Below are 57,671 nucleotides of genomic sequence, written 5' to 3'. Positions count from 1 at the left end.
GCGGGCCCCATCACAGCACCGGGGGCCGGCCGAGACGGGTCAGGCGTGCGACGGTCGACCACGACATGACGCGCCGCTCCCCCGCGTCGGTCCGCACGCCCTCGACGAAACCGGCGAACCACGTCTTGAGTGCGTCCTTGTCCTTGACGCGCAGCACGGTGATGGCGGCCCAGTTGCCGAGGTAGAGGGGCACGAGCGGCGCCGGCAGGTTGCGCTTGGCGACCCACACCCGGTTGCGCGCGTTCATCCGGTAGTACACGGCGTGACGCGCGGGGCTCGTCGCGGGGTGCTGGACGGTGATGCTCGGCACGTACTGGATGACCCAGCCGGCGTCGATGAGCCGCCAGGCGAGGTCGATGCCCTCGTGGCCGTAGAAGAACGCCCCGGGCCAGCCGCCGACTTCCTCGAACGCGGTACGCCGGGACAGGTGGATGCCTTCGAGGAACCACGTCGCGGGCCCGGGCTTGCCGCCGCCTTCGACACGCAGGCGCGGAATCCATCGCCGCGGCGTCGGCTTGCCCGTCGGATCCTGCCCCAGCGGGCCGATGACGGCGTTCTTCGGGTCGCGTTCCATCTCTCGCACCATGTCGGCGAGGACGTGGTCGTTCGGCAGGGTCGCGTCGTCGTCATAGAAGAAGAGGTAGTCACCGAGCACCTTGGCTGCCCCGACGTTGCGCCCGCCCGGGATGCCGAGGTTCTCCGGCGAGTACAGGGGGCGCACGACGTCGGGGAACGGCCACGGGTTCTCGGCCGGATCCCACCCGTTGCCGAGCAGCACGACGTCGAGTTCGACGTCGCGCTGGGCGATGAGCGAGTCGAGGGCCGCCCGCAGATCGTCGGGGCGGTTGCCCATCGTCATGAGGACGACGCCGACCCTCGGCAGCGCCCTGCCCTCGGACGAGCCCGGTTCCGCACCCGGTTGTGTCATCGTCATGTCTTTCCTCCGTCGTGGGAAACCGTGGCGCTCACCGCACCTCGACTCTGCTGCCAGGGTAGAGTGCGCCGCCGACAACCCCGGAATCTCGGGGTTTTGCGCCGCTCAACGCCGCCGCGCGCGTCATGACGACGTCACCTCGAACCTCCGTGCGCCACGCCACCCGACCCACCGCGGCATCCTCCAGCACGTCGGCCGGCACGGCGAGCCCATGGCGCGAGAGCCACGTGATGATCGGGACGTCGGCGAGCTTGGCCAACGCTTCGGCGCGCGTCCAGGCCCCGGCGAACTCGACCGGGTCGTCCACCCCGAACCGCCGTACCAAGGACGCCCGCACCGGCGCGACGATCTCGGCGTCGATGACGAAACGCGCGCTCTCCCTCACCCGTTCGGGCACACGCCAGCCGAGGCCGGTCCCGTCGGCGAGGTAGCTACGCGCGGCGTCGGGAAACGTCGTCGCGTTGACGTCGGCGGCGCGCACGACGTCGCCGTCACGCACGGCGGCCTCGAGCACCACACATGCGGGTGAGGTGTTCGAGGCCGGTGGCCGCGTCGTGGGGTCGTTCAGATCGAGCCGCCGCCGTCGATCGTCAGCACCATGCCGTTGATGTTCGTGTCTTCGAACAGCAGCATGCGCAGCGTCGGCGTGATGTTCTCCGGCTCGACGAGACGGTTCGTCGGCGTCCGGCGGGTGATCGTCGACAGCTGCTCGGTGCCGAGCACGGAGCTCATCTCCGAGGCGAAGAAGCCGGGCGCGATCGAGTTGACGAGGAATCGCCCGTGCATCTCCCGCGCGAGCGAGCGCGTCGCGGCGTCGAGGCCACCCTTCGTCGCCGAGTACGCGACGAGACCGGCGTAACCGCGCTGCGCGCAGACGCTCGTCACGTTGACGATGCGGCCCTTGCCGACCTTCGCCATCGCGTGACGCATGAACGCGCGCGTGACGAGCAGCGTCGCCGTCAGGTTGGTCGAGATGATGTCCTCGATGCGCTCCGGCGTCGTGTGCAGGTGCAGCGAGTCCTGACCGATCGCCGCGTTGTTGACGAGTGCGTCGATCGGGCCGAGCACCTTCGCGGCGTCCTTGATGAACGACGTGACGGCCTTCGAATCCGTGATGTCGACCGAGCCGACGTACACGCGCTCCGGGTTGGCGTCCATGAGCTGCTGCAGTTCGGGCGTGACGGTGCGGGCGAACGCCGCGACCTTCGCGCCGTTCGCGAGCACCTCCTCGACGAATGCAAGGCCGAGGCCGCGCGAGCCTCCGGAGATGAGGACGCAGGAGGCTGCGGGGATGACGTTCAGCTCGTTCGTGGTCTCAGACATCGCTCTTCAGGCTCTCCTTGATCGGGATCTCACTCAGGTACTTGACGCGGCGCGGCACCGCGTATTCGGGCAGTCGCTCGGCGCACCACGCCTGCAGCGCAGCCTGGTCGGGCGCATCGGGGTCACCCTTGGCGAGGCCGTCGCGCAGGACGACGTCCGCTGCGACGACGTTGCCGACGAGCGGCGCCTTGCGCCCGCGCACGGCGGCCCAGGCGATGTCGGGGTGCTCGAGGAGCACCGCCCGCACGGCGCCCGCGGACGCCTTCGACCCGCCGACGTTGATCTCGTCGCTCGCGATGCGGCCGGTGATGACGACGCGTCCGTCGGCGATCTCGACATGGTCGCCGGTGTGGATGACGGCGTCCATGCCCTCGGCGGCCTTCGGTGAGGCGATGAGCAACTCACCGTCCTCGACACTCAGCCGGGGCCGCCCGGCGACCTCGCGCTCCAACCAGGCCTCGGGGAAGCCTGCGAGCCCGTCGTGGACGGCGATCGCCGCGCCGGCCTCGGAGCTCGCGTAGATCCACGAGATGCGTGCGTGGGGGAAAACTTCGCGCAGTCGGTCGAGGATGCCCTGGTCGACGGGTTCGCCGCCGAGCGTTATCTGTTCGAGCTTCAGCTGGGCGAGTACGTCACCGTTGCGCCACAGCGCCTGCCGCCAGAACGTCGGCGTGCCGGAGGCCGCCGTCACGCCGGCTGCGAGCGCCTGCTGAGGCCATTCGTCGAGCTGTGCCGGTTCGACGAAGACGACGTCCTGCCCGGGCATCGTGAGCGAGAGGGTGACGACCTGCCACCAGGCGTAGGCGCCCGGGGTGTAGGGGCACAGCCAGGTGCGCGGAGGCTGTTGGCCCCCGACGGTCGTCAACGACTCCAGGGTGTGTGCCACCTGCTTCGGACGCCCGGTCGAGCCGGACGTCAGCAACCAGATGCGGCCCGCCTCGGGCTCGCGCGGCGCCGTCGCGGCCTCGAGCGCGACGCCGTCGGCGCTGTCGCGCACGAGCGTCAGCCCCGCGTCACGCAGCTGCGCCGCCTGCTCGTCCCCGATGCGCGACGCGGTCGCGATGAGCGTCTCGCGGCCCGGGTCGAGCGCTGCGTTCCAGGCGGCCTGAGCCGCCGCGCGGTGCCCCGAGACCAGGCAGGCCGCGGCGGGCGGCAGCGTCAACGTGTCGGACGATGCGCCGTACGGCGCCTGCGCCAACTCGGCCCACGTGCCGTCGAATTCGCCGACGACGACGCGGTTGCCCGCGCCCGCAGGACGCGAGTCGAGCACCCCCGTCATTCGGCCTTCTGAAGCTCGTCGATGAAGTCGAGGACGTCTCCGACGGTCTCGATGGAGCGCAGGCCGGGCGCGTCGAAGTTGAGCTCGGTGTCGAGTTCGTCCTCGACCTGCAGTGCCAGTTCGGAGAAGTCGAGCGAGCGAAAGCCGATGGTGTCGAGGCGCGCGGCGTCGTCGGCGGGCAGTTCCTTGCCCTGGGCGGCGAGGACCTCGCCCATCATCGTGCGGACCTGATCGCGGCTGAGCGTGCTCATGACTTCACCTTTGCTCGATGCTGTGGCGGCCCGGCGCTCACTCTGCGCGCCGCTGGGGGCGCAGCATGCCTGCCGGGGCCTGTTTCCTTACGGGGTAGTCTAGACATTCCGGCTGTCTGCGCCATTTCGTGCGTTTCGGCACCCGGCCCAGCCGTATTCGAGGGAGATCGACGATGCTTCGTCCCGCCACCGACGCCGACCAGGAGAACGTGCGCACCTGGCGCAACCATGACGAGGTGCGAGCCGTGTCGCTGACGCAGCACGTCATCAGCGCTGACGAGCATGCCGCGTGGTGGGCGAACACGAAGGACAACCCGACGCGTCACGTGCTCATCTACGAACGCGGTGGCGTGCCGTCGGGCGTCGTCACCTTCTTCGACCTCGACGTCGACGCGAAGACGTCGTGGTGGGGTTACTACCTCGACAACGACGGCCTCACCGCGCGCGGTGAGCTGCTGCCGGCGTGGATCCAGATCCAGCGCGAGGCCGTCAAGTACGCCGACGCCGAACTCGGTCTGGACTCTCTCGACGCCGAGGTGCTCGAGATCAACGAGGGCGTGCGCCGGTTCAACAAGCGCAACGGCTTCACCGAGCTGGAGACGCAGAACCGAGAGATCGGCGGCGAGAACGTCGCCGTCATCCACGTGCGCCGCGAGCGCCCCCGCACCGACCGCCAGGAGCCGACATCATGACGCAGAACCCGAACCAGAACATCCGCATCGGTGACGTCGAGGTCGGCCCAGGCGCCGAGCCGTACATCATCGCGGAGATGTCGGGCAACCACAACGGCAGCCTCGAGACCGCGCTCGACATCGTCCGCATGGCCGCAGCACAGGGCGCGCACGCCATCAAGCTGCAGACGTACACGGCCGACACGATCACGATCGACGTGCGCACCGACGAGTTCAAGATCTCCGGCGGGCACGAGCTGTGGGGCGATCGCTACCTCTACGACCTCTACACGGAGGCGCACACGCCTTGGGAGTGGCACGAGCCGATCTTCGCGCTCGCGAAGGAGCTCGGCATCCACGCCTTCTCCTCCCCCTTCGACCCGACGGCCGTCGACTACCTCGAGAAGCTGGACGTGCCCGCATACAAGATCGCGAGCAGCGAAATCGTCGACCTGCCGCTCATCCGGTATGCGGCAAGCAAGGGCAAGCCGATCATCATCTCGACGGGGATGGCCTCGCTGGGTGAGATCAACGCGGCCGTCGAGGCGGCGCGCAGCACGGGCAACGAGCAGATCATCGTGCTCGCCTGCACCGCCAACTACCCGGCCGACCCGAGCGAGTCGAACCTGCGCGGCATCCCCGTCATGCGCGACGCCCTCGGCACGCTCATCGGCTACTCCGACCACACGATGGGCATCGGCGCGGCCGTCGCGTCCGTCGCGCTCGGCGCGGTTCTCGTCGAGAAGCACGTGACGCTGAACCGTGAGGACGGCGGCGTCGACTCGGCATTCTCCTCCGAACCGGAGGAGCTGAACCAGCTCGTCACGCAGACGAAGATCGCGTGGCAGTGCCTCGGCGAGCCGCGCATCGGCGCTCGCGCGCAGGAGAAGGAGGGCCTGCGCTTCCGCCGCAGCCTCTACGTCGTCGAGGACGTCAAGGCCGGTGACGTCGTGACGGCGCAGAACGTGCGCTCCATCCGCCCCGCGAACGGCCTGCCCACCGACACCTTCGACACGCTCGCGGGTCGCACCTTCACTCAGGACGCTCCCAAGGGCACCCCCATGTCCTGGGATCTCGTCTGAGCCCGACGCACCGCGGCACGCGCCGATTCACCCCGAGGTGATGGGTTCTCGGCCGGCGGGCTGCTGGGGCGTCGGGGTCAGGGGGATGCGCTCCTGCGACGGTCGGCTGACGGGTTCCGTCGTCGTGAGCGTTAACGTCTCCCCCGCGTGGACGAGGTCGACGTGCCCGTCGCGCCCATCGACGTCGTCCTCCAGCGTGTAGGTGACATGGTCGCGGGTGATCGCGACGTGCACCTGCCACCCGCGCCAGCGCACCGCGAACCGCAGCGAGCGGATGGCCTGCGGTAGCGCCGGGTCGAAGCTCAGCACACCGTCGTGGTCGCGCATGCCACCGAAACCGCACACGAGGGCGAGCCATCCGCCGGCGAGGGAGGCGACGTGCACACCGTCGCGCGTGTTGTGCTCGAGGTCGCGCAGATCCATGAGCGAGGCCTCGAGCAGGTAGGCGTAGGCGAGGTCGAGATGCCCCACCTCTGCCGCGACGACGGACTGTGTGCACGCCGACAGCGACGAGTCGCGCACGGTCAGGCGCTCGTCGTGGTCGAACGCGCGCGCCTTCTCCTCCTTCGAGAAGCTGTCCCCCATCCAGTGCAGTGCGAGGACGAGGTCGGCCTGCTTGATGACCTGCTTGCGGTACAGATCGAAGTACGTGTAGTTCATGAGCAGCGGGTAGGCGTCGGACTCGGCGCTGTCGGCAAAATCCCACACTTCTCGATCCGTCGACCCGGCGAACTGCTGGTGGACCCCGCGCTCAGCGTCGTGGTGCACCGCCATCCGCTCCGCCGCGTCACGCCAGCGTGCGAGGTCGTCGTCGACGACGCCGAGGGCTTCGGCCGCGTCCTCATGGCGTTCGGCGACGTCCGCCGCGTAGCGCAGGTTACGAGCCGCCGCCAGGTTCGTGTACGTGTTGTCGTGGACGATGGCGCTGTACTCGTCAGGCCCGGTCACTCCGCTGATGTGGAAGCACCCGTCGTCACCGTGATAGCCGAGCGACATCCACAGACGTGCCGTCTCGACGAGCAGCGGCAACGCGATCTCCCGTTCGAACGTCGTGTCCGCCGACCACCAGGCGTGACGCATCGCGGCGAGGGCGATGTCGGCGTTGATGTGCATCGCGGCCGTGCCCGCCGGCCAGTATCCCGAGCACTCCTGGCCGCGGATCGTGCGCCACGGGAACGCCGCGCCCTCGAGCTTGAGCGTCGTCGCACGCTCACGCGCCAGGTCGAGGCAGTCGCGGCGCCACATGAGCGCGTCACGGGCCGCCTCGGGCGCCGTCGCGCTGAGCACCGGCAGGACGAAGGCCTCGGTGTCCCAGAAAGAGTGACCGTCGTACCCGGGCCCCGTCAGGCCCTTCGCGGGTATCGCGCGCCCCTCGGCGCGGGCCCCGGCCTGCAGGACGTGCCACAGCCCGAACCGGACGGCCTGCTGTACCGCCGGGTCACCGTCGATCTCGACGTCGGCGCCGCGCCAGAACTCTTCCAGGTACGTGCGCTGCTCGTCGACGAGGGTCTCCCAGCCGGTGTGCAGGGCGGTCGAGAGCGAGCCGTCGACCTGATCGCGCAGTGACGCCCAACTGCGGCGCGACGACCAGCCGTAGGCGACGAACTTCGTCACGCCGAGACGCTGACCGGGCGCAAGGCTCGTGCCGATCGTCGTGCGCGACCAATCCGGTTCGGCGTACGTGTGCAGGCTGGCCTCTCCGTGCAGGACGTGGTCGCATGCGACCGCCATGCGCAGCCCGCTTGTGCGCGTGGCGTGCATGAGCAGTGAGCGGGCACCGTTGCTGCTGTGGCACTCGGGCACGAGCACGTCGTGCAGGGCCGCCGCGACGCGCGGATCTTTCGACGTCTGGGGCAGTTCCTCGTTCGCGACGAGCTCGCTCTGGATGACGATGCGCACGGGTGCGTCGACGGCTTCGACGGTGTAGTCGATCGCGAGGACGGCCCGCTGGGTGAAGCTCACGAGGCGGGTCGAGGTGACCTTGACGGTGCGGTTCGTGGGCGAGCGCCACACGACCTCACGGCGCAGCACGCCCGCGCGCAGGTCGAGGGTGCGCTCGTGGGAGATGATCGTGCCATACCGCAGGTCGAAGGGTTCGTCGTCGACGAGCAGACGGATGATCTTGCCGTCGGTGACGTTGACGATCGTCTGCCCCACCTCCGGGTAGCCGTAGCCGGCCTCCGCGTACGGCAACGGTCGTTCTTCGAAGAACGAGTTGAGGTAGGTGCCGGGCAACCCGGCCGGGTCTCCCTCCTCGAGGTTGCCGCGCACGCCGATGTGCCCGTTCGACAGCGCGAACAGGCTCTCGGACTCGGCGAGGTCGTCCTCGCGCAGGCCCATCTCGCGTACCTGCCACGGTTCGACGAGCAGGCGCGCCCCGCGCGTCATCGCGCGTCCTCGACAAGTTCGCCCAGGTCCGTGACGACGACGTCGGCGCCGTGGGCGAGCAGTGCGTCACCCTGGCCGACGCGGTCGACCCCGATGACGTACCCGAACGACCCGGCTCGGCCGGCCTCGACACCGGACAGGGCGTCCTCGAACACGGCGGCCTGATTCGGGCGGGCTCCTGCGAGCTTCGCGCCCGCGAGGAACGAATCGGGAGCCGGCTTGCCCGCGATGTGCTGCTCGGCGAGGGTCACGCCGTCGATGCGCCCCTCGATGAACTCGGCGAGCCCGGTGACGTCGAGCACGGTGGCGGTGTTGGCACTCGAACTGACGACGATGCGGTGCAGCCCCGCTTCTCGCGCCGCCTCGAGGTAGCGCCGCGAGCCGTCGTAGACCGTGACGCCGTCGCGGCGGATCGTCTCGATGACGGCCTCGTTCTTGAGGTTGCCGATGCCCCACACCGTCTGCGTGCCCGGAGCGTCGCAGCGGGAGCCGTCAGGAAGGGTGAGGCCACGCGAGGCGAGGAAGTCGCGCACCCCGGCCTCGCGGGGCTTGCCGTCGACGTGGTCGAGGTAGTCGCGCTCGGCATCGAACGGCGTCTGGTCGGGATGGTGTTCGGCGAGGTAGGCGTCGAAGGTCGTCTTCCAGGCGGCGCGGTGCACACTCGCGGTGTCGGTGAGCACCCCGTCGAGGTCGAAGAGACACGTGGTGATGGATTCGGGCATCCCGAGCATGGCGACATCTTCCCTGGTGACGAACGCTGGACCGCCCCAGTGTGTCGGCAAACGCGGGTGCCGGCCAGGGCTTCGCCCTCGCCGGCACCGGGGATTCATCGGATGTTCAGCGGGACAGGCCCTTCTTGACCGTCTTCTTAGCCGTTGTAACGATCCGCTTGCTCGCGACCTTCGGCAGGTCCTTGCCGTGCCGCTTGGCGTAGCGCACCGTCTTCTTGACGTTGGACTTCGCGACGAACGCGGCGTAGTCCTTCTCGTCCCACTTCCAGCGCGCCCAGACGCTCTTCAGCTCGTCCTGCTGACGCTTGACGACGGCGAGCAGTTCTTCGCGGGTCTGACCCTCGTCACGCACCGTCGTCACCCACTTCGCGAGGTCGTCGGGTCGCGGGGCGCCCGCCATTGCGCCGAGGGCGGCAAGACGCGTCATGCGGTTCATCGCGGTCGGCCAGGGGTGCTTGAGGCCGTGAACCTGCAGGGTCGACAGGTAGTCGCTCAGCGCGCGCCACACGACGTCCTCGAGCGGAGCCGGCGCGGCGGCCGGTTCGAGGAAGACGACGTCCTCGCCGTCGAGATAGACGTTGCGCAGCCGCGCGTCCGCGTGCGACGCGGGCACCTGCCCGTCCTCGGCCACGGCGAGCAGGGCCGCGTACCACTGCGTCAGCATCGCCCGCATCGAGGGCGTGTCGGAGTCCGCCGCCATCTCGATGAGCTCCATGAGCATCGTGCGGCCCGCCGGCGGCAGGCGACGTTCGGTGCCGTCCGCGTCGCGAAGGGCCTCGCCCGAGGCGTCCCAGACGCGCACCTTGCCGTTCTCGGTCGCGGTACGCACGGCGGGTTCGGACACGACGTCGAACGCGATGATCCAGCCCGCGGCGACCTCGTCCATGACGCCGGCGAGAGCGGCGGAGCGCACCGGCAGCGGCGAGGCGTAGCCCCGCAGCGCGTAGGCCGCCGCGGCGTCGCGAATCGCGGGCGTCGACGAGGTGACCTGAGTGAGAGCGTCGACCCGCACCCAGGACGGGTACAGACCCCAAGCGGCCGCAGGGCGCCCGGTCGAGTCGATCCAGCGCTGCAGCTGCGCGAGCGTGCGCGGGCGCGTCGCGTCCCAGGTGCGGAACGGCGTCCAGTCGCGGTCGAAGTTCGCGGCGTACGTGTCGATCTGCCCGGACGTGCGATGCAGGCCCCGCTCGTTCTCGAGCGCGATCATGACGCCGGCGCCGGGTGCTGCGAGGTTGAGCAGCGACGTCGCCATCTCGTGCCAGGTGCGCTCGGGTGCCTCGGCGGACAGGACGCGGGAGAAGTCGTCGAGCATGAGGATGGTGTCGTACGTCTCGCCGGCCGCGATGACCTGCGTGAAGTCCCCGGCGAAGATCTCAGCTTGTGGCAGACGCGTGGCGATGGTGCCCGCATCCTGCGCGGCCCGCACGACGACGCTCAGCGCGTCGGCCTCACCGGCGATGCGCTCGAGCAGGCCCAGTTCCATCGGCCCGACGACGAGCACGCGGCCGCGCGCCTGCGGCACGAGGTCGCCGACGAGGGGTCGCCACGACGGGCCGTCGACGTCGAGGTCGACCCAGTTCTGCATGACGCCCCGGCCGAGCAGGACGTTGTCGTGCTGCTTCAGTTCGACGATTCGAGCCATGGTTCATCCCATCCGAGGGTGTAGCGGAGTTCATCCGGGGACATGAGGTGGTCGGTGCCGAGCTCGGCCCGTGACGTCTCGAGGGCGTGCTCGATGTCGAGGTGCTCGCCGAACATCTCCGGGTAGAGGGCCTCGAGCAACCCCGCGCCGTTGAAGCCGGCCTTCACGCCGACGAATTCCATCGGGTCTCCGTACACGGCAGGCTCGCACCCGGCGGCGGCACCGTAGAAGACGGCCGTCGTCAGTCGATTGGAGATGACACGCTTGTGTTTCTTTTGCTCCTCGAGCTGACGGAAGAGGAAGAAGCGGTCGGTCCCCTTCCACTGGTTGCCGCGCCGGCCGTGGGTGATGACGCGAAAACCGGAGTCCTCGTAGTGCTTGCGGATCTCCGGGTCGTCGTACTCGACGTAGTAGAGACAGGCGGTGACGGGGCCGTCCTCGACGGCCTTGACCTGCTCGATGAGCTTGTCGTGGCTGCCCATGACCGACTCGTAGTCGTTGGTGCCGTGGAAGGGATAGAAGATGGTGCCCTCGCGCTCGGGCGCCGGCTCGTCCTTCTTCAAATCCATGAGGTAGAGGTACGGCGCACCGATGACGGCAAAGTCGCGCCAGCCGATGACCTGACCGCGGCGTCGGTTGCGGTCGTTCCACACCAGCTTGGTGAAACTGTGGTCGTTGACGTGGCCGTACCCGAGGCCGTGCGCGAAGTTCCAGCCATGCTGGATCACCCCGCGGATGGGGGGCGGGGACGCAGGATCGAGGCCGCAGTACTCGGCCAGGATGTGCGCGTGCCCATACCAGTGATTGGTGTGATCCACGCGAGGACCTCCCGCACCTAGGGGTAACGAACGTCCGAAGGATACCAGCCGGCAGGTGCCGGCCCGGCGCCGTCACACCCGGCCCCAGAATCCGGGCGGAACGCTCGACTAGACTCTGGATCCAGTACGTCTCGCATCGATCCGAGGAGGTCGGATGGGTCCGCTGGTCAGCGCGATCGTCCCGTTCTACAACGTCGAGGAGTTCCTCGACGGCTGCCTTGCCAGCATCACAGCCCAGACCTATCCGAACTTCGAGTGCATCCTCGTCGACGACGGCTCCCCCGACGGCTCACGCGCCGTCGCCGAGCGCTGGGCGAGCCGGGACGAGCGTCTCCGCATCGTCACCCAGGAGAACCAGGGGCTCGGCGCAGCGCGAAACACGGGGACGGCGCACTCGCACGGCGACTACCTCATCTTCCTCGACAGTGACGACCTGCTGGCGCCGCGAGCGTTCGAACAGTTCGTCACCTCCTTGGAGGCATCCGGCTCGGACTTCGCGGCGGCCCACGTGTGGCGTCTGCCCCTGACGCGCCCGGTCGAGCCCTCCTGGGCCCACAGCGAGCCCTTCGCGCAGCGACGCATGCGCACCTCGATCCGCGAGGTGCCGCTGCTCATGCGTGACCGCATGGCGTGGAACAAGATGTGGCGCCGCTCGTTCTGGGAGGAGGGCGGCTACGCCTGGCCCGAGATGAAGTTCGAGGACTTCCCGGTCTCCATGCGCGCCCACCTCGAGGCGACGGCCGTCGACACGCTGAGCGACCCCGTGTACGTGTGGCGCGAACGCCCCGTCGGCCAGTCGATCTCCGGTCAGGGCAAGGCCCTCGACAACGTCCAGGACCGAGTGCGCGCCGCGATCATGGTGCTCGACACCGTCGACGCCTCCGGCTCGCCCGAGCTGCGCGAACTCGTCCACTCCCACCTCGTCGACGTCGACCTGCGCGAGGTCATGGGTTCGATGACGAGCGGTCACGCCGACGACCAGCCCACCATCGAAGCCCTCGCGCACGAGCTCGCCCAGCGCATCGACCCGGCACGCATCGTCCTGGCCGCACCCGACCTGCAGAAGGCCTACCGCGCGGCTCGCGAGAACGACATCGAACTGCTTCGTTCTCTCGCGACGGCGCGCCAGGCGTCGTCGCCGCAGCGTTCCACGCTGGATCGCGCCAGGCGCGCCCCCAAGGCGCTCGTCAGGCGCGCGACCACGATGGCCGAGCAGGTGAGCTCCCCCCGCCCGCGCACCGCCACGCTGGTCGAGGCCGACTTTGGCGACGAACTCATCACCCACCGCATCCGCATCAAGCTCGACGAGCGCCTCAAGCGTCGCGCGACGGTCACCGCGAAGATCGGTGAGAAGGAGATGAAGGTCATCACGGCAATCACCTCCGAGGGCCTCATCTGCGACCTCGAGATCGAGCCCCTCACCGTGGCGCGGCACGGCGGGTTCAATCCGGTCACGCTCGCGGTCGAGGCGGGCCCGGTGCACTTCGAGGGTCACGTCGTCGCCCCGAGCGACCTGCTGGGGGGCTTCCACCGCGCGGGCTACCGTCTGCAGGGCCTCAACCGCGGTGGGCGCTACGGCATCGAACGCAAGCGCGACGCCGATCTCGTCACCGACCTCGTCCTCGACGGCGAGACCCTCCACGTCCACGTGAACCGCCAGCAGGGCGAGCTCGTCGTCGAACAGCCGTGGCCGACGACGCAGCGCACCTACCCGATCATCGACGGCGTGGCGAACGTGCCGCTCGCGGAACTCGTCGCGGCCGATCCTGCGGACAACCCGGTGACGAACGTCGCCTCCCGCCGCCTCAGCGTCACCGACGGCGTCACGACGATGCCGCTGCTGCTCGCGTGCGACGGGGTGCGCGCGCCGATCGCAGGTCGTGACGTCGAGGTGCGTCGCGCCGACGACGCGAGCGCCTTCCTCGTCCACCGCCCGGCCTGAGTGCTCGAACCGAAACCGGAGATCATCTTGGACACCTTCACCACCCCCCTGCTCTCGGTGGTCGTCCCGTTCTACAACGTCGAGGCGTACATCGGTTACTGCCTCGAGTCCATTCGCACCCAGCTGCTCGACGACATCGAGGTCGTCATGGTCGACGACGGCAGCAAGGACGGCTCGATCGAGGTGGCTCAGCGCTACGTCGACATGGATCCGCGCTTCCGTCTCGTGCGTCAGGAGAACCAGGGCCTCGGCCCGGCACGCAACACGGGAACCGCTCACGCGCAGGGCAAATACCTGACGTTCGTTGACAGCGACGACCTCGTCGCGCCGCGCGCCTACACCCTCATGGTCGATTCCCTCGAGGAGACCGGGTCGTCGTTTGCCGCAGGCAACGCCTACCGCTTCTCCTCGGCTAAGGGCGTCTACCAGTCGTGGACGCACCGTCAGCCGTTCGGCAAGACGAAGATCGCCACGACGATCGACGAGACGCCCGTGCTCATGCGCGACCGCATGATCTGGAACAAGGTCTACCGTCGCTCGTTCTGGGACGCGGGTGGCTACGAGTTCCCGGCCATCCGGTACGAGGACTACATGGTGACGCTGCGCGCCTATCTCGAGGCCCCCGCCGTCGATGTCTTCAGCGACCACGTTTACTTCTGGCGGGACCGCGAATCCGGTGACTCGATCACCCAGCAGGCCGCCCGCGCCGACAACGCGCTCGACCGTTTCCTCTCGGCCATGATGGTGCTCGACGTCCTCGACGACCACGACGCCTCGAAGGAGGTGCGCGAACGCGTCCACGCGTACTTCATCCACATCGACCTCGTCGCACTGTCCGAGTCGATGGTCAGCGTGCCCGCCGAGGATCGCCCCGACCTGGAGAAGATGGCGCTCGAGCTGGCGCACCGCCTGCAGCCGGGCATCGGGTACGAGACGACGCGCCTCGCCCGCCTGGTCCACGAGAGCCTGCTCGCCGGGGATCTGCCGATGGTGGCCAACCTCGCGACGTGGCGCTTGTCGGGCGACACGAAGACGTTCGGCAAGAAACTCGCGCGTCATCCCCGCCCGCAGGTGATCCCGACCGCCCTCGGCGCCGTCGTCAGCCGGCGTAAGCCGCAGAGTCCGTTCAAGGCCCGCAAGCTGAAGACGTCCGCGACGTCCGCGACCTGGGACGAGCAGGTGCTCACCGTCACGGCGTCGACGACGCTGCGCCCGCAGTTCGCGCACCGCGCGGACGTCATCGCGCAGTTGAAGTGGGGCCTCGACATCGTCGCCGATGTTCCCGTCGCCGTCACGAAGACGACGAAGGGCCTCGACCTCACATTCACCATCGACTCGCGCGTCCTGCGTCAGCTCGGCGACGAGTGGAAGATGGCGATCCTGTGGGTCGAGCTGCGTCTCACGGGGCTGCTGTGGCGCGGCCAGGTGCGCTTCTCGACCGACGCGTGCCCCGGCATCCGTCAGATCAGTGACGGCACGTGGGTGCAACCGCGCGGTATTGGCTGGTGGTTCGGGCTGCAGCGCCTCACGCATCCCACCGTCATCGAGCGCGTCGAACTGGACGGTGGCGTCGCGCGCGTCATCCCGGCCGTCGGCAACCTGGAGCGCCCGCTCGAGGTGCGCCGACCGGCGCCGAGCCCGCTCATCGAGTTCCGGCTGGCCGACGGCGACGCCGAGATTCCCGTCGCCGCACTGCTCGACGGCGACCCGGCCGACAACCTCGTCACCGGTGTGGCCGAACGCACCGTGGTCCAGGTGCTCGAGCGCCGCATGGAGCCCCTCTGGCGCTTCAACGAGGTCAACGAGAACAAGACCGACCTCAGCGAGTTCAAGCGGTACTACGACGAGTACACCTACCTGGCCGGTGACCCCGTCACGACCGTCGTGGGCGATCGTCGCCTCACGATCGGACGCGGGTGGTACGGCATGCTCGTCGTGCGTCAGGAGCCGGTGGGCGAACACGTCGAGGGGCTGACGCCGATGGAGGAAGCAGAGGGCACGGGCGAGGACGCCGAGATGGCCGAAGCGTTGTAGGCCTCCCGTCGCCGCGGCATGACGAAGGGCCCACCGAACGCTGGTTCGGTAGGCCCTTCGCCCGTTCGTGCTCCGCTCGAAAAGCGGTGAGCTCACGCCCCGCAGAACGTCCGAATGATCTCGATGACCCGATCGACGTCCGAGTTGGCGAGGTCGGGAAACATCGGCAGACTGATCTCCTGCTCGTAGTAGGCCTCGGCCCTCGGGCACATGCCGCGCTTGTAGCCGAGATCGGCGAAGTACGGCTGCCAGTAGACCGGGATGTAGTTGACCTGCACACCGATGCCCTGCGCACGCAGATGGTCGAACAGCTCGCGGCGTCGGCCGTCGGTGATGCGCAGCGGATAGAGGTGCCAGACAGGTTCTGCGCCCGCGCGGTGGCCGGGCAACGTCAGCTGCTCGATGCCCGCGAGGCCCTCGTTGTAGCGGTCCGTCAGCTCCTGACGGCGCGTCTTGAACTGCTCCAGTCGCGTCAGCTGGCTCGAGCCGAGCGCGGCCTGCAGGTCGTTGAGCCGGTAGTTGAGGCCCAGTTCGGGCATCTCGTACCACCACGCGCCCTCGTCGGGATGACGCAGCTGGTCGGCCTCGCGCACCATGCCGATGCCCTTGAACCGGCGCGCGCGCTCGAGGACGTCGGCGTCCTTCGCGACGACGGCGCCGCCCTCACCCGTCGTGAGGTTCTTCGTCGGGAAGAAGGAGAACGTCGTGATGTCCGCGAGGGAACCGACCGGCACACCGTTCAGGGAGCCGCCGACGGAGTGCGCCGCGTCCTCGAGCAGGTACGCGCCCGCATCCTTCGCGACCTTCGACAGCGCGGGGGCGTCGATGGGGTGGCCGCCGTAGTCGACGCCCGCGATCACCTTCGTCGAGGCGGTGACCTCGGCGGCGGCGGCCTCGGGGTCGAGGTTGCCCGTGTCCTCGCTGATGTCGGCGAAGACGATCTTGGCGCCCAGCAGCGCCGCCGTCGTCGCCGTTGCGAGGAACGTCAGCGGGGTCGTGATGACCTCATCGCCCGGGCCGACCTCGGCCGCGGCGTACGCGACGTGCAGCGCAGCCGTGCCGGAGGTGACGGAGACCGCCGGTTCTGCGAGGCCGGCCAGTTCGCCGATCTGCTTCTCGAACGTCTCGACGTACGGGCCGGTGGTCAGCCAGTCACCCGACAGCACCTCCTGCACGACGGCGATGTCGGCGTCGTTGATGGACTGACGGCCGTAGGGCAGCATCCGCGCGCCCTCAGATGCCCGAGGCGAGCATCTGCTGCAGCTGCTCGATCGTGTACCACTGGTCGTTGTCGCCCGAGGAGTAGTGGAAGCCGTCCTCGACGGGCTTGCCGTCCTTCGGCGGCTCGTAGCCCCACGTCGCGAAGTCGGGCTGCAGGACGAAGTACTTGCCGTCCTTGACGATCACCGCGCGGCGGCCCTCCTCCGGGGAGATCATCTCCTCGTGCAGCTTCTCGCCGGGGCGCAGGCCGACGTCGTGCATCTGCGCGCCGGGCGCGATGGCCTGCGCGAGGTCGGTGACCTTCATCGACGGGATGCGCGGCACGAGCAGCTCGCCGCCCTGCATGAGGTCGAACGTGTCGAGCACCATCTGCACGGCGTCGTCGAGGGTGATGAAGAAGCGGGTGCAGCGCAGATCGGTGATCGGCAGCGACTCGCCGGCCTCGTGCATCGCCTTGAACTTCGGGATGATCGAACCACGCGAGCCCATGACGTTGCCGTAGCGCACGACGGCGAAGCGCGTCGGGTAGGCGGCGGCGTAGTGGTTGCCGAGGATGAACAGCTTGTCGGCCGTCAGCTTCGTCGCGCCGTAGAGGTTGATCGGGCTCGAGGCCTTGTCGGTCGACAGTGCGACGACCTTCTTGACGCCCGCGTCGATGCACGCCTCGATGACGTTCTGCGAACCGATGACGTTCGTCTTGACGAACTCGTACGGGTTGTACTCGGCCGTGTCGACCTGCTTGAGCGCCGCGGCGTGCACGACGTAGTCGACGCCGTGCATGGCGCGCTTGAGGCGGTCGAGGTCACGGATGTCACCGATGAACCAGCGCAGGCGCGGGTCGTCCTTGAACAGCGCGCGGCACTCCCACTGCTTCAACTCGTCACGCGAGTAGATGACGACGCGCTTGGGGTTGTGCTCGGCGAGCAGCTTCGTGATGAAGGCCTTGCCGAAGGAACCGGTACCACCGGTGACCAGGATGGACGAACCGTCAAGAATGCTCACGCGGGCTCCCAAATCATGTCGTACGTCGGTGACGCCGGAGCAAACGCCACGCGACGTGGCGCCTCACCGTTCTGCTCGATATCAGGTCAAGGCTAGCACCCGGCCCGTAGGCACCCCCGCCCGTGCAGGCGGGGTGAGAGCATCGACGCATGGACGCTTCTCGTGCCCCGTCTCCCGCTGCGTGGCCCGGCGAGCCCGCCGCGACGACGCCTTCCTCCCCCACCCGTCGCGTCGTGCTGCGCGCCGATGCCACACCGACCATCGGCGTCGGGCACGCGATGCGATTGCTTGCGCTCGCCCAGGAGTTGCGCGGACGAGGCATCGAGGTGCACCTCGCGGGCGATCTCGATGTGGCATGGGTGGCGTCGGCCTACGCCGAGGCCGGCGTTCTCGCGCACCCCTGCCCCACCGACCCCGACGACCTCGTCACGCTCGTGCTCGATCTCGACGCGCGGTGGTGCGTACTGGATCGCTACGACCTGGGTCCGCGCTGGGGCGTGTGGCTGCGGCGAGCCGGCGTCGTCGTCATGGCGATGGTGGACGGGCCGTTCTCGGCTGATCAAGACGCCGACCTCTACGTCGACCAGAATCCCGGTGCGACGCCTCGTGCCGTCGGCGCGGGACAGCTCGCCCTCGCAGGGGCGGACTACACACTCTTTCGTGACGACGTGCTCGCGCTGCGCCGCCCCGTCGGTGACGTCGCCGTCGACGACGTCGCCGACGAGGAGCAGCGCCCTCTGCGCGTGCTCGAGGTGTTCGGCGGCACCGACCCGTGCGGCGCGGCACCCGTCGTCACACCTCTCGTACTGCAGGCATGCAGCGGCCTGGCCGCCGACATCACCGTCGTCACGCCTGACCCGACGTGGGTCGCCCCCCTCGCCGCGGATGCACCCCCCGGTGTCGAACTGCGAGCGAGCGGACCGGTGAGCGACCTCGCCGCGCGCGCCGCGGCCTGCGACCTCGTCGTGACCGCGAGCGGGTCGTCCGTGTGGGAACTCATGTGCCTCGGTGTCCCGCTCGGCGTCGTCTGCGTCATCGACAACCAGCGCCCGGGTTACGACATGGTGGCCGATGCAGATCTGGCGCTCGGGCTCGGCGACCTCGAGATGCTGCGACGCGACGTCGACGCGCGCGCCGCGGCCGTGAGCGCGCTGCGCGAGGCGTTCACCGACCGCGACGTGCGCGTCGAGCGGGCCGCACGGGCTCAGGAGTTGCTCGACGGTCGGGGTCGCGCCCGCGTGGCGGAGGCTCTTGTCAGCCTGGCTCGCTAGGCTGGCGAACGCACCCTCGTCGAATCGGCACTGTTTCGAACAGCACCGTCCCAGCAGCTCCGGAGGCTCACCGTGACCCGCACCCGCGTCGTCATCCAATCCCGCCTGAACTCGAGCCGGCTGCCCGGCAAGGCGCTCATGACGATCGGCGGGATGCCGCTGATCGAGCTCGTCGCGCGCCGGGCCTCGCGTGATGGCCACGAGGTCGTCGTCGCCACGAGTGAGGAGCAGTACGACACCCGCATCTTCGACCACCTCGCCCGCGTCGACATCCCGGCGATGCGTGGCTCACTCGACGACGTGCTCGGCCGCTTCGTCGAGGCGACGAAGGACATGGACGACGACGACCGCGTCGTCCGCCTGACCGGCGACAACCCCGTCGGCGACTCGAGCCTCATCGACGAACTCGTCGAGGCCATGGATGCGGGCGGTTACGAATACGGCCGCAACGACGTCTCACACATGCCCGAGGGGCTCGGATGCGAGGTCTTCCGCGTACGCGATCTGCGGCGCGCCGCCGCATCGACGAGCGACCCGTATGACCGCGAGCACGTGACCCCGTGGTTGCGCCGCAACGTCAAGACGCTCGACTTCGTCCCGGCCGCGAACCCCGGCGACCCCGAGCGCTTCCGTTGCACCGTCGATGTCCTCTCCGACTACGACCGGGTGTGCCGCCTGTTCGCCGACAAGGCCGACCCCGTCGCCGTCCCATGGACGGACCTCATCGCAGAGATCGGCGGGCCCGCCTTCACCGCCGGTCCCAGCGTGCCGCGCCGCGACGACAGCGAACTCGATCAGTCCGTCATGATCCTCGGCGGCCAGGCGTTCGCCGGCCCCAACGCGCCGTCGGCCGCGGAGATCCGCGCGATGCTCGCGACGGCCGTAAACCGCGGCGTCAACCACGTCGAGGTCGGTCGAGGCGACCACAACGCCGAGGAGATCCTCCACAAGTGCGGCGAGCCGCAGCTGACACAGCGGCTGCACTTCATCTCCCGCCTGCGCGAGATGCGCACGAACGACCCGCGACTCGCGGCCGCCGTCATCGAGGCCCAGCTCGAACGCTCCTTCGCCGAACTCGGCCGGCGACGGGCGTCCGCCGTGCTCATGGCGAACGTCGACGAGGCGCACGACGCCGACGGCGCCGGCTGGCACCGCCTGCGCGACTACCAGGACAGCGGCGAGGTCGGCCGCATCGGCGTCAACGTCGAATCGCTCGAAGAACTCGAACGCGCCCTCGACCTCACCGGGCTCGGCTACGTGCAGTTCCCGCTCGGTGTCGCCGACCGGCAACTGCGCGCGGCGGGAGAGCTGCTCGGAGGGCGCGACGTCGTCGTCACGACGCACGCGACGTTCGCCGGCGGCACCGTGTTCGACCCGAGCGAACTCAACCGTCAGCTCGTGCTTCTTGCACACGAACTGGGACGCGCCAACGTCGCCGACCTGTGCGTCGCCTACAGCTTGTCGCACCAGTTCGTCGACTCCCTCGCGATCGGCACCCGCAGCAACCAGCAGATGATCGACGACCTCGCCTACTGCCTCAACGCCCCGCTGACGGCCGACGAGCGCGACGCCGTCGAGGAACGCCTCGACGCGGTGGTGTCCTGATGACGACCCGCACCCCGTGGCAGGTGCTCGAACACCTCGTCGCGACGGATCAGACGGCACCACGGGTGACGTTCTACGAACGCACGCCCGGCCCCACGCAGGGTGAACGCATCGAGTTGTCGGCCAAGGTGCTGACGAACTGGGTGAGCAAGGCCGCCAACCTCTTGAGCGAGGAGCTCGACGTCGACGCGTCCTCGAGCGTCATCGTGCACCTGCCCGCTGCTCACTGGCGCACGGCCTACTGGTGCCTCGCCGTGTGGTCGCTCGGAGCGCAGGCCGTCTTCGTCGATGCCGACGACGACGATGGCGCCCTGCCGTCTGCCCCCATCGTGCGGGAGGCCGACGTGCTCGTCACCTCGAACCCTGCGGACGAGGTCGACAGCGACATCGTCGTCGTCACGCTCGCGATGCTGGCGCGTCGATCGTCCGCTCCCCTGCCAACCGATGCGATCGATGAGGCGCAGGAGCTCAGCACCTTCGGCGACGTGTTCACCCCGTTCGACGTCCCGGCGTCGACGGCCGCCGCGCTGACCGTGGTGACGGGCGCCGGCGACGAGCGTCAAACGTCGTACGCCGACCTCACGACGCCACTCACCGACGCCGGCCGGCACTTCCTGGCCTCGCCGTCGCCGGAGCTTCTCGCCGGCGTCCTGGCGGGCGGCGGCAGCGTCGTGCTCGTGCGAGGCGACATGGAGGCCGCTGACCTGGCGCGCCTGCTGGAGCAGGAGTCTGCGCAGCCTCGATGAGGCGTCGTCGCCAGGCGTGCACAAAGGTGGACGAACTTCGCCGAGGTGCACGGAAATCGCGAAGGTGGACGCGATTCGCGAATGTGGAGGAAGATCGCCGATGGGGACGGGAATCGCAGGTAGGTCAGCTGACGCCGGCGTCGAGATCCTTGTTGTAACGGTCGATGATCTCCTTCATCGGCCCGTCGCCGACGAGGGTGCCGCCCTGCAGGTAGATGCCGCGCGTGCAGAAGCGCGTGAGGTCACCTTCGGAGTGGCTGACGAGGAACAGCGTGCGTCCCTCGGCGAGAAGCCCTTCCATCCGCTCGTAGCACTGCTCGCGGAAGGCACGGTCGCCGACGGCGAGCACCTCGTCGACGAGGAGGATGGGCTCGTCGAGCTGCGTGATGACGGAGAAGCCTAGCCGCACCTGCATGCCGGAGCTGAAGTGGCGGAACGGCAGGTCGAGCCCCCGCTGCACCTGCGGCCCGGCGAACTTGACGATGTCGTCGAATCGCTCGTCGACCGTCTCCTTCTTCATGCCGTGCAGGCCGGCCATGAGGTAGATGTTCTCGCGAGCCGACAACTCGCCGATGAAGCCACCGGTGAGTTCGATCATCGGGGCGACGCCCTCGTGGATGCGCGCTGAGCCCTCGTCGGGAAGCAAGGTGCCGGCGATCATCTTGAGCAACGTCGACTTGCCGCCACCGTTGGCCCCGACGAGACCGACGGCCTCCCCACGGCCGACGTCGAACGAGACGTTGCGCAGCGCCCAGAACGTCTCCTTGTCGTAGGAGGTCTTGCGCTTGTAGATGATCTCGCGCAGCGACAGGTTGCGCTTGCGGCCCTTGAGGAACTCGACGCCCAGGTCGTCGACCTCGATGACCGGCTTGCCCTCGGGGGTCTGCCATTCGACGGGCATCTCAGATCTCCTTGAGGATCGCGGGCTCGAGCTTGCGGAACACCCACGAGCCGAAGGCGAGCCACCCGAGCGAGAGGACGAAGGCGAAGATCCAGCTGTGCCAGTCGGGGCCGTGCTCGCTGACGAAGCCCGCCCGGTACATGTCGATGATGCCGGTGAGCGGGTTGATCTGCATGAGGGTCATCGCCCAGCCGAACCCGTGCTGCGAGGCCTTCTCGGCGAGCAGATGGATCGAGTAGATGATGGGTGTCAGGTAGAACAGCACGCGCAGGATGATGCGCACGATCCGGATGAAGTCGTCGACGAGCGCCGCGACCGGAGCGATGACGAGGCCCATCCCCATGAGCAGGATGAACTCGATGAGCAGCGCCGGGAGCCAGTACACCAGCTCCCAACTGACCTGCACCTCCCCCTTGGCCCAGTAGAAGAGCATGAAGCCGATGAGGATCGGCAGCGACAGCAGGTGCTCGATGCCCTTGGAGATGACGACGCGCGCCACCCACAACTCGCGCGGAAGGTTCGTCGAGCGGACGAGCAACCGCTCCGCGTAGAGCGCTCGCGCGCTCTCGTTGATGACGTTGTTGAACCAGTTCCAGGCGAGCATGCCAGCGACGATGAAGAGCACGATCGGCACACCGTCGGTGTTCTTGAACCGCTGAGCCATCGGCTCACCCGGTGAGGGGTTGCTCGCCCAGATGACGCCGAAGACGAACGAGTAGACCAGCGCCATGGCGAGGGGGTCGATCAGGGTCCAGAGGTAACCCAACGCCGAGCGCGAATAACGCACGCGAAGGTCACGTCGGACGAGGGTGTCGAGCGTCGCTCGATGGTCCCAGATCCGCGCCAAGCGGTTCGATGAGTTCATGTCTTCCTTCATGCTGACCAGCTGGTTCGCCCACCGGCTCGAGGGCAGCGGCACCTGGCGGTGCCACGACGCAGGCATCTCAGCCTACCGAGCACGCGCTGGGAGTTCGCTCAGGCTCGCGGGGCCTGCCCCGGTTCGGCGGGTTCGAGCTCGACGCGGGAGGTGAGGAAGCCCAGGCCCCAGGCCAGGTGCATCGTCGCGAGCACGGCCGGCATGCGGACGACGACGGCCGCGTCGCGCCCGCGCGCCGCGTGCACGCCTCCGGCGGTGACGAGGGCCGCGTACCCGAGCGGCGCTGCGAGCGCCGGGCGCCAGAACGCGCCGAGCGCAGCACCCCCGACGACACCGACGACCGCGACGGGCGGCGCGAGATAGCGCAGGTTGATCGACCCCTTGTGCTGACGCGCGACGACGCGACGCCACATGCCGTACTCGAAGTACTGCTTGGCGAGCGCCTTGAAGCTCGCCCGCGGACGATAGGTGACGCGCAGTTCGGGGGTGAACCAGACGGTGCCGCCCGCGCGGCGGATGCGGTAGTTCATCTCCCAGTCCTGTGCCCGCGTGTAGCGCGGGTCATACATCCCGACGCGCTCGATCCACTCGCGCGCGAAGTTGCCGAGGTAGACGGTCTCGACCGCGCCGGCGTCACCGCCTTGCTTGAACTTCACGCCCCCGACGCCGATCTTCGACTTCATCGCGCATTCGACGGCCTGCTCGAAGTCGGTCGTTCCCTCGGCGTCCATGATGCCGCCGACGTTCGCGGCGCCCGTCTCGGCGAGCAGCCGCTCGACCGTGCGCAGGTAGCCCGGCGAGAGGATGCCGTGGCCGTCGACGCGTACGAGGATGTCGTGGCGCGTCGCAGCGAGCGCGGCGTTGAGGCCGTCCGGCGTGCGGCCCGTGGGGTTCTCGACCAGGGTGATGCGATCGTCGGCGTCTGCGAGCTCGCGCGCGACGTCCCACGTTCGGTCGTGGCACGGCCCGATGGCGAGGACGACCTCGAGTGGGCCGTCGTATTCCTGCGCGAGGATGGCGCGCACCGACTCGGCGAGGTGCTTCTCCTCGTCGAGGATCGGCATGAAGACGGAGATGCCGCGACGTTCCCCGTCGTCGGCTCCGGCCGGTTGTGCGGCGTGCGAATGCTCATCTGACACGGAACGACGTCTCCTGATCGAGCTCGGTGCGCCGTCGGCGGCCCCGTCCTGGGCCCGCGGCGGCGCGGATGCGTTCGTCAGCCTACCGGGGGCCCGGGCACGGGCGGCGGGGCCCCGACCTGCTCGCCCCGCGTGGCGCTGCCCCGAAAAACACAGCGCCGTTGTCTAACCTCGAGGGGTGCCGCAGCCGAATGATCCCCGTGAACCTCGTCAGCCCCGCCCCCGCCCCGACGGGCATGGCGGCCCTCACGAGCACGACGCGTTCGTCGTCGACACGCGCCGTTCGAAGGGCAATCGACGCGCGATGCCGCAGCGCGCCGACACACCACGCGCGGGTGACGCACCGCGCGACGACGAAGGTCCCCGCCGCGGGGCCGAACAACCTCAGCGGCGGCCCGACGCACCCCGTCGCGCGCCCGATGTCGACCGTGGGCCGGCCGCACCCCGTGACGCCGGCGCCCGACGTCCCCACCCACAGGAGCAGCGTCCGCCGCAGAGACGCCCGACGCCCGGCGGCACGCCCCGAAACCAGGACGTCGCAGGAGCCCAGGCGATCCCCGTGCGCGGCGCGCGGCGCGACAACGCGGGCCCCGCAGGCCGTGGGAGCGATCCCCGCGCCTCGAACGCCCGCCCTACCGAGGCTCGCATCGGCGAGCGCCGTGACGGCGACGCCCGCACCGGTGACGGCCGCCCGGCGGGGCGTCTTCCGAGGCGGCCCGGGGGCGCTGCCGCGGCGGGCGCAGGTGCTGCAGCCGCGGGTTCGGCGGGCGCAGGTGCTGCAGCCGCAGGTTCGGCGGGCGCAGGTGCTGCAGCCGCGGGTTCGGCGGGCGCAGGTGCTGCAGCCGCAGGTTCGGCGGCCTCCGCCGACGAGCGCCGCCGCACCTCACCCGACGCCCCGGACCGCGACTCGACCCGTGCCATGCCGCAGGAAGATGCCCCGGGCCGCGACTCCACGCGCGCCATGCCGCAGGAGGGTGCCCCCCGCCAGGGCGGACGACGTCGCGTCATCGGAGGTGCTGCGGCGGCCGGGGCCGCGGGCGCCGCCGCGTCCGGGCACGCTCGCGCCGCCGGCGTGGGGCCCAATGTCCGTGACATCGACGCCCAGCGCGGCCCCCACCGCGACCTCCGTCCTGGCGGCCCTCACGGACCCGCCGAAGCCAGCGGCCCCGTCGGACAGGGCGGCCCCGGCGCACAGGGTGGCCCCGGCGGGCCGGGCGACTCGGGCGAGGAACCGCCTCGTCCACGCGGCCGGTTCGGGCGCGGCAAGAAGATCGTCGCAGGGGTGCTCGTGCTGCTCCTGCTGTGGGTCGGCGGCCTCGTCTGGGCCGGCATGTCCGCGTGGGGCAAGGTGCAGAAGGTCGACGCGATCCCCTCGGAGCACCTCGCCGATTCGGGCGCGGGCCACAATACGCTCATCGTCGGATCAGACGGGCGCAGTGGCCTCACGACCGAGCAGAAGAAGAAGCTCGGCACGGGTGACGCGGAGGGCCAGCGCACCGACTCGATCATGATCCTGCACACGGGCGGCGACAAGCCGACCCTCATGTCGATCCCGCGCGACAGCTACGTCTCCATTCCGGGGCACGCGAAGAACAAGATCAACGCGTCGTTCTCGATCGGCGGCCCGCAGCTGCTCGTCAAGACGATCGAGACGAACACCGGCATCCACATCGACAACTACATGGAGATCGGTTTCGGCGGGTTCGCCTCCGTCGTCGACGCCGTCGGCGGTGTCAACATCTGTGTCGCCCGCGACATGGACGACCCCAAGGCCCACATCAACCTCAAGAAGGGGTGCCAGCAGATGGACGGGCCGACGGCCCTGGGGTACGTGCGAGCCCGTTATTCCGACCCGGAGGGCGACCTCGGGCGCGCCAAGCGTCAGCGTCAGTTCCTCGCGGCGCTCATGAAGGAGATCAGCTCGCCCTCCAACCTGCTCGTGCCGTGGAGGCTCAAGGGCCTCGGCGAATCGGGCGCGCAGGGGCTCACGGTCGACAAGGGCATGTCGATGATGCAGGGCCTGCGGACGATGTGGAACCTCAAGAAGTTCTCCGGAGACGGCGGCAACTCTGTCGTCGTGCCCATCGGCAACGCGGCGCTGCCCACCCCCGCCGGCGAGGCCGTCGAATGGGACGCGACGCGTTCGGCCGAGCTGTTCAAGGCCATCAAGGAGAACGGCGACACCTCCTCCTTCGTCAAGAAGACGACGGCGAACTGAACCTCGTGACGGTGGCCTCACCCCGCTCGGGGTGGGGCCACCCTCGTCTGTCGGTGTCGCCCTGAGAGCGGTGGGACGACGAGGCGCGTCGTCGGCCGGCGGGGAACAATCCATCCCGACTGGTGGTTGGTGCTGTCATTCATCCCCACGAAGGAGATCACCATGAAGATCGCAGTGTTCGACGCCGCGGGCATGCTCGGCTCGGCCATCGTCAGTGAGGGTCGCTCGCGGGGCCACGAGATCGTCAGCGTGTCGACGCGGCCCGGTGCGGGTGACGTCGTCGCCTCGATCGAGGACACGGACGCCGTCGTCCGCCTCGCGAAGGACGTCGACGCCGTCGTCGTCTCGGTGCCGCCCGCACGCTCGACGAGCGCCGAGGCGTGGCTCGCGGCGCACGAGCGTCTTGCGGCGACCCCGCTCGAGGCCCGCCTGTTCATGGTCGGCGGCGCCGGTAGCTCGCTCGACGCGAACGGCCGTCCGCTGCTGGAGGGCGAGGATTTCCCCGCCGACTTCCGTCCCGAGGCGGAGGCCGCGAGCACGGCCCTCGCGATGTTCCGGGACGGTTCGCCCGAACCGACCTGGACGATTGTCTCCCCCGCTCCCGTCCTCGCCCCCGGCGAGCGCACAGGCCACTATGAGACGTCCGACGACCACATGATCGGCGTGAGCGTCTCGAGCCAGGATCTGGCCGTCGCGATCATCGACGAGCTCGAGAACCCCCGGCATTCGAACAAGCGGTTCGTCGTCTCCAACTGACGCCACTCGTCTCCGTGACGCGGCCGGCAGGACACCGGGTCGCCCCGTGAGGACGAATATCGGTGCGTCGTCGTAGCGCGCGAGGCACGGAGGACGAGTGCGGGCCGCAGCTGAGGTCAGCTGCGGCCCGCACTCGTCGTCAGGGCTGGGTTCAGTAGCCCTTGAGCACCGCGCGGCCCATGACGAGACGCTGGATCTGGTTGGTGCCTTCGTAGATCTGCGTGATCTTCGCGTCGCGCATCATGCGCTCGACGGGGAAGTCCTTGACGTAGCCGGCGCCGCCGAGCAGCTGGACGGCGTCGGTCGTCACCTCCATCGCGACGTCGGAGGCGAAGCACTTCGCGGCGGCGCCGAAGAACGACAGGTCGGCGTCCTGACGCTCCGACTTCGCGGCCGCGACGTAGACCATCTGACGGGCCGTCTCGACCTTCATCGCCATGTCGGCGAGCATGAACTGGATGGCCTGGAACTCGGCGATGGCCTTGCCGAACTGCTGACGCTCCTTGACGTAGCCGACGGCGTAGTCGAGCGCGCCCTGCGCGATGCCGACGGCCTGCGCACCGATCGTCACACGCGTGTGGTCAAGGGTGCGCAGCGCGATCTTGAGGCCCTCGCCCTCGGCGCCGACGATGCGGTCGGCGGGGATGCGGCAGTTGTCGAAGTGCAGCTCACGCGTCGGCGAACCCTTGATGCCGAGCTTGCGCTCGGGCTCACCGAAGCTGAAGCCCTCATCGCTCTTCTCGACGACGAACGCGGAGATGTTGCGCCCGCGCTCACCGTTGGGGTCGGTGACGGCGAGGACGGTGTAGAACTCGGATTCGCCGGCGTTCGTGATCCACGACTTCTGGCCGTTGAGGACGTAGTGGTCGCCGTCGCGCTTGGCCTTCGTCTTCATCGACGCGGTGTCGGAACCGGCCTCGCGCTCGGACAGACCGTAGGAGAACATCGCCTCACCGGAGGCGAGCTTCGGTAGGTACTTCGCCTTGATCTCCTCGCCGCCGCCGAGGATGACGGGCATGGAGCCGAGCTTGTTGACGGCCGGGATGAGCGAGGAGCTCGCGCAGACGCGGGCCACCTCCTCGATGACGATGCACGTGCCGAGGGCGTCGATGCCCATGCCGCCGTACTGCTCGTCGACGTGCGGCGCCTGCATGCCGGCCTCAATCAGGGCGTCGAGGGCCTCCTGCGGGAAGCGCGACTTGTCGTCGACGTCGGCCGCGTGCGGCGCGATCTTGTTCTCGCAGACGGGGCGGATGGCCTCGCGGAGCGCCTCGTGCTCCTCGGAGATCTTGTAGAGGTCGAAGTCAGGGTTAGCAGCCATACCGGCATGCTACCCGCCAGTACGTCGCGGCGGCAGCCCCTCTCCGTCGATGTTGCCCGGGTTTCGGGGCGTCGGCGCCGCCAGGCCCGGGCAACATCGGGGTACTCAGGCCTGACGTTCGGCGACCTCGCGGCGCAGCGCCTCGCCCTTGGCGTGGGCCTCGTCGCGCAGGCTCGCCTGGAACTGCATCATCTGGGCGGCGATGCGACACGCCTCGTCCGAGTCACCGACGCCGAGGATGCGCGCCGCGAGCAGGCCCGCGTTGCGCGCACCACCGACCGAGACCGTCGCGACGGGCACGCCGGCGGGCATCTGGACGATCGACAGCAGCGAGTCCATGCCGTCGAGGTGTTTCAGCGGCACGGGCACCCCGATGACGGGCAGCGTCGTGACCGACGCGAGCATGCCCGGCAGGTGCGCCGCTCCCCCGGCGCCGGCGATGATGACGCGCAGGCCGCGCTCCGCGGCGCGGGTGCCGTACTCGACCATCTCGTGCGCCATGCGGTGCGCCGAGACGACGTCGGCCTCGTACCCGATGCCGAACTCGTCGAGGACGTCGGCGGCCGCGGACATCGTCGGCCAGTCCGAGTTGCTGCCCATGACGAGCCCGACGACGGGCGCCTTCGCCGGCTGCGTCGCGCTCGTGGGGTTCGTCGAGCTCGTAGCCGGGGTCGCCGAACCCGCAGCGTTCGTCGTCACGTCGGGGGTGGTCGCGTCGCTCATTTGGTCACCGTTCCTTGGAGGTAGTCACAGGCGTGGCGGGCTCGTGCGCGCAGGCCGACGAGGTCGTCGCCGAAGACGTTGACGTGCCCGATCTTGCGGCCGGGGCGCACACCCTTGCCGTAGAGGTGGATCTTGAGGCCGGGATCACGCGCCATGAGGTGCCTGTAGGTGGGGTACAACTCCTCGTACTCGCCGCCGAGCACGTTGCCCATGATCGTCCACGGTGCCCGCGCGCGCGTGTCGCCGAGGGGCAGGTCGAGGACGGCACGTAGGTGCTGCTCGAACTGACCGGTGACGGAGCCGTCCATCGACCAGTGTCCCGAGTTGTGCGGGCGCATCGCGAGCTCGTTGACGACGAACTCGCCGCCGCCGAGGTCGAACAGCTCGACGGCCATGACGCCCGTGACGTCGAGTTCGCGCGCGATCGTGATGGCGGCGGAGGTGATGCGTTCGGCAGCGTCGTCGCTCAGGTCCGGGGCGGGGGCGAGGACCTCGGTGCAGATGCCGTCGACCTGAACGGTCTCGACGACGGGCCACACGGCGACCTGGCCGCTCGGGCTGCGCGCGATCATGACGGCGATCTCCCGCTCGAACGCGACGGCCTCCTCCGCGAGCAGCGGCGCGCCGTCAGCCTGCGCGAACCAGGCGTCCGCGTCGTCGGGGGTGCGCACGAGCATGACGCCCTTGCCGTCGTACCCGCCCGTCGGGGTCTTGAGCACGAGCGGCCAGCCGTGCTGTTCGCCGAACGCGCTCAACTCGTCGCTCGTGGAAACGGGAGCCCAGGCGGGGCACGGCACGTCGAGGTCGCTGAGGCGCTGACGCATCGCGAGCTTGTCCTGGGCGAAGCGCAGCGCACTCGGGCGCGGGTGCAGCGCGACGCCGTCGGCCTCGAGGGCGGCGAGGACGCCGGCGGGCACGTGCTCGTGATCGAACGTCACGACATCGCATCCGCGTGCCCACTCGCGCACCTGCTCGGCGTCGCGGTAGTCACCGACAGGCGCATGCGGGACGACGAGCGCCGCTGCGGCGTCGTTTGATTCGGCGAAGACGGACAGCGTCAGCGCGAGCTCGGCCGCGGGGGCGGCACACATGCGGGCGAGCTGGCCGCCGCCGATGATGCCGACGACGGGAAATCCGCCCGGCGCGCGGCGCGCCTCGCGGGCGGGCTGGGTGTCGGGCGTCGCAGCGTCCGGCTTGGCGGCGTTGCGCGCATGGGGCTGGGGTTGGTTCACGCGCCAAGATTATCCGGCGGATTCATCACGCGCGTGGCGCGGCCGTCAGGCGGGCGTCGCCGGGTGGGCGAGGCCCACCCCCACCGACACGAGGGCCTCGCCCTCGCGCCGCGTCAGGACGAAGCCCGCGCCGCGCACCGTCTCGATCTGCCACTGCCCGCCCGTCGCGACCCGCAGCTTGGGGCGCAGCTTGGCGATGTGCATGTCGACCGCCTTGGGTGTGCCACGCCACTGGCCCGTCCACAGCGCCGCCTCGAACTCTGCGCGACTGACGACGTCATGCCGCCCGACGAGCACCCCCATGATGATGGCTTCCTTCGCGGTCATCACCGCCCGCCCGCTGGCGCCGACGAGCTCGCGCCGCGCCGCGTCCACGTGGGGTGGGCTCCCCTCGACGGCGTTCGCCACCAGCCGCGGTCCGCCATGCGCCCGGTTGACCCGGCGCACCGCGGCGCTGACCCGCGCTTCGAGCTCCGCCGGCGTGATCGCGCACGAGATGACGTCGTCGGCCCCCGCGTCGAGCAGCGCGACGGTCGCGGCCGCGCGTTCGACGTCCCCGACGAGCGCCGCGTCGTCGAGCACGGCGACGAACGCCACACCCGGATGCCGGCGGGAAGAGGTGCGCACGGCGGCGGCGCTCTCGCGCACCCCGTCGGGCGCGGCCGTGGCGCCGCCGCCCAGGTCGGCGTCGCCGTCGACGCGGCGGCAGTTCGCCGCGAAGACGATGCACGCGGTCGCCGTTCCGACGGATTCGGGCGTCACGGTTTCGAGCGTGCCCTCCACGGTGCGGACCGAGAGGTGTGCTGCGTGGCTCATGCGCATGAGAGCCGTGTCGTCGCCGAAACCCCCGCGGGCGACCAGGACGTCGTTCATGAGCACGACTATAGGCAGCCCGGCATACCCTGCGGTGCCTTGCGGACCGACGAATTGTCAGTTGCCCATCCAGCCGACTTGACAGAAATGTATACAGCAGGGCTTTGTCGCCGAATCGTCACCTGGCGTTCACCCGCAGGCGTCCGACGCCCGATCCGTCCAGCAGGATTCGTCCTGAGCAGAGTGCTTCAGAAAGGTCCGTCAGAGCAGGATCCAGGCCGCGCTGAGGCCGATACCCGCGAGTTCCAACGGTTCGTGCGCGCGCAGCGTCGACTCCGGGTCGTGACGCAGCGCGTCGGCCGTTGCCTCGTCGACGAGGATCTGACTCGCCGCGGCGGCGTTCGTCAGGCGTGCGGCGCGGTTGACCGTCGTGCCGTAGATGTCGCCGAGACGCGCGAGCACGCGACCCGTCGACAGGCCCACGCGCATCTGCGGCAGCAGGTCGTCGACCTCCGACATCTCCTTGAGCGCACGCGCGATGCGCGAGGCGCCCTCCGGGTCCTGGTGCGAGAAGAGGATCTCGTCACCGACCGTCTTGACGACGGCGCCCCCGTGCTCGCTGACGATGTCCGAGGCGACCGCCTCGAACCGCGTGACGAGCGCCGCGAGATCACTCTCACTGAGCTGACGCGCGAGGCGCGTGAAGGAGACGAGGTCGGCGAAACCGACGGTGCGCACGACACCGAGGTGCGTCTCGGGCTGCGCGTCTGCCAGCAGGCGCGCGAGGGCGACGCCGACGTTGCGGCGCCACACGTAGAGGAGCAACGGCTCGAGGTCGTCGACGAGGCTCGCCATCTCCTCCGCTGCGGCGCGGGCGAGGGGCTTGCCGCCGCGCGGGCCGCCGTCACGCTGCGCGAGCATGTCGACGACGAGTTGCACCTGCCACATCGCGAGTCGATCGGTCGTGCGCCCCAGCGCACGCGCCAGCCCGAGGAGGGTGTCGACGTCGAGATCGTGCGCGGCCGTCATCGCGGACACCGCGCGCAGGGCGTCGAGGTCGGTGTCGGAGAACGCGACGTCCGCCTCACGCGAGTTGGCGAAACCGAGAGCGCGCCACACGCGACGGGTGTCGTCGGCGTCGACCCCGGCGTGCGTCGACAGGTCACGGCGCTTGTAGCGGCGCGGCGCGCCCATGAGGCGTCGCTCGACCGCGTCGATGAACATCGAATCGTCGGAATCGAGGTGGGACACCGGGTCAGCCATCACGTCTCGCCTTCTGCCTCGTACCGATCACTCGTCGGCGTTCCGCCCGTGTGGCTCGCCGGCCTCCGCGCGGCCGCCCAGGCGGGCATGCACGACGTCCGCCACCGAGTACGCCATCGTAGGCGCTGAGCCTGGACGCGCACCGGGAACGGTCGTCACGAGCCGCCCGCCGTCGTCGATGCCGACGCCTCGCCGCCGCGCCACCTTGCCGTCGGGGGTGTGCACGTCGACGAGGCTGCCGATCGTGCGACAGTGTCGACGCACGCTCTCGCGGGCGGCCGCGAGCGCCACGGGTTCGCACCAGGCACGCGCGGCACGGGCGACGTGCGCAGCGACGGCCGCGAGCACCTCGTCACGCGCGGCGTCCAACCCGACGAGTGACGTCGACGTCGCCGTGTCGACGGGCAACTCGCCGCGCTGCTGAGCCACGTTCACCCCGACGCCCGCGACGACGAGGTTGCCCGACGCCACCTGACACAGGACGCCGGCGACCTTGCGCCAGTCGCCGCTCGCCCCGCCGGTGCCCGGGCCGGCGTCGGCGTCGGCGCCGCTCTCGACGCCGTCGTCATCCCACACCAGGACGTCGTTGGGCCACTTCGTGACGAACTCGACGTCCGCCCCGCGCTCGTCGGCCAGCTGCGCGAGGGCGGCGCGCACGGCGTCACCGACGAACAACGGCACCCAACCCCACGTCGCCGCGTCCCGTGGCAGCGGCAGCGTCATCGAGACGGTGACGGCGGCGCCCGTGGGCGTCACCCAGGCCCGATCGAGGCGTCCGCGCCCGGCGCGCTGGCGATGGGCGGCCACGAGGTGCCAGCGCTCGGCGGTGTCGAGGGCGACCACATTCGTCGAATCGACCTCGTCGAACAGGTCGACGCGAGCCCACCCGTCGGCACGCAGATCCCGCGCCATCCCTGGCGAAAAGGCTACTGACGAGTTCGTGTTCGAGGTCACGTGACAAGGTTAGGCTGTCGCCCATGACGCTCGACGACGTGCCCCCGGACACCTCCCTCGATCTGCACACCACGGCCGGAAGGTTGAAGGATCTGGCGAACCGCACGGAGGAGGCGGTGCACGCCGGTTCGGCCCGCGCGGTGGAGAAGCAGCACGCCAAGGGCAAGCTGACGGCTCGTGAGCGCGTCGAACGGCTGCTCGACGAGGGCTCGTTCGTCGAACTCGACGCCCTGGCGCGTCACCGCTCGACGCAGTTCGGGCAGGACAAGAACCGCCCCTACGGTGACGGCGTCGTCACCGGCTACGGCACGGTCGACGGGCGCACGGTCTGCGTGTTCAGTCAGGACTTCACGGTCTTCGGCGGCTCCCTCGGTGAGGTCTTCGGCGAGAAGATCTGCAAGGTCATGGATCTCGCGATGAAGCTCGGCGCACCCGTCATCGGCATCAACGACTCGGGCGGCGCGCGCATCCAGGAGGGCGTCGTCGCGCTCGGTCTCTACGCCGAGATCTTCCGTCGCAACGTGCACGCGAGCGGTGTCATCCCGCAGATCTCGCTCGTCATGGGCCCCTGCGCCGGTGGCGCCGTCTACTCCCCCGCGATCACCGACTTCACCGTCATGGTCGATCAGACGTCGCACATGTTCATCACCGGCCCTGACGTCATCAAGACGGTGACGGGTGAGGACGTCGGCTTCGAGGAGCTCGGCGGCGCGCACACGCACAACTCGCGCTCCGGCGTCTCGCACTACATGGCGAGCGACGAGGACGACGCGATCGAGTACGTCAAGGCGATGCTCGGCTACCTGCCGAGCAACAACATGGACCCGGGGCCCTCGTTCGAGGTCACCGCCGACCTCGAGATCACCGACGCCGACCGCGCGCTCGACACGCTCGTGCCCGATTCGGCGAACCTCGCCTACGACATGAACGACGTCATCGCCGCCGTCGTCGACCCCGCGGATCCTGACGATGCGGGCTCCGGCCCCGACTTCCTCGAGGTGCAGCCGCTGTTCGCACCCAACATCATCTGCGGGCTCGCGCGCGTCGAGGGGCACAGCGTCGGCATCGTCGCAAACCAGCCGGCTCAGCTCGCCGGCACGCTCGACATCAACGCGAGCGAGAAGGCGGCGCGTTTCATCCGCTTCTGTGACTCGTTCAACATCCCGATCCTCACGCTCGTCGACGTGCCCGGCTTCCTGCCCGGTACCGACCAGGAGTGGGGCGGCATCATCCGCCGTGGCGCGAAGCTGCTCTACGCCTACGCGGAGGCGACGGTGCCGCTCGTCACCGTCATCACGCGCAAGGCGTACGGCGGTGCGTACGACGTCATGGGGTCCAAGCACCTCGGCGCCGACGTCAACCTCGCGTGGCCGACGGCGCAGATCGCCGTCATGGGTGCGCAGGGCGCGGCCAACATCGTGTACCGCAAGGAGCTGACGGCGGTCGCCGAGAACGGCAGCGCCGAGGACGTCGAGAAGCGTCGCGCGCAGCTCATCGCCGAGTACGAGGACACGCTCGCCAACCCGTACATCTCAGCCGACCGCGGCTACGTCGACGCGGTCATCCCGCCGCACGAGACGCGCGTCCAGGTCGTCAAGGCGCTGCGGGCGCTGCGTCACAAGCGCGAGGACCTGCCGCCCAAGAAGCACGGAAACATCCCGCTGTGAGCGAGGCAACCGAGAGCCCGCGCCCGACGATCCGGTTCGTCAGCGGCGCGCCGACCGACGAGGAGATCGCCGCCGTCACTGCTGTCGTCCTGGCGCGAGCGGCTGCGGCGTCGGGCACTGAATCATCCGCCCCGGTGCGTTCCATGTGGGGACGCCCCGCGCACGTCCGCCACGCCCGTCCGCGCAGTTGGGCCGAATCGCGCCTGCCGCGCTGAGGCTCGCCTTCGGCGGATGATCGTTGCCCGGAATCGCGTCAGAGGTGACGCGATTGCGGGCGATGATGCTCAGCGCAGCTTGGCTTCGAGCTTGGCCTGGTAGCGCGGCGCCATCACGCCGGCCGCGACGACGCGTTCGATGATCGCGCGGGCACCGCCGGTGTAGGCGCGGAACACGTCGACGACGGTGACGCCGTGCTCGGGCACGTCGACGACGTCGACCATGTCGCCCGCCGTGATCGTCCCGGGCTCGACGACGCGGGTGTACGCGCCGGGCCGTCCGTGGTCGGTGAAGCGCTTGACCCAGCGCGGCTCGTCGATCGCCCAGGCGAAGGTTCGGCAGGGAACGCGGGGGCCGGTCACCTCGAGCAGCGCGGTGCCCATGCGCCAGCGGGTGCCGATGACGGCGTCGTCGACGCGGACGCCCCGCGTCGTGACGTTCTCGCCGAAGGCCCCGTCGGGAATCGAACGCCCCAGCTCGGCGCCCCAGTGGTCGAGCTCCTCACGCGCGACGACGTACACCGCCTGCTCGCTGCCCCCGTGATGCTTGAGATCACCGACGTGGTCACCGCTGACGCCGCTGCGCCCACCCGCCTCGCGCGGGCCGGGGTCGGCGACGCCGATGCTCGCGACGGGTCGCTTGCGCATCCCCGTGAGGTGCTTCTTCGCATCCCACACCTCTGGTCGGCCGATCTGGACACCGACGACGACGAGCTCTCCACCTGCGGTGGGTGACGTGGCGTCGGCCTGCGCCGCTGAGGTGGGAGCCAAGTCCGTGGACGCCGCGGTGGAACTCGCGGGCTCCGCCGAGCCGGATGTCGGTGACGCGACCGTCGTCGCGGTCGATTTCGCCTGCTCCTCCGAGCCCTCGGCCGACGCCCTCTGCCCCGCTACCGCTGCCTTCCCCGCACCCGCCGCAGCGGGCCGGGCGTCAGGATCGGGGTGAGGTGGATTCATCGGCGGCGTCGTCATGGGCGTCAATGTACTTGCGCGCTGTGTCGTGCGTCGCGTTGGATCGGTACATGAGCACCTCGAGCGAGCCCCGCGCCACGACCCGTCTCGACGAGATCGCGGACGGCTACCTCGACGCGTCCGTCGCGCTGTCCCCGATCGAGGCAACGGCGCTCGGCATCCCGGGCCAGGATCATCTGCTCGACGACTTCTCCCCCGACGGCTACGCGGCCGCGTCCGATCTGCGTCGCTCGACGTTGTCGGCGCTGCGCACCGCGTCGGCGCAGGACGACGTGGACGCCGTGACGCTCGCCGCGCTGCAGGAGCGCCTCGAGCTCGCCGAGGAGATCCACGACGCCGGCTACGACCTCGCCGACCTCAACGTCATCGCGTCGCCGCTGCAGATGATGCGCGACACCTTCGACCTCATGCCGACCGACAGCGACGAGGACTGGGAGACGATCGCGCACCGGCTGCGCGCCGTCCCCGAGGCGCTCAACGGGTGGTTCGCGTCGCTCGATCACGCCGCGTCGCAGGGCATCGTCGCGGCGCAGCGCCAGATCGAACTCTGCAGCGAGCAGTGCGCCGAGCACGGCGGACGCGACGGGTACTTCCTCTCGCTCGCCGAGCGCGCCGCCGTCGAGGGTGGTGGCGATGCCAGCGCGGTGCAGGACGAGGTGCGCGAGGCTGCCGCGCTCGCCGCGCGGGCCTACGCCGACGCAGGGGCGCGGCTGCGCGACGAACTGCTGCCGCGCGCGCCCGAGCACGACGGGGTGGGGCGTGAGCGGTACGCGCTGCACAGCCGCGAGTTCCTCGGCGCGCGAGTCGACCTCGAGGAGACCTACCGCTGGGGTCAGGACGAACTCGCGCGCATCACCGACGAGATGTCGCGCCTCGCCGAACGCATCGCGCCCGGCGCCGGCGTCAAGGGCGCGATGGCCGCGCTCGACGCCGACGACGCGTACGCCCTGCACGGCACCGACGCGCTGCGCGCCTGGATGCAGGCGAGCGCCGACGCCGCTGTCAGCGCTCTGGCGGACACGCACTTCGACATCCCCGACCCGGTGCGTCGCATCGAGTGCATGATCGCGCCCACGTCGTCGGGCGGCATCTACTACACCGGTCCGAGTGAGGATTTCTCGCGCCCGGGACGCATGTGGTGGGCGGTGCCGAAGGGCGTCGAACGGTTCGGCACGTGGCGCGAACTGACGACCGTCTACCACGAGGGCGTCCCCGGCCATCACCTGCAGATCGGGCAGACGATGTACCGCTCGGGCCTGCTCAACCGGTGGCGCCGCATGGGGTCGTGGACGTCCGGGCACGCGGAGGGCTGGGCGCTGTATGCCGAGCGCCTCATGGACGAGCTCGGCTTCCACACGGACGACGCCACCCGTCTCGGCATGCTCGACGGGCAGTCGCTGCGCGCCGCGCGCGTCGTCGTCGACATCGGCGTGCACTGCGGTTTCGACGCTCCCGCCGAGGTTGGTGGGGGCGCCTGGACGTACGACAAGGCGTGGGCATTCCTGTCGGCGCACGCCGACATGGCCGAGGGCTTCCTGCGCTTCGAGCTCGACCGCTACCTCGGCTGGCCGGGGCAGGCGCCGTCGTACTCGATCGGCGAGCGCCTGTGGCTGTCGCTGCGCGAGGAGACGCGTCGTCGCGAGGGCGCAGCCTTCGACCTCAAGGCCTTCCACCGTCGCGCCCTCGACATCGGCGGCGTCGGCCTCGATGTCCTGCGCGACGCCATCCTCGCCCCCTGACCCACCTGCGATTGCTATCCACATTCGCCATTCGCGTCCCCATCGGCGAACCGCGCCCGTCTATGCGATTCCTGTCCACCTGTGCGATTCCCGCCCCCATCGGCGAACCGCGTCCACCTTCGCGCCTCTGAGCGAATGTGGACGAAAATCGCAGATGAGGACGGGAATCGCAGATGGGGCGGGCCCATGCGTGCCTGACGGGGTGGAAGCGGGGGCGCCGGTAGGCTGGCGTCAAGCCGATGTCCCCAACGTTCGGAGCGCTACGCCACCATGTCGCCCACCCAGTCGAGCCTCGCCACGACCTCGCCCTACTCGATCGTCGCCGTCGGTGCTGACGAGTTCGTCCGGACGATCCACGACGCGGGCGCGCGCGTGCCCGTCGAGCAGTCGCCCGAGTGGGCGCGCTACGACGATTCGCTGCCGGGCCGCCGTCACTGGCGCTACCTGCTCGTCCACGACGCCGCGGGCGCTCACGTCGCCGCACTGAGCCTGACGGAGTTCGCCGGCCGCGCGCTGGTGCAGCTGTGGGGCAAGTTCGCCCCGATCTGGCTGACGCACGCCGCGCCCAGCGCCGCTGAGGAGCGCGCCCTGCGCGACGCCCTGGCCGCGTACGTCAAGGCCGAGCACCCCAAGGCGGCACTCGTCCGCCTGCACGCCACGCACGCGGCGCCCGACCTCACCGAGCCGCTCATCGAGGTCTTCTACGACCGTACGCTCGTGCTCGACCTCTCGCTCAGCGAGGACGAGCTGATGGCGTCGATGTCGAAGAACGGCCGCCGTGATCTGCGGTACGGGCTCAAGAACGATGCCCTGGTCTTCACCGACGAGACGGGCATCAGCGAACAGGACTTCGCCGAGCAGGTCTTCCCCGTCTTCACCGAGACCGCCGAACGCGGCCACTTCGACCTGCGTCCCGCACAGTTCTACTTCAACATGCTCTCTCAGCTCGGCGCCGAAATCTGCCGCCTCTACACGGTGCGAGACACCTCTGCGGGCGGCGCCGTCGTCGCGTGGGCGCTCGTCACCATCTACGACGGCGAGGCGCGCTACTTCTACGCCGCGACGAGCGCGGCCGCCCGCAAGAGCTTCGCTGCCAACCGCATGGTCTGGGAGTGCATGCTCGCGGTGAAGAGCCGCGGCGCGTCGACGTTCGACTTCATGGGTCTCGGCAGCGACCGCGCGCCCGCGCTCAGCTCGCTCGACGGTTTCAAGCTCAAGTTCGGCAAGGACGGCGCGCGTGACGTCCCGGGCCCGTGGGATCTCGTCGTGCGCCCGCAGGTGCTCTCCGCGTACCGTGCGTCGACGAAGGCCAAGGCGCTCGTGCGTGACGCCCGCAGCAAGGGTCTGAGCACCGTTCGCAGCCTGCCGTCGCAGACGATGCGCACCGCCTCGTGCGCCGCCGCCGCCCTCGCCGCGAAGGTCGCCGGCCCCGCACGCGGTGCGACGCCGGGTCAGGGCGGCACTCCCGCGGTGCTGCCGGTCGTGCTCGACTTCACCCTTTCCGGCTACGCCCTGGCGCGCGCGTTCCACGAGCGCTACGGCCTGACGAGCGTCCTCGTCGTGCCGTTCACGACGGGCGCGACGGCCGACTCGACGCTGTTCCACGACACGCGAGAACTCGGGTTCGCCGCGATCAACGACCACGACCTCGTCCTCACCGAGATCCGCCGTATCGCCGCTGAGAACCCCGATCTGACGATCATTCCGCTGACGAACAACGACGGCTACGTGCAGTCGTTGTCGGCGAAGCGCGACACGCTCGGCACCAACGTCGTCGTGCCGCACGAGAGCCCCGCGATGCTCGAGCGCATCTCCGACAAGAACCACTTCAACGCCGTCTGCGCCGAGGCGGGCGTCGCGACGCCGGGCACCGTCGTCCTCGACTTCGCCACCGGGCGCCCGAGCGCCGACGACGTCACCTTCCCCTACCCGGTCATCGTCAAGCCCGCCGATTCGGCACTGCACAACGCCTTGTCGATGCCCGGCAAGAAGAAGCTGTACGAGGTCGACTCGCGCGACGAGCTCGACGCGCTCATCACCCGCCTCGTCGACGCGGGCTTCACCGGCGAGATGCTCGCGCAGGATCTCATCCCCGGCGACGAGATCCTGTCGGTCACGATGTACCGCGCGAAGAACGGCGAGATCACGCTGGCGCGCACGTCGCGGGTGCTCCTGCAGGATCCGCGCCCGGCCTACCTCGGCATCCCCGACGTCCAGGTCGTGCAGGACATGCCCGACGTCGTCGAAGCCTCGCGCCGCATCCTCGAGACGGCCGACTATCACGGCTTCGCCAACCTCGACGCCATCCGCGACCCGCGTGACGGTTCCGTCAAGTTCTTCGAGGTCAACCCGCGCTACGGACGCAATTGCTACTACGCCACCGGTTCGGGGGCGAACGTCGCCGAGCAGCTCGTCAGCGACCTCGCCGAGAACTCCCCCGTCACCGCGCCGGCGCCGTCCGACGACCTCGTCTACACAGTCCTGCCGCCGCAGACCATCGCGCGTCTGCTGCCGAAGGGCGCAGAGCGCGACGCCGCCGCGGCGCTCGTCAAGCGCGGACGCTGGGCCGACCCGCTCAAGTACGACGGGGAGCGGAACCCGAAGCACAAGGCGTACGCGCAGATCGCGGCGTGGAACCACGTGCGCGCCTACCGCGGCGCGCCCCGCATCATCGGGGGCTGACGGCGCACGCTGCCTGTCGCTCACCCACTCGCCGCCCGGCCGAGCCCGGCATCGGTCCTCACTGATGCCGGGCTTCGTCATGCTCGCGCCGGCCTCGCCCTGCTGTCGGCGACACAGGGCGCCGTCTACGGACTCGTGCCGATCGTGTGGATCGTCGTCATGGCGCTGTGGTTCTACCGGGTCACCGTCATCTCGGGCCGCTTCAACGACCTGCGCTCGATCTTCGACGCGATCGGCCGCGGCGACATCCGTATCCAGGCCATGCTCATCGCGTTCTGCTTCGGCGGCCTTCTCGAGGCCCTCGCCGGGTTCGGCGCACCGGTCGCCATCACGGCGACGATGGTGCTCGCCCTCGGGCTCAAGCCGCTCAAGACGGCCGTCGTGTGCCTCATCGCGAACACGGCGCCGGTGGCCTTCGGCGCCGTCGCCATCCCGATCACGACCGCCGGCAACCTGACGGGCCTCGACCCCGCGCACATCGGTGCCGTCGTCGGCCACCAGGCACCGTTCTTCGCGATAGCCGTTCCCTTCTTCCTCATGATGATCATCGACGGCAAGCGCGGGCTCGTCCAGGCGTGGCCCGCGGCGCTCGTCACCGGTGGCGCGTTCGCGATCGCGCAGTGGTGGTGTTCGACGTACTTCTCGTACGAGTTGACGGACGTCGTCGCCTCGCTCGTCGGGCTCGCGGCCGCCATCGTCCTGCTGCGCTTCTGGAAGCCCAAGGGCGCCGACGACGTGCGTCGCAGCCTCGACATCGAACCGCCCGTTCCCGCCGAGGCGCTCAGCGCCTCCCGCATCTGGATGGCCGTGCTCCCCTACCTGCTCGTCGTCGTCGTGTTCGGCATCGCGAAGCTGTGGAAGCTGGGCGTCGACATCCCTGCGAAGCTCAGCGCCACCGACGTCAAGATTCCCTGGCCGGGCCTCAACGGTGAGCTCGTCAACGCCAAGGGCAAGTCGATCTCCTCGACCGTCTACACGCTGCAGTGGCTGTCGAGCCCGGGCACGCTGCTGTTCCTCACCGGGCTCATCGTCGCGATCGTCTACTCCCTGCGTGACGGCGGCGGCCGCTTCCCGCTCACGCTGGGTGAGGCGTTCAAGGAGATCGGGCGTTGCTTCTACACGATGCGCTTCTCGGCGCTGACGATCGCGTCGGTGCTCGCGCTCGCCTACGTCATGAACTTCTCCGGTCAGACCATCGCGATCGGCACGTTCGTCGCCGGGCTGGGCGCGTGGTTCGCGTTCCTGTCGCCCGTGCTCGGCTGGGTCGGCACCGCCGTCACCGGCTCGGACACCTCGGCGAACGCCCTGTTCTCGACGCTGCAGCAGACGGCCGCGGAGAAGGCCGGGCTCGACCCGCACCTCATGACGGCGGCCAACACCTCCGGTGGAGTCGTCGGCAAGATGATCTCGCCACAGTCGCTGGCCATCGCCGCGACAGCCGTCGGCCTGCAGGGCAAGGAGTCGAAGATCTTCCGCGCCGTCGTGCTGTGGTCGCTCGGCATGCTGCTCGTGCTGTGCACGCTCGTCTACCTGCAGGCGCACGCCCTGTCGTGGATGCTGCCCTGAGTCACCTCACCCTCTGAGCCCCGCATGACGGCCGGACGTATTCGGCGGATCCGCTCGCCATCCGCGACAATGTCGACGTGCACATCGCTCTTCCCATCTTCCTGCTCGTCGCGACGACGATCAGTGTCTCCGTCCTCGCGCGCCGCGTCGGCCTGTCCGCGCCGCTGCTGCTCGTCGCCATCGGCGCGGTGGCGTCGTACCTGCCGCAGGTCCCCGAGGTCCACGTCGACTCCGAAGTGATCCTGCTCGGGTTCCTGCCGCCACTGCTGTACGCGACGGCGATCCGCACCTCGATCATCGATCTCAAGCGCGACGTGTTCCAGATCGTCCAGCTGTCGATCCTGCTCGTCCTCGTGACGGCGTTCGCCGTCGGGCTCGTCTCGTGGTGGCTCATGCCCGTCGGGTTCGCCGCCGCGATGGCGCTCGGCGGTGTCGTCGCTCCCCCGGACGCCGTCGCCGCGACCGCCGTCGCCCGCCGCATCGGGTTGCCGCGACGTCTCGTCGCCGTCCTCGAGGGCGAGTCGCTCTTCAACGACGCGACGGCCCTCGTCACCGTCGGCACCGCCGTGAGCGCGCTGACGGGGTCGTTCTCGGCGAGCAGGGCCGGCCTCGCCTTCGTCATCGCGGCGCTCGGCGGCATCGTCATCGGTGTCATCGCGTTCTACGTCGTGGAGTTCGTGCAGAAGCACATCCGCGACGCCGTGACGAGCGTCGCGATCAGCATCATCACGCCGTGGGTCGCCTACCTCCCGGCGGAGGCGATCAAGGCGTCTGGTGTCATCGCCGTCGTCGTCACCGGCGTGCTGCTCGGCTTCAAGGCGCCGCACTACAACACGGCGCAGGCGCGGGTCGCATCGCGGATGAACTGGAACTCGATCCAGTTCCTGCTCGAGAACATGGTGTTCCTGCTCATCGGCCTGCAGGTGTCGATGATCATCGACCAGGTCCAAACGTCGGACCTCGGCCTCGAACGCACCAGCCTGTACGCGGTCGCCGTCCTCGTCACCGTCATGCTCGTGCGGCCGATGTTCATCATCGCGGCGGCCTGGCTCGGCAAGGTCTCGCGCTGGGATTCGCGTCCCCTCGGCCTGCGCGAGGGCGCCGTCGCAGGCTGGGCGGGCATGCGCGGAGTGGTGACGCTCGCCGCCGTGTTCCTGCTGCCGCCCGAGACGCCGCACCGCGAGTCGCTCGTCTTCATCGCGCTCGTCGTGACGATCGGCACGCTCGTCATCCAGGGCTTCACCCTCGGCCGCGTCGCCAACCTCATGAAGCTAAACGCGCCCGACCCGCGTGAGGACGCCCTCGCGCGCGCCCAGGTCATGCAGGCCTCCGTCGATGCCGGTGAGGCGGCGATGCGCAAGGCCCTCGCCGACGACCCGGAACTGGCGGACACCCCCGAGGCAATCATCAAGTCGCTGCAGAAGCAGGGCATGCGCCGCGCGAACCTGCAGTGGGAACTGCTCGGCAACAACGACACGATGGGCCCGACGCAGCAGTACCGCATCCTGCGTCAGAAGATGATCAACGCCGAACGCGACAAGGCACTCGAGATGCGTAACGAGGGCCGCGTCGACCACGAGGTCATCGACAGCATCATGATGCAGCTCGACATCGAGGAGTCGATGATCGTCACCGCCGAGGAGCGCGACGCCGGGCTGCGCGATGCAGGCCCGCTGCTCACGCCGGAGGTTCGTCAGGGCGGCTGCGAACACCTGGAGAAGGCCGCGCGCGACTACGCCTCACCCCAGTCGCACGACGGCTGCCAGGGCTGCCTGGAAGAGGGTCGGACGTGGCTGCACCTGCGCATGTGCACCGAGTGCGGGTACGTCGGCTGCTGCGACTCCTCCGCCGGCCAACACGCGACGAAGCACTTCCGCGCGACCGGTCACCCCGTCATGCGCTCGTTCGAGGCGGGCGAGGAATGGCGCTGGTGCTTCGTCGACAACCTGCCGGGCTGACGGGCGTCCGGCCCGCCTCGCCGCGCCGATATTCTTGAGCCCATGACCGTCCTCGTGCTCGCCTCGAAGTCCCCCGCCCGCCTCGCGACCTTGCGCAGCGCCGGCATCGAACCGTTCGTCCTCGTCTCCGACGTCGACGAGGACGCTGCCGTCGTCGCCGCCCGCGCGCAGCACGACGGGCCGGACGAACTCGCCGCCGAGGACGTGGCGCTGCTGCTCGCGAACGCGAAGTGCGAGGCCGTCGCGTCGGTCCTCGCGCAGGACGAGGTTCCGGCCGAGACGCCCGACGCGTTCATCGAGGACGGCGGCATCATCCTGGGGTGCGACTCGGTGCTCGAGTTCGACGGTGCGATCCTCGGCAAGCCCGCGGACACCGCCGACGCCCGCGCGCGCTGGCAGGCGATGCGGGGGCGCAGCGGCACCCTGCACACCGGTCACTGGATCGTCGACGACCGCGTCGAGGGCACCGGCGCGACGTTCGGTGCCGTCTCGTCGACGATCGTCCACTTCGCCGACCTCGACGACGCGGAGATCGACGCCTACGTCGCCACCGGCGAACCGCTGTGGGTGGCGGGCGCGTTCACGATCGACGGCCTCGCGGGCGCCTACGTCGAACGCATCGAGGGCGACCCACACACCGTTGTCGGTCTCGGTCTGCCGCTGCTGCGCGAGATGCTCGCCGAGGTCGGCGTCGAGTGGCACGAGCTGTGGAACATGGCAGCCTGACCTGGCTCGGTCAGCAGGGACCACCGCACGGGCGCGTGGGGAAACCCTGATCCGCCGCCCTGTCGTCAACCCCTGATGGCGAGAGCTGGTCGCACCGCGTCCGGCGCAGGGCGACGCATCGAAAGGCCGCTTACGCCCCCCGTGCGCCTGATCACCTGAGACACTGTCAGCGCACGAACTCATGGGGAGGAACACGATGGGCAACTCGCGCGTCGCGGCATCGCTGACGGCACTGACGTGCGCGGCCGCCTTCGCGGCAGCACCGGCGTACGGCGAGGACCCCGCGACGAACACATTCGTTCCCGGCGGCCACGCGGTCGAGTTGTCCCTCGCCTCCGGCCAGGGCACGCCGCTGGCGCCGGGGCTGTACTCCTCGACGCTGCCCGTCGACGCGACGTCACGGTACGTCGAGGTCAAGCGCGGCGAGGGCGAGCGTCTCAGCGTCAGCATCAACGGCTCGGCGAGCTGGAAGGACAACGCGTGGTCCGTCGACTCCGGCTCGCAGGGCCTGCAGCTCACGCTGACGACGGTGGACGGCGCCACGACATGCGGTTCCGACTCGGATTCGCTGACGAGCAGCGGCACGCCCGGGTTGCTCGCGACGCACGTCAACGTCGACGAGGCCAAGACGGCGCGCACGTCGTCATCGCTCGGTTCGGGCGCTGACGCCTGCCTGGCCGCGACGTCGTATCGGCTCGAGATCAAGCGCACCATCGACGGCGACAACGCCACGCCCATGCCCGTGCAGATCGCCGTGAAGCGCACGCCCCGCGTCAACGGCACCGTGAAGGTGCCTGCGGGCGAGGTGCCCGACATGACGACGCAGGCGCTCGAGGCGTCCACGACGGCGACGGCCGGTGACGGTTTCGCCAACGCCACGATCCTGCATCCCGGCGGGTACACGGTGAAGACGCCCATCGGCCGGCGCATGTTCTTCCGCGTGCATCTGTCGTGGGGTCAGCGCATGTCGTTCGGCTGGCAGGCGCCGAAGAACGGCACGACGTACAACCCGTCGCAGGATCTCAACCTGTCGATGCAGATGTTCAACCCCTCCCTCGTCTCCGCGACGCTGTCGGGCGCCGGGACGTCGTCGGGTTACCTGTTCGAGTCGTCGTCGGATTCGGGCTCGAAGGATCTCGGCGTCTACACTGCGCCGATCGACTACGGCAACGCGAACGTCGACTCGAGCGGCTCGGACGCACTGCAGTGGCACAGCGACCCGGGCTGGTACTACGTGGTGCTCGACGTGACGCCGTCGTCGTCGACACCGAAGCTGCAGGATTCCTCGGAGTTCGACAGTGTCCTGTCCGTGCGCGTCACGGGGACGCCGAACGCGGGCCCGTCGATGGCGGTGCAGCAGCCCGAGCCGGGCAACGTCAGCGGCGTCGGCAAGTCGTCGGCCAACCCGCTGCTGTGGGGCTGCGCACTCGTCCTCGGCATCGGCGCGGTCGTCGGGCTCGGGTACGTGCTGCGACGCCGCGAGAAGCACTGACGCTCGTCGGACGCCGTCAGACGCACTCGAGCCGTCGCCTGTCGCTGCAGGCCGACGTCTTGCCGGCCCGCGTCCTGCCGGCCGTCGTCAGCCCTGCCAGGAGTACGAGCCGTCCTTCTCGGTGCAGGTGAGGGTCTTGCCGCTCGTCGTCTGGGCGGTCGTGCCGGCGTCGGCGTAGGCGCAGACGCCGCCGGTGTTGGCGAGCTGCGGGTCGTACGCGCCGTCGCCCGCGCCCCACGGCTGCCAGAGCGCGAACGCTGCCGCGATGGCCGCCGCCAGAGCGGCCGGAGCCGCGATCCACGCCTTGACGGTGGGGCGACGGTGCACCGCTGCGCCGTCGATGACCGTGGCGGGCGCCGCGGAGGAGTCCGTGAACCCGTCGAGGGCGCGGGCGGCCGCACCTGCCTCGAGGCGGACGAACTCCCCTGACGTCGTCATCTCGGGCAGGCGGTCGGGGATCGGGCGGGCCGCCCATTCCTGCCAGGCGTTCTCCGGGAGCATGAGCCAGCTGAGGGCGTCGCGCGCGTTGGCGGGCCGCCGGTCGGCGACGGGATCGGCGAGGGCGACGAGCAGGTTCCACAGCGAGTCGGGGATACCCTCGGGGCGCGGGGGCACGTCGTCCTTGCGGACACGGATGCTCGCTCCGGGTTTGATGCCGGTCAGCATGTGCAGGCCCATCATTCCGGCGGAGTACAGGTCCTGACGCGGGTCGGGGTCGTGGCCCTTGGCCTGCTCGGGCGACATGTAGCCGGGCGTCCCGAGCACCATCTCGTTGCTCGTCAGGCGGGGCGCGTCGACGCTGACGGCGATGCCGAAGTCGGTGATCCACGCCGAGGGGCGGCCCATGCCGGTCGCTTCGAGCAGGATGTTGGCGGGTTTGATGTCGCGGTGCACGATGCCGGCGCTGTGGCAGGCGTCGAGTCCGTCGAGGATCTGGCGCATGAGTTCGGCGACCAGAGGGTAGGGCAGGGCGCCGTTCTCCTTGATGAGTTCGCTGAGCGAGCCACCGTCGATGAGGGGCATCGTGAAGATGACGCGGCCATCCTCGCCGGCCCAGCCGAGGGGGGTGACGACGTGGTTGTGCTCGATGCGCATGCCTTGTTCGCGCATGAAGCGCAGCAGCGATCCGGCGTCGGACTGGCGCAACAGTTTCGCTGCGACGAGGCGGCGCGACTTGTGGTCGTTGACGCGCCACACGGACCCCATGCCGCCCTCACCGATCTGGTCGATGAGTTCGTAGCGTCCAGCGAACATCTCACCCATGGGTTCGTCTGCCTCCCCGCGGCCTGCTCGAATGTGGTCTCAGCTTACGTGACCACAACCACGAACGAACCCGTGTCGCGCCGAGACAGGCCCGCCAGGGCCTGGCCGGAAGAGGCGGCAGAAAACACTTTATCGACGATGTGACGAAGCCCCCCGCGAGCTTGCTCGCGGGGGGCTTCGTCACATCATCGATCAATTCAGGTCGTTCGGGTGCGAGCCGATGCGGCCGTCCTTGTCGTCGAGGTCGCTGATGGCGTGGAGGTCGTCTTCGGTGAGTTCGAAGTCGAGGACGTCGAAGTTCTCGGCGATGCGGGCGGGCGTCACGGACTTGGGGATGACGACGTTGCCGATCTGCAGGTGCCAGCGGATGATGACCTGCGCGACGGTCTTGCCGACGCGTTCGGCGATTCCTTCGAGCACGGGGTTGGTGAGGATGTCGCCGCCCTGGCCGAGGGGGCTCCATGCTTCGACGACGATGCCGTTGTCGGCGCAGAAGTCGCGGACGGCCTTCTGCTGGAACTTGGGGTGCAGTTCGACCTGGTTGATGGCGGGGAACTCGCCGGTCTCGTCCTTGAGGCGCTGCAGGTGCTCGGGTTCGAAGTTGCAGACGCCGACGGCGCGGATCTTGCCGGCGTCGCGCAGTTCGAGCATCGCCTTGAAGGTGTCGACGTAGGTGTCCTTCTCTGGCGTGGGCCAGTGGATGAGGTAGAGGTCGAGCGGCAGGATCGATTCGCCGCCGAGGCGTTCGATGGACGCGTCAAAGGCCTTCTTCGTCGAGTCGGCCCCCTGGTCGTCGTTCCAGACCTTCGTCGTGAGGAAGATGTCGCTGCGCGGCACGTCGGAGGCGGCGATGCCCTGCCCGACGCCTTCTTCGTTGTCGTAGATGCGGGCGGTGTCGATGCTGCGGTAGCCGACCTTCAGGGCTTCCTGCACGGCGGCGGATGCGCCGTCGTTCTCGACCTGCCAGACACCGAAGCCCAACTGCGGCATCTCGATGCTCGCCGAGCCGGCCTGGAGGGTCACGGTGGGGACGTTCGTGTTCTCAGCCATGTCAGCGGCAACCACGCCGCGCGCTCTCGTATTCCGGCGTTGAGCGCTCGGATGACGTCGGTCCCGGCGCCTGAGGAACCTACCGCCGGGTATTCTCGCCGGTCACCCCCCGCGGCGATAAGGTCACGGACATGAGTTCTGTCACCAAGGTCCTGATCGCCAACCGTGGCGAGATCGCAGTCCGTATTGCGCGCGCGGCGAAGGACGACGGCATCGCCTCCGTGGCCGTCTACGCCGAACCCGACCGTGACGCTCTGCACGTGCGCGTCGCCGATGAGGCCTACTCTCTCGGCGGCTCGACGCCAGGCGATTCCTATCTCGTCGTCGCCAAGATCCTCGACGTCGCGAAGCGTTCCGGCGCTGACGCCGTCCACCCCGGGTACGGTTTCCTCGCGGAGAACGCCGAGTTCGCGCAGTCCGTCCTCGATGCGGGCCTGACGTGGATCGGGCCGTCGCCCGCCGCCATCGACTCGCTCGGCGACAAGGTCAAGGCGCGTCACATCGCGACGAAGGCCGGCGCTCCCCTCGTGCCCGGTACGAAGGATCCGGTCGACGACGCGGACGAGGTCGTCGCGTTCGCGAAGGAGCACGGCCTGCCCGTTGCCATCAAGGCCGCCTACGGCGGTGGCGGACGCGGCCTCAAGGTCGCGCGAACGATCGAGGAGATCCCGTCGCTGTACGAGTCGGCGGTGCGTGAGGCCGTCACGGCGTTCGGGCGCGGCGAGTGCTTCGTCGAGCGCTTCCTCGACAACCCGCGCCACGTCGAGACGCAGTGCCTCGCCGACAACTACGGCAACGTCGTCGTCGTCTCGACGCGTGACTGCTCGCTGCAGCGCCGCAACCAGAAGCTCGTGGAGGAGGCACCGGCGCCGTTCGTCAGTGACGCGCAGCACGCCGAGCTGCTTCGGGCGTCTAAGGCGATCCTGCGCGAGGCGGGTTACTCGGGTGCGGGCACCTGCGAGTACCTCATCGGCACCGACGGCGTCATCAGCTTCCTCGAGGTCAACACGCGCCTGCAGGTCGAGCACCCCGTCTCCGAGGAGGTGACGGGTATCGACCTCGTGCGCGAGCAGTTCCGCATCGCCCGCGGCGAGGAGCTCGGCTATGACGACCCGACGCCGCACGCACACTCGATCGAGTTCCGCCTCAACGGCGAGGACGCAGGCCGAAACTTCCTGCCGGCGCCGGGCACCGTCGAGAAGTTCGAGGCGCCGAGCGGGCCGGGTGTGCGCGTCGATTCGGGTGTCGTCTCCGGCGACGTCATCGGTGGCGCGTTCGACTCGATGCTCGCGAAGATCATCGTGACAGGCCGCACCCGCAAGGAAGCACTCGAGCGCTCGCGCCGCGCGGTGGACGAGACCGTCATCGAGGGCATGCCGACGGTGCTGCCGTTCCACCGCGTCGTCGTCGAGGATCCGGCGTTCGCGCCCGAGTTCACCGACGCCCCCAACGCGCCGTTCAGCGTGCACACGCGCTGGATCGAGACGGAGTTCGACAACCAGATCTCGCCGTACGACGGCACGCCCGAGGCCGCCGCCGAGCAGGCCGCACGTCAGAGCGTCGTCGTCGAGGTCGGCGGCAAGCGCCTCGAGGTGTCGCTACCGGGCGACCTCGCCGTGAGTTCCGGAGCGGGCAAGGGCCCCTCGGCCGGCCCGCGTCGCGCCGCACGCAAGGGGGGCGGCGGCGCCGCGGCGAGCGGCGAATCGCTCACCGCGCCGATGCAGGGCACCGTCGTCAAGGTGGCCATAGAGGACGGCACCACGGTCGAAGCCGGCGACACGATCGTCGTCATCGAGGCGATGAAGATGGAGCAGCCGATCACCGCGCACAAGGCGGGCGTCGTCAGCGGCCTCGCCGCGACCGTCGGCGAGACGGTGACGGCCGGCACGGTCCTCGCGCAGATCAAGGACGTCGACGCCTGACGGCTCCGACGTTCGAACGCCCCGGCACGCCGAGCGTGCCGGGGCGCCTGCGTCTCACGGGTTCCTACGTCTCACGATGGACGCGAAACGCTGGTTGGCTCGATGCCCCGTAGCTCAGTGCGCCCGTAGCTCAGTGCGTGGGGCGCGCGTCCTCTGGCGACGCGGTGCCGAGCAGCACCATGCGCAGCGTCTTGTCGATGTACGGGCCGCGACGCTCCGCAGGCTGCGCGAGCGCCGACAGGACGATGCCCTCGATGCTCGCGACGGCCGTCTCGGCGCGCAGACGCGAATCGGAGCGCGCGCCGGTCTCCGAGGTGCGGCACACGATCGTCTCGACGATGCTGACGAGCTCGCTGCGCCACTCCCCCACGGCCGGCGCGAGCTCGGGCGTGCGCAGCGACTCGAGGGACAGTTCGAGGATCGCGACCATCAACGCGCCGTCGTCCTGCGTCACCCAGCGTTCGAGCAGGGCCGTCGCGAACGGTGCGGTGGCGAGCGGGTCGTCGGTGCCGGACGGGATCTGCTCGCCCAGCGCGCGGACCTGCACGGCCACGCGGGAGCCGACGTGCGTCGTCAGGCCGGCGAGCAGCGCGGCGCGCGTGCGGAAGCTGACCGAGCACGTGCCCTCGGGAAAACCCGCCTGACGATCGACCGCCCGGTGCGTCAGCCCACGCAGCCCACTCGTCGCGAGGACGCTCGTCGCTGCGTCGAGCAGCGCCGCCGGGCGTGGGTTCTCGCAGGCGGCATCGCTGGGCGCGCTCGTCCTCGTCATCGCGTGCGGCGAGGGATCAGAAGACGTCGCTGCTGTGCAGACGACGTGCGGCCTCGGCGATCGAACCCGTCATCGACGGGTACACCGAGAACGTGTTGGCGACCTGGTCGACCGTCAGGCGGTTCGCGACGGCCATGCCGATCGGGTAGATCAGCTCCGAGGCCTGCGGCGCGACGACGACGCCGCCGATGATCGTGTTCGATCCCGGGCGGGCGAACAGCTTGACGAAGCCGTCGGTGATGTTGCGCATCTTGGCGCGCGGGTTCGTCGAAAGCGGCAGCGTGACGACGCGCGCCTCGATCTTGCCCTCCTCGACGTCGGCCTGGCTGTAGCCGACCGTCGCGATCTCGGGGTCGGTGAAGATGTTGGCCGTGACGCCGCGCAGGTTGAGCGGCTGCACCGCGTCGCCGAGGGCATGGTGCATGGCGACGCGCCCCTGCATCGCTGCGACGGACGCGAGCGGGTATACGCCCGTGCAGTCGCCGGCGGCATAGATGCCCTGCGCGCTCGTGCGCGAGACGCGGTCGGTGACGATGTGGCCCGAGTCGGTGAGGTCGACGCCCGCGGCCTCGAGGCCGATGCCCTTCGTCTGCGGGATCGAACCCACGGCGAGGATCGCGTGCGTGCCTTCGACCTTGCGTCCGTCCTCGAGCGTCACGACGACGGTGTCGCCTTCACGCGTTGCGGCCATGGCGCGGCTGCGGTTGAGGACCGTCATGCCGCGGCGGCGGAAGACGTTCTCGATGACCGTGGCCGCGTCGGCGTCCTGGCCGGGCAGCACGCGGTCACGCGAGCTGACGAGCGTGACGTCGGCGCCGAGGCCGAGGTAGGCGTGCGCGAGTTCGGCACCGGTGACACCAGAACCGACGACGATGAGCTTCTCGGGGACCTCGGTGAGGTTGTAGATGTCCTTCCACGTCAGGATGCGCTCGCCGTCGGGCTTCGCGGTGTCCATGACGCGCGGGGTCGTGCCCATCGCGAGGAGGATGACGTCGGCGCGGATGTCCTCGGTCTCGCCGTTCGTGAGCTCGGCCTCGACCCACCCGTGGCCCTTGACGCGGCCGGTGCCGCGCCGGATGCGCACGCCGACACTCTCGAGCTGAGCCTGGATGTCGACGGACTGCGCCTTCGCCAGGCGCAGGATGCGCTCGTTGACCTGGCCCAGGTTGGCGTGCGCGTGCTGGTTCTCCTCGTTGCCCTCGAAGCCGACGCCGAGGCGGCCGGCCGCCTCGAAGCGCGAGAGGAAGTCGGAGGTGGCGATCAGGGTCTTGGAGGGGACGCAGTCGGTGAGCACCGCGGCACCACCGAGGCCGTCACGGTCGATGACCGTGACCTGCGCACCGAGCTGGGCGGCGACGAGCGCGGATTCATAACCGCCCGGGCCACCACCGATGACGACGACAGACTTCTTCCGTGAGCTCACCCCCCTATCCAATCACTTGACGTCAAGAGACTTCGAATCGCGGGCACGTCGATGCATGTGGCGCGAGCAGGGCACGGCGGTAGGTGCGCCTGCAGGTGCGTCGGCGGGCGCATCGGCAACAGGGACGTTCGCGCGGTCGGCACCGGTTGTCGGCCTCGCCACGTACCCTGAAGGGGTGACTCAGCAGACCACTTCGCCCCTGTCCGATCCGAGCGTCGATCCCTTCGAGATCGCGCGTGACGCCGCGCGCGTCATCGCCGAACGCACGGGCGTCGAGAAGCACGACGTGGCGCTCGTCCTCGGCTCCGGCTGGGGCCAGACCGCCGACCTCATCGGCGAGGTCAAGGCGACGATCGACAACACCGACGTGCCCGGGTTCGGCGCGGCGGCCGTCGCTGGTCACAGCGGGCAGATGCGCTCGATCGAGATCGAGGGCAGTGGCAAGCGCGCCCTCGTCTACGGCACGCGCACGCACTTCTACGAGGGCAAGGGGGTGCGCGCCGTCGTCCACGGCGTGCGTACCGCCGCGGCGGCCGGGTGCGACACCGTGGTGCTGACGAACGGGTGCGGCGGCCTGCGCCCGGAGTGGGGCCCGGGCACGCCCGTGCTCATGAGCGATCACATCAACCTGACGGCCACCTCGCCGCTCGAGGGCGCGACGTTCGTCGACCTCACCGACCTGTACTCACCGCGCCTGCGCGACGTGGCGCGTTCGATCGACTCCTCGCTCGACGAGGGCGTCTACGCGCAGTTCACCGGGCCGCACTACGAGACGCCCGCCGAGGTGCGCATGGCGAAGACGCTCGGCGCCGACCTCGTCGGCATGTCGACGGCCCTCGAGGCCATCGCGGCGCGTCACGCGGGCCTCGAGGTGCTCGGCATCTCCCTCGTCACGAACCCGGCGGCGGGTATCAGCCCCACTCCGCTCGACCACGCCGAGGTCATCGAAGCCGGGCGGGCAGCGGCCGAGCGGTGTGGGCAGTTGCTGTCGGGCATCGTCCGGGCGCTGTGACGGCGCCGACCACCGAATCGATCACCGACGCGAGCGAGGAACGACGATGACGACCGACACGGCCCACCTGCTCGACCAGGCACGTGCCTGGATCGCCGACGACCCCGACGAGGTGACACGCGCAGAACTCGAATCCGTCGTGGCGGCAGCCGAATCCGGCGACGCTGCGGCGCTCGATGATCTGGCCGATCGATTCCGCGGACTGCTCGCCTTCGGTACCGCGGGCCTGCGCGGCGCGCTCGGAGCAGGGCCCAACCGCATGAACCGCGTCGTCGTCCTTCGTGCTGCGGCGGGGCTCACGCGCTACCTGCAGACCTCGCTCGGCAAGCGGGACGTCACGGTCGTCATCGGGTACGACGCGCGCACGAACAGTGACGTGTTCGCCGCCGACACCGCGGCCGTCGTCACCGCTGCGGGTGGGCGGGCGCTCGTCCTGCCGCGTCCGCTGGCGACGCCGGTGCTCGCGTTCGCGATCCGGTACGTCGGGGCTGATGCGGGCGTCATGGTGACGGCGAGCCACAACCCGCCGCAGGACAACGGCTACAAGGTCTACCTCGGCGACGGCAGCCAGGTCGTCCCGCCCGCCGACGCCGAAATAGCCGCGGCGATCGACACGTTCCCGTCCGCGGCGTCGATCGAGCGCGCCGAGGACGGCTGGGAGACCCTCGGCGACGACCTCGAGGCCGATTACCGCGACGCCTGTGTCGCCTCGATCACCCCGGGCGGACCGCGCGAGGTCGCCGTCGTCCACACGGCGCTGCATGGCGTCGGGTCGACGACGCTGCTCGCGGCGTTCGAGCAGGCCGGTTTCGCGCGCCCGACGCCCGTCGCGTCGCAGGAACAGCCCGACCCGCGCTTCCCCACCGTCAGCTTCCCGAATCCAGAAGAGCCCGGCGCGATCGACGCGGCGCTCGACCTCGCGCGCGAGGTGCGGCCCGACATCGTCATCGCCTCCGACCCGGACGCCGACCGCTGCGCCGTCGCCGCGCCCGACCCGAGGTGCGCGTCGGCTGAGGACCCCCAGGGGTGGCGCATGCTGCGCGGTGACGAGGTGGGGGTGCTGCTCGGGCAGCGTGCACTCGACCTCGCTGCGACCGGCGCGCTGCACGGCGTCGACGGGGGCGCGCCCGTGCTCGCCAACAGCATCGTCAGCTCGCGCCAGCTCGGCGCGATGGCGGCCGATGCGGGCGTCGCGCACGTCGAGACGCTGACCGGGTTCAAGTGGATCGCCCGGGTGCCCGACATTGCCTACGGCTACGAGGAGGCGCTCGGGTACTGCACCGCGCCGTCCGTCGCGCGCGACAAGGACGGCATCTCCGCGGGCCTCGCCGTCGCGGAACTGGCGGCCGGGTTGAAGGCCGAGGGCCGCACCCTCGTCGACCTGCTCGACGACCTCGCCCGCCGCCACGGCGTGTACGCGAGCGACTCGTTCAGCATCCGCGTCGCCGAGCTGGCGCAGATCCCCGCCATCATGGCGGCCCTGCGCGAACGACCTGCGACGCAGATCGGAGACGTCGTCGTCGCGCAGTTCCACGACCTCGCCCTCGGTGACGGCGGCCTGCCGCCGACCGACGGCCTGCGCTACCTGCTCGCCGACGGCACCCGCGTCATCGTGCGCCCGAGCGGAACCGAGCCGAAGGTCAAGGTCTACCTCGAGGCGATCGTGCCCGTGGACGACCTGGCGCCCGGCGTGGACGACGCCCTGGCCGCGGCGCGTGCGGAGGCGGCCCGCCGTCTCGCCGCGACGCGGCGTGCGATGGAGGAGCTCACCGCACTGTGACGTCTCACGAGAGCGCCGCCGAAGGGGCCCTTCCGACGAGCGACGTTGCCCCCGAGAAGGTTTCGACGACTCACCCGCCGGCTCCGGCTGACGCAGACGGGCCTGTCGTGGGCGCGCGGGGAGCGCTCGCCCGCGTCATCGTCGTGTCGGGGCCGTCGGGCAGCGGCAAGTCGCGGCTGGCTCGCCAGTTGTGCGCGAGCCACGGGTGGCCGTTCGTCAATCTCGACGACTTCTACCGCGATCACGACGCGCCCGATCTGCCGCGGTTCGCCTCGGGCGAGATCGACTGGGACAACGCTGGCACGTGGAACGTCGAGGCCGCTGCGCAGTCGCTGGAGCGGTTGTGCCGCACCGGTGCCACCGACGTGCCGCAGTACTCGATCTCGCAGAGTCGTGCGACGGGCACGCACTCCGTCACGCTCGACGGAGCCCGGTTCGTCGTCGCCGAGGGCATCTTCGCGCCCGACGTCATCGCCCCGCTCGCCGAGCGCGGTGTGCTCGGCGAGGCGTGGTGCCTGCGTCGCAACCGGACGGTGACTGCGGCCCGGCGGTTCATCCGCGACGTGGCCGAGCGCCGCAAGCCCCCGCTCGTCCTCGTGCGGCGTGGGGCGCGGCTGTGGCGGGACGAACCCGAACTCGTCAGAGCGCACCTGGCGCGCGGCGCCCAACCCGTCACGTTCTCCGAGGCCGTGCGCCGCGCTGCGGCGCTGCAGTCGTCAGCGATCTGACGGGCGCACCTGGGCGGCGCTCAGGGTGCACGTGCTCGGCCACCGAACGCAGCAGCGTGGGTCACCGACCAGGTCAGGCACGTCAGGCGCGGGCCGCGGCGAACCCGGGTTTGATGACGTCCATGATGATCGCGAGGCGCTCGTCGAACGGGATGAACGCCGACTTCATCGCGTTGACGGTGACCTTCTCGAGGTCGTCGAGACCCCAGCCTGCCTCGCTGACGAGCCCGGTCATCTCCTTCGTCATCGACGTGTCGCTCATGAGGCGGTTGTCGGTGCTGAGCGCGACGCGGAAACCGAGTGCCAGCAGGAACGAGATGGGGTGGCTGCGCAGCGACAACGCCGCACCCGTCTGCAGGTTCGAGATCGGGCACACCTCGAGCGCGATGCGCCGATCGCGGACGAAGGCGGCCAGGCGCCCGAGGCGGACGTCGGCCTCCCCCGCCCGAACACGCTCAGGCAGCGCAGCGCGAGCCGGCTCGTCGAGTTCGGGGTAGGCGACGCCGTCGATCGTGATGTCGTCGGTGATGCGCACGCCGTGCCCGAGCCGTTCGGCGCCGCAGTACTGGATGGCCTCCCAGATGCTCGGCAGCCCGAATGCCTCACCGGCGTGGATCGTGAAGTGCGCGTTCTCGCGGCGCAGGTACTCGAACGCGTCGAGGTGGCGTGTGGGAGGGAAACCGGCCTCGGCGCCGGCGATGTCGAAACCGGCGACGCCCTGGTCGCGGTAGGCGACAGCGAGTTCGGCGATCTCGACGCTCTTCGCCGCGTGGCGCATCGCCGTCAGCAGGGCGCGCATGACGATGGGCCTGCCCTGCTCGGCGGCGCGTTCGGCACCGCGTCGGAAGCCTTCGAGCACAGCGTCGACGACCTCGGTGAGGGCCAGACCCCTCTCGATGTGCAGCTCCGGCGCGAAGCGGACCTCGGCGTAGACGACGCCGTCCGCCGCGTGATCCTCGGCGCACTCGGCGGCGACGCGGACGATGGCGTCGCGGGTCTGCATGACGCCGACGGTGTGCTCGAACGTCTCGAGGTAACGCACGAGCGAACCCGAGTCGGCGCTGTCACGGAACCAGCGCGCGAGTGTCTCGGCGTCGTCGGCCGGCAGCGCGTCGTAGCCGGTCTTGCGCGCGAGTTCGAGGACGGTCGCCGGACGAACCCCACCGTCGAGGTGATCGTGCAGCACGACCTTCGGCAGCGCCGCGACGACGTCCCGTGTGAGTGCCCGCGCCGCCGTTTCGTCCAAGCTGTGTGTCGTCGCAGAGGTGTCAGTCATGGCCCAAGTGTAGGGCTCACCTGCCCCGTCCCCATCTGCGATTCTTGTCCACATTCGCGATTTTCGTCCACCTCTGCGAACGGCGTCCACCTTCGCGATTTCCGTCCCCATTCGCACATCTCGTCCCCATCTTCGGTTTTCGGTCACTCTCGCAAGAGTGACTGAAAATCGGAGATGGGGACGAGATTCGCAAGGGTGGGCAGGAATCGCGGATGTGCCCTGACTGTCAGCCTGGGTGTGAGTCACTCAGGAGGTGGGTATGCGCAGATGGACTGCGGAAGAGAAGACCGC

The 57,671-nt window shown here is 69.8% G+C and carries 47 protein-coding genes and 1 pseudogene (1 of these 48 running past the window's edge); 21 read left to right on the top strand and 27 right to left on the bottom strand.

All coding sequences use genetic code 11. The features are described 5' to 3' along the window. The 6 genes from AC1RS9_RS09255 to AC1RS9_RS09230 all read right to left on the bottom strand — a co-directional run. Positions 1–11: the 5' portion of a hypothetical protein gene (locus AC1RS9_RS09255; protein WP_354945656.1), read on the bottom strand. Its footprint begins 1,093 nt before the window's first position; the window shows 11 of its 1,104 coding nt (coding positions 1–11); the start codon lies at positions 9–11; its stop codon lies off the left edge, out of view. Continuing rightward, on the bottom strand, positions 11–934 hold the full coding sequence (locus AC1RS9_RS09250) for a glycosyltransferase family 2 protein (RefSeq protein WP_354945654.1): 924 nt from the start codon (positions 932–934) through the stop codon (positions 11–13). The genes AC1RS9_RS09255 and AC1RS9_RS09250 overlap by 1 nt, the downstream gene beginning before the upstream one ends. A gap of 31 nt (positions 935–965) precedes the next feature. Beyond that, on the bottom strand, positions 966–1,415 hold the full coding sequence (locus AC1RS9_RS09245) for a hypothetical protein (RefSeq protein WP_156444990.1): 450 nt from the start codon (positions 1,413–1,415) through the stop codon (positions 966–968). Positions 1,416–1,498: 83 nt separating this feature from the next. Next, positions 1,499–2,257 carry an SDR family NAD(P)-dependent oxidoreductase gene (locus AC1RS9_RS09240; RefSeq protein ID WP_241724803.1) on the bottom strand — a complete coding sequence of 253 codons (759 nt, stop codon included), beginning with the start codon at positions 2,255–2,257 and terminating at the stop codon, positions 1,499–1,501. Beyond that, positions 2,250–3,536, bottom strand: coding sequence for an AMP-binding protein (locus AC1RS9_RS09235; protein ID WP_241724804.1), 1,287 nt, complete (start codon positions 3,534–3,536; stop codon positions 2,250–2,252). The genes AC1RS9_RS09240 and AC1RS9_RS09235 overlap by 8 nt, the downstream gene beginning before the upstream one ends. Next, a complete protein-coding gene (locus tag AC1RS9_RS09230) occupies positions 3,533–3,787 on the bottom strand; it encodes a phosphopantetheine-binding protein (protein ID WP_062258256.1) in 255 nt (84 codons plus the stop codon). The genes AC1RS9_RS09235 and AC1RS9_RS09230 overlap by 4 nt, the downstream gene beginning before the upstream one ends. A gap of 173 nt (positions 3,788–3,960) precedes the next feature. On the opposite strand from AC1RS9_RS09230, the gene AC1RS9_RS09225 reads away from it, so the two are divergent. Beyond that, positions 3,961–4,479, top strand: a complete 519-nt coding sequence (locus AC1RS9_RS09225) for a GNAT family N-acetyltransferase (protein ID WP_492921238.1) — start codon at positions 3,961–3,963, stop codon at positions 4,477–4,479. Next, on the top strand, positions 4,476–5,540 hold the full coding sequence (pseI, locus tag AC1RS9_RS09220) for a pseudaminic acid synthase (protein WP_131941336.1): 1,065 nt from the start codon (positions 4,476–4,478) through the stop codon (positions 5,538–5,540). The genes AC1RS9_RS09225 and pseI overlap by 4 nt, the downstream gene beginning before the upstream one ends. 27 nt (positions 5,541–5,567) lie before the next feature. Here pseI and AC1RS9_RS09215 read toward each other — a convergent pair whose 3' ends face one another. From AC1RS9_RS09215 to AC1RS9_RS09200, 4 genes are all read right to left on the bottom strand, one after another. Beyond that, positions 5,568–7,928 carry a glycoside hydrolase family 65 protein gene (locus AC1RS9_RS09215; RefSeq protein WP_492921236.1) on the bottom strand — a complete coding sequence of 787 codons (2,361 nt, stop codon included), beginning with the start codon at positions 7,926–7,928 and terminating at the stop codon, positions 5,568–5,570. Continuing rightward, entirely contained in the window at positions 7,925–8,659 is a 735-nt protein-coding gene (locus AC1RS9_RS09210; RefSeq protein WP_115297246.1) for a beta-phosphoglucomutase family hydrolase, read from the bottom strand. The genes AC1RS9_RS09215 and AC1RS9_RS09210 overlap by 4 nt, the downstream gene beginning before the upstream one ends. 106 nt (positions 8,660–8,765) lie before the next feature. Continuing rightward, complete coding sequence (locus AC1RS9_RS09205) at positions 8,766–10,301, bottom strand: hypothetical protein (RefSeq protein ID WP_492921234.1); 1,536 nt, start codon at positions 10,299–10,301, stop codon at positions 8,766–8,768. Then, the gene (locus tag AC1RS9_RS09200; RefSeq protein ID WP_062258244.1) at positions 10,280–11,119 is read right to left on the bottom strand and encodes a hypothetical protein; all 840 of its coding nucleotides are present in this window, start codon (positions 11,117–11,119) and stop codon (positions 10,280–10,282) included. The genes AC1RS9_RS09205 and AC1RS9_RS09200 overlap by 22 nt, the downstream gene beginning before the upstream one ends. Before the next feature lie 154 nt (positions 11,120–11,273). On the opposite strand from AC1RS9_RS09200, the gene AC1RS9_RS09195 reads away from it, so the two are divergent. After that, positions 11,274–13,061: a glycosyltransferase family 2 protein gene (locus AC1RS9_RS09195; RefSeq protein ID WP_062258241.1), complete on the top strand. Its 1,788-nt coding sequence runs from the start codon at positions 11,274–11,276 to the stop codon at positions 13,059–13,061. A 27-nt stretch (positions 13,062–13,088) separates the two neighbouring features. Further along, positions 13,089–15,095: a glycosyltransferase family 2 protein gene (locus AC1RS9_RS09190; RefSeq protein ID WP_492921232.1), complete on the top strand. Its 2,007-nt coding sequence runs from the start codon at positions 13,089–13,091 to the stop codon at positions 15,093–15,095. A 92-nt stretch (positions 15,096–15,187) separates the two neighbouring features. Here the strand turns inward: AC1RS9_RS09190 and AC1RS9_RS09185 are convergent, their stop codons facing one another. Together AC1RS9_RS09185 and pseB are read right to left on the bottom strand one after the other, a co-directional pair. Next, positions 15,188–16,318 carry a DegT/DnrJ/EryC1/StrS family aminotransferase gene (locus AC1RS9_RS09185; RefSeq protein WP_492921230.1) on the bottom strand — a complete coding sequence of 377 codons (1,131 nt, stop codon included), beginning with the start codon at positions 16,316–16,318 and terminating at the stop codon, positions 15,188–15,190. Positions 16,319–16,328: 10 nt separating this feature from the next. Then, a complete protein-coding gene (gene pseB, locus AC1RS9_RS09180; RefSeq protein WP_062258232.1) occupies positions 16,329–17,318 on the bottom strand; it encodes a UDP-N-acetylglucosamine 4,6-dehydratase (inverting) in 990 nt (329 codons plus the stop codon). A gap of 149 nt (positions 17,319–17,467) precedes the next feature. Between pseB and AC1RS9_RS09175 the strand changes: the two genes are divergently transcribed. The 3 genes from AC1RS9_RS09175 to AC1RS9_RS09165 all read left to right on the top strand — a co-directional run bounded on the left by AC1RS9_RS09175 (position 17,468) and on the right by AC1RS9_RS09165 (position 20,940). Further along, entirely contained in the window at positions 17,468–18,589 is a 1,122-nt protein-coding gene (locus tag AC1RS9_RS09175) for a PseG/SpsG family protein (RefSeq protein ID WP_492921228.1), read from the top strand. A 72-nt stretch (positions 18,590–18,661) separates the two neighbouring features. Next, on the top strand, positions 18,662–20,194 hold the full coding sequence (locus AC1RS9_RS09170) for an aldo/keto reductase (protein WP_074040658.1): 1,533 nt from the start codon (positions 18,662–18,664) through the stop codon (positions 20,192–20,194). Then, positions 20,194–20,940, top strand: a complete 747-nt coding sequence (locus AC1RS9_RS09165; protein WP_492921226.1) for a TIGR03089 family protein — start codon at positions 20,194–20,196, stop codon at positions 20,938–20,940. The genes AC1RS9_RS09170 and AC1RS9_RS09165 overlap by 1 nt, the downstream gene beginning before the upstream one ends. A 124-nt stretch (positions 20,941–21,064) precedes the next feature. On the opposite strand, the gene AC1RS9_RS09160 is transcribed toward AC1RS9_RS09165, so the two are convergent. From AC1RS9_RS09160 to AC1RS9_RS09150, 3 genes are all read right to left on the bottom strand, one after another. Then, positions 21,065–21,841, bottom strand: coding sequence for an ABC transporter ATP-binding protein (locus tag AC1RS9_RS09160; protein ID WP_006943597.1), 777 nt, complete (start codon positions 21,839–21,841; stop codon positions 21,065–21,067). A 1-nt stretch (position 21,842) separates the two neighbouring features. After that, positions 21,843–22,706 (bottom strand): ABC transporter permease, encoded by an 864-nt coding sequence (locus tag AC1RS9_RS09155; protein WP_492921224.1) that lies wholly within the window; start codon positions 22,704–22,706, stop codon positions 21,843–21,845. Between the two features lie 110 nt (positions 22,707–22,816). Continuing rightward, entirely contained in the window at positions 22,817–23,857 is a 1,041-nt protein-coding gene (locus AC1RS9_RS09150; RefSeq protein WP_313489935.1) for a glycosyltransferase family 2 protein, read from the bottom strand. Between the two features lie 559 nt (positions 23,858–24,416). On the opposite strand from AC1RS9_RS09150, the gene AC1RS9_RS09145 reads away from it, so the two are divergent. Beyond that, a complete protein-coding gene (locus AC1RS9_RS09145) occupies positions 24,417–26,075 on the top strand; it encodes an LCP family protein (protein WP_492921221.1) in 1,659 nt (552 codons plus the stop codon). A 162-nt stretch (positions 26,076–26,237) separates the two neighbouring features. Further along, positions 26,238–26,831 (top strand): NAD(P)-dependent oxidoreductase, encoded by a 594-nt coding sequence (locus AC1RS9_RS09140; RefSeq protein WP_492921219.1) that lies wholly within the window; start codon positions 26,238–26,240, stop codon positions 26,829–26,831. Between the two features lie 151 nt (positions 26,832–26,982). On the opposite strand, the gene AC1RS9_RS09135 is transcribed toward AC1RS9_RS09140, so the two are convergent. The 6 genes from AC1RS9_RS09135 to AC1RS9_RS09110 all read right to left on the bottom strand — a co-directional run bounded on the left by AC1RS9_RS09135 (position 26,983) and on the right by AC1RS9_RS09110 (position 33,137). After that, positions 26,983–28,152, bottom strand: a complete 1,170-nt coding sequence (locus AC1RS9_RS09135; protein ID WP_131941352.1) for an acyl-CoA dehydrogenase family protein — start codon at positions 28,150–28,152, stop codon at positions 26,983–26,985. A gap of 105 nt (positions 28,153–28,257) precedes the next feature. Then, the gene (purE, locus tag AC1RS9_RS09130; protein WP_006943288.1) at positions 28,258–28,875 is read right to left on the bottom strand and encodes a 5-(carboxyamino)imidazole ribonucleotide mutase; all 618 of its coding nucleotides are present in this window, start codon (positions 28,873–28,875) and stop codon (positions 28,258–28,260) included. Further along, positions 28,872–30,107 carry a 5-(carboxyamino)imidazole ribonucleotide synthase gene (locus tag AC1RS9_RS09125; RefSeq protein ID WP_492921217.1) on the bottom strand — a complete coding sequence of 412 codons (1,236 nt, stop codon included), beginning with the start codon at positions 30,105–30,107 and terminating at the stop codon, positions 28,872–28,874. Before AC1RS9_RS09125 ends, purE begins: the two co-directional genes overlap by 4 nt. Positions 30,108–30,152: 45 nt before the next feature. Then, positions 30,153–30,980 (bottom strand): winged helix-turn-helix domain-containing protein, encoded by an 828-nt coding sequence (locus AC1RS9_RS09120; RefSeq protein WP_492921215.1) that lies wholly within the window; start codon positions 30,978–30,980, stop codon positions 30,153–30,155. A gap of 201 nt (positions 30,981–31,181) precedes the next feature. Beyond that, complete coding sequence (locus tag AC1RS9_RS09115; protein WP_006947388.1) at positions 31,182–32,183, bottom strand: adenylate/guanylate cyclase domain-containing protein; 1,002 nt, start codon at positions 32,181–32,183, stop codon at positions 31,182–31,184. 27 nt (positions 32,184–32,210) lie between these two features. Then, positions 32,211–33,137: a biotin--[acetyl-CoA-carboxylase] ligase gene (locus AC1RS9_RS09110; protein ID WP_006947377.1), complete on the bottom strand. Its 927-nt coding sequence runs from the start codon at positions 33,135–33,137 to the stop codon at positions 32,211–32,213. Positions 33,138–33,160: 23 nt separating this feature from the next. On the opposite strand from AC1RS9_RS09110, the gene AC1RS9_RS09105 reads away from it, so the two are divergent. Then, positions 33,161–34,804 carry an acyl-CoA carboxylase subunit beta gene (locus tag AC1RS9_RS09105; RefSeq protein ID WP_006947382.1) on the top strand — a complete coding sequence of 548 codons (1,644 nt, stop codon included), beginning with the start codon at positions 33,161–33,163 and terminating at the stop codon, positions 34,802–34,804. Then, on the top strand, positions 34,801–35,019 hold the full coding sequence (locus AC1RS9_RS09100; protein WP_006947331.1) for an acyl-CoA carboxylase epsilon subunit: 219 nt from the start codon (positions 34,801–34,803) through the stop codon (positions 35,017–35,019). The genes AC1RS9_RS09105 and AC1RS9_RS09100 overlap by 4 nt, the downstream gene beginning before the upstream one ends. Positions 35,020–35,088: 69 nt before the next feature. On the opposite strand, the gene AC1RS9_RS09095 is transcribed toward AC1RS9_RS09100, so the two are convergent. Further along, on the bottom strand, positions 35,089–35,991 hold the full coding sequence (locus AC1RS9_RS09095; RefSeq protein WP_492921211.1) for an MOSC domain-containing protein: 903 nt from the start codon (positions 35,989–35,991) through the stop codon (positions 35,089–35,091). Positions 35,992–36,041: 50 nt separating this feature from the next. Here AC1RS9_RS09095 and AC1RS9_RS09090 point away from each other — a divergent pair, with 50 nt between their 5' ends. The 6 genes and pseudogenes from AC1RS9_RS09090 (at position 36,042) to AC1RS9_RS09065 (ending at position 46,154) form a co-directional block, all read left to right on the top strand. Further along, positions 36,042–37,730 carry a DUF885 domain-containing protein gene (locus tag AC1RS9_RS09090; RefSeq protein ID WP_492921209.1) on the top strand — a complete coding sequence of 563 codons (1,689 nt, stop codon included), beginning with the start codon at positions 36,042–36,044 and terminating at the stop codon, positions 37,728–37,730. A gap of 270 nt (positions 37,731–38,000) precedes the next feature. Beyond that, positions 38,001–40,412 (top strand): GNAT family N-acetyltransferase, encoded by a 2,412-nt coding sequence (locus AC1RS9_RS09085; RefSeq protein WP_492921207.1) that lies wholly within the window; start codon positions 38,001–38,003, stop codon positions 40,410–40,412. An 87-nt stretch (positions 40,413–40,499) separates the two neighbouring features. Then, positions 40,500–41,978 (top strand): annotated as a pseudogene (locus tag AC1RS9_RS09080) (L-lactate permease); the annotation flags it as partial. 77 nt (positions 41,979–42,055) lie between these two features. Then, positions 42,056–43,936: a Na+/H+ antiporter gene (locus AC1RS9_RS09075; protein WP_492921205.1), complete on the top strand. Its 1,881-nt coding sequence runs from the start codon at positions 42,056–42,058 to the stop codon at positions 43,934–43,936. Between the two features lie 42 nt (positions 43,937–43,978). Further along, positions 43,979–44,662: a Maf family protein gene (locus AC1RS9_RS09070; RefSeq protein ID WP_492921203.1), complete on the top strand. Its 684-nt coding sequence runs from the start codon at positions 43,979–43,981 to the stop codon at positions 44,660–44,662. A gap of 196 nt (positions 44,663–44,858) precedes the next feature. Beyond that, a complete protein-coding gene (locus AC1RS9_RS09065) occupies positions 44,859–46,154 on the top strand; it encodes a hypothetical protein (RefSeq protein ID WP_492921201.1) in 1,296 nt (431 codons plus the stop codon). Positions 46,155–46,241: 87 nt separating this feature from the next. Here AC1RS9_RS09065 and AC1RS9_RS09060 read toward each other — a convergent pair whose 3' ends face one another. Both AC1RS9_RS09060 and AC1RS9_RS09055 read right to left on the bottom strand, forming a co-directional pair. Continuing rightward, a complete protein-coding gene (locus tag AC1RS9_RS09060; protein ID WP_492921199.1) occupies positions 46,242–47,417 on the bottom strand; it encodes a serine/threonine-protein kinase in 1,176 nt (391 codons plus the stop codon). A gap of 192 nt (positions 47,418–47,609) precedes the next feature. Further along, on the bottom strand, positions 47,610–48,467 hold the full coding sequence (locus tag AC1RS9_RS09055; RefSeq protein ID WP_038569011.1) for an aldo/keto reductase: 858 nt from the start codon (positions 48,465–48,467) through the stop codon (positions 47,610–47,612). Positions 48,468–48,598: 131 nt separating this feature from the next. On the opposite strand from AC1RS9_RS09055, the gene AC1RS9_RS09050 reads away from it, so the two are divergent. After that, positions 48,599–50,389, top strand: a complete 1,791-nt coding sequence (locus AC1RS9_RS09050; protein WP_492921197.1) for an acetyl/propionyl/methylcrotonyl-CoA carboxylase subunit alpha — start codon at positions 48,599–48,601, stop codon at positions 50,387–50,389. A gap of 130 nt (positions 50,390–50,519) precedes the next feature. Here AC1RS9_RS09050 and AC1RS9_RS09045 read toward each other — a convergent pair whose 3' ends face one another. Together AC1RS9_RS09045 and AC1RS9_RS09040 are read right to left on the bottom strand one after the other, a co-directional pair. Next, a complete protein-coding gene (locus AC1RS9_RS09045) occupies positions 50,520–51,161 on the bottom strand; it encodes a TetR/AcrR family transcriptional regulator (protein ID WP_006947400.1) in 642 nt (213 codons plus the stop codon). A 16-nt stretch (positions 51,162–51,177) separates the two neighbouring features. Continuing rightward, a complete protein-coding gene (locus AC1RS9_RS09040) occupies positions 51,178–52,584 on the bottom strand; it encodes an NAD(P)H-quinone dehydrogenase (protein WP_006947339.1) in 1,407 nt (468 codons plus the stop codon). A gap of 175 nt (positions 52,585–52,759) precedes the next feature. Between AC1RS9_RS09040 and AC1RS9_RS09035 the strand changes: the two genes are divergently transcribed. The 3 genes from AC1RS9_RS09035 (at position 52,760) to AC1RS9_RS09025 (ending at position 56,104) form a co-directional block, all read left to right on the top strand. Next, on the top strand, positions 52,760–53,596 hold the full coding sequence (locus tag AC1RS9_RS09035) for a purine-nucleoside phosphorylase (protein WP_006947398.1): 837 nt from the start codon (positions 52,760–52,762) through the stop codon (positions 53,594–53,596). 46 nt (positions 53,597–53,642) lie between these two features. After that, positions 53,643–55,376, top strand: a complete 1,734-nt coding sequence (locus tag AC1RS9_RS09030; RefSeq protein ID WP_074045505.1) for a phospho-sugar mutase — start codon at positions 53,643–53,645, stop codon at positions 55,374–55,376. 107 nt (positions 55,377–55,483) lie between these two features. Next, positions 55,484–56,104: a uridine kinase family protein gene (locus tag AC1RS9_RS09025; protein ID WP_038571323.1), complete on the top strand. Its 621-nt coding sequence runs from the start codon at positions 55,484–55,486 to the stop codon at positions 56,102–56,104. 82 nt (positions 56,105–56,186) lie between these two features. Here the strand turns inward: AC1RS9_RS09025 and AC1RS9_RS09020 are convergent, their stop codons facing one another. After that, entirely contained in the window at positions 56,187–57,380 is a 1,194-nt protein-coding gene (locus AC1RS9_RS09020) for an adenosine deaminase (protein WP_074045504.1), read from the bottom strand. Between the last annotated feature and the right edge of the window lie 291 nt (positions 57,381–57,671).

This window comes from Dermacoccus sp. MPR-E5 (assembly GCF_058809565.1).
The sequence above is the reverse complement of the archived record's forward strand: the minus strand, read 5'-3'. Positions and strand labels throughout refer to the sequence as shown.

What these genes read in the sequence shown, in the direction of transcription:
- AC1RS9_RS09225 (WP_492921238.1), top strand. Translation starts at nt 3,961, where the DNA reads ATGCTTCGTCCCGCCACCGACGCCGACCAGGAGAACGTGCGCACCTGG.
- AC1RS9_RS09105 (WP_006947382.1), top strand. Translation starts at nt 33,161, where the DNA reads ATGACGCTCGACGACGTGCCCCCGGACACCTCCCTCGATCTGCACACC.
- AC1RS9_RS09045 (WP_006947400.1), bottom strand. Translation starts at nt 51,161, where the DNA reads ATGACGAGGACGAGCGCGCCCAGCGATGCCGCCTGCGAGAACCCACGC.
- AC1RS9_RS09165 (WP_492921226.1), top strand. Translation starts at nt 20,194, where the DNA reads ATGACGACCCGCACCCCGTGGCAGGTGCTCGAACACCTCGTCGCGACG.
- AC1RS9_RS09240 (WP_241724803.1), bottom strand. Translation starts at nt 2,257, where the DNA reads ATGTCTGAGACCACGAACGAGCTGAACGTCATCCCCGCAGCCTCCTGC.
- AC1RS9_RS09195 (WP_062258241.1), top strand. Translation starts at nt 11,274, where the DNA reads ATGGGTCCGCTGGTCAGCGCGATCGTCCCGTTCTACAACGTCGAGGAG.
- AC1RS9_RS09135 (WP_131941352.1), bottom strand. Translation starts at nt 28,152, where the DNA reads ATGGCTGCTAACCCTGACTTCGACCTCTACAAGATCTCCGAGGAGCAC.
- AC1RS9_RS09175 (WP_492921228.1), top strand. Translation starts at nt 17,468, where the DNA reads ATGGACGCTTCTCGTGCCCCGTCTCCCGCTGCGTGGCCCGGCGAGCCC.
- AC1RS9_RS09090 (WP_492921209.1), top strand. Translation starts at nt 36,042, where the DNA reads ATGAGCACCTCGAGCGAGCCCCGCGCCACGACCCGTCTCGACGAGATC.
- pseI (WP_131941336.1), top strand. Translation starts at nt 4,476, where the DNA reads ATGACGCAGAACCCGAACCAGAACATCCGCATCGGTGACGTCGAGGTC.
- AC1RS9_RS09120 (WP_492921215.1), bottom strand. Translation starts at nt 30,980, where the DNA reads ATGAACGACGTCCTGGTCGCCCGCGGGGGTTTCGGCGACGACACGGCT.
- AC1RS9_RS09050 (WP_492921197.1), top strand. Translation starts at nt 48,599, where the DNA reads ATGAGTTCTGTCACCAAGGTCCTGATCGCCAACCGTGGCGAGATCGCA.
- AC1RS9_RS09085 (WP_492921207.1), top strand. Translation starts at nt 38,001, where the DNA reads ATGTCGCCCACCCAGTCGAGCCTCGCCACGACCTCGCCCTACTCGATC.
- AC1RS9_RS09185 (WP_492921230.1), bottom strand. Translation starts at nt 16,318, where the DNA reads ATGCTGCCCTACGGCCGTCAGTCCATCAACGACGCCGACATCGCCGTC.
- AC1RS9_RS09115 (WP_006947388.1), bottom strand. Translation starts at nt 32,183, where the DNA reads ATGGCTGACCCGGTGTCCCACCTCGATTCCGACGATTCGATGTTCATC.
- purE (WP_006943288.1), bottom strand. Translation starts at nt 28,875, where the DNA reads ATGAGCGACGCGACCACCCCCGACGTGACGACGAACGCTGCGGGTTCG.
- AC1RS9_RS09235 (WP_241724804.1), bottom strand. Translation starts at nt 3,536, where the DNA reads ATGACGGGGGTGCTCGACTCGCGTCCTGCGGGCGCGGGCAACCGCGTC.
- AC1RS9_RS09215 (WP_492921236.1), bottom strand. Translation starts at nt 7,928, where the DNA reads ATGACGCGCGGGGCGCGCCTGCTCGTCGAACCGTGGCAGGTACGCGAG.
- AC1RS9_RS09160 (WP_006943597.1), bottom strand. Translation starts at nt 21,841, where the DNA reads ATGCCCGTCGAATGGCAGACCCCCGAGGGCAAGCCGGTCATCGAGGTC.
- AC1RS9_RS09065 (WP_492921201.1), top strand. Translation starts at nt 44,859, where the DNA reads ATGGGCAACTCGCGCGTCGCGGCATCGCTGACGGCACTGACGTGCGCG.
- AC1RS9_RS09060 (WP_492921199.1), bottom strand. Translation starts at nt 47,417, where the DNA reads ATGGGTGAGATGTTCGCTGGACGCTACGAACTCATCGACCAGATCGGT.
- AC1RS9_RS09155 (WP_492921224.1), bottom strand. Translation starts at nt 22,706, where the DNA reads ATGAACTCATCGAACCGCTTGGCGCGGATCTGGGACCATCGAGCGACG.
- AC1RS9_RS09030 (WP_074045505.1), top strand. Translation starts at nt 53,643, where the DNA reads ATGACGACCGACACGGCCCACCTGCTCGACCAGGCACGTGCCTGGATC.
- AC1RS9_RS09020 (WP_074045504.1), bottom strand. Translation starts at nt 57,380, where the DNA reads ATGACTGACACCTCTGCGACGACACACAGCTTGGACGAAACGGCGGCG.
- AC1RS9_RS09205 (WP_492921234.1), bottom strand. Translation starts at nt 10,301, where the DNA reads ATGGCTCGAATCGTCGAACTGAAGCAGCACGACAACGTCCTGCTCGGC.
- AC1RS9_RS09230 (WP_062258256.1), bottom strand. Translation starts at nt 3,787, where the DNA reads ATGAGCACGCTCAGCCGCGATCAGGTCCGCACGATGATGGGCGAGGTC.
- AC1RS9_RS09070 (WP_492921203.1), top strand. Translation starts at nt 43,979, where the DNA reads ATGACCGTCCTCGTGCTCGCCTCGAAGTCCCCCGCCCGCCTCGCGACC.
- AC1RS9_RS09250 (WP_354945654.1), bottom strand. Translation starts at nt 934, where the DNA reads ATGACGATGACACAACCGGGTGCGGAACCGGGCTCGTCCGAGGGCAGG.
- AC1RS9_RS09140 (WP_492921219.1), top strand. Translation starts at nt 26,238, where the DNA reads ATGAAGATCGCAGTGTTCGACGCCGCGGGCATGCTCGGCTCGGCCATC.
- AC1RS9_RS09095 (WP_492921211.1), bottom strand. Translation starts at nt 35,991, where the DNA reads ATGACGACGCCGCCGATGAATCCACCTCACCCCGATCCTGACGCCCGG.
- AC1RS9_RS09055 (WP_038569011.1), bottom strand. Translation starts at nt 48,467, where the DNA reads ATGGCTGAGAACACGAACGTCCCCACCGTGACCCTCCAGGCCGGCTCG.
- AC1RS9_RS09210 (WP_115297246.1), bottom strand. Translation starts at nt 8,659, where the DNA reads ATGCTCGGGATGCCCGAATCCATCACCACGTGTCTCTTCGACCTCGAC.